Consider the following 57,360-nt stretch of genomic DNA (forward strand, 5'->3'; position numbering starts at 1 on the left):
GATGCTGCTGTAACGCAGCATCTCTTTCTCTTATGGGCCTTTCAACGAAATGTTGCATTTCCTACAACTTTTCAAGCGGTCAAACGGTCTTTTCCCGGCAAATGTTGTACTGGGTACAACATTCTCGCCCCCAACCTCCACAATGAAGCAAATTTGTTGTACAAAATGCAACAATCCGTTCCAGCCCCCAAAAGTTCCCCTTCAAATGTTGCAGTTTTTGCAACATTTCTATTCTATCTTAGAAATACACCACCCAAATCACAATCGCCAACAAGATACGGTACACCGCAAACGGCACCAGCTTGATGCGATCGATCAACTTCAGGAAAAAGCGAATCGACAACAGTGCAAACACGAAGGCGCTGAGGAAACCAACCACAAAGAACGGCAGCGCATCCATCGTGAAATATTCCAGGTTCTTCACCAGGGAAATCAAGCTGGCCCCAGCCATGATCGGAACGGCCATGATGAAGGTGAAATCGGCGGCTGCACGGTGGCTTAAGCCAAGCAACACCCCGCCGGAAATCGTCGAACCTGAACGCGAGAAGCCCGGCCAGATCGACAGGCACTGGAACAAACCGATGCCAAATGCCTGCTTGTACGAAATCTGATCGACGGTCTCGACGCTTGCCCGCTTTGGCGCAAACCGGTCGGCGGCGATCATCAGCAGCGCCCCAATGACCAATCCGATCAACACGGTTGCGGTGGAAAACAGATGCTCATCGATAAAGTCCTCAAACAACACGCCAAGAATTCCGGCAGGAATCAGCCCTACGATGACCTGCATGAGCTTCAACCGTGCCCCGCCCTGTCTAGCCCCCGCGGTCCCTCTCGCCTTCTCCGGCATCCAGCGCGACAGTCCCAGCAAATCGATAAATCGATTGCGGAACACAACCAGGACAGCCAAAATCGAGCCGAGTTGAATCACCACTTTAAACGTATTCGCTACATACTTCGAACCAAGCAGTTCCCCGGTTTTCAGCCACATGTCGTCCACAATGATCATATGTCCCGTGGAGGACACCGGAGCAAACTCCGTCAGTCCCTCCACCAGACCCAGAATAATGGCTTTCACTAGTTCTAACAAATTCATCTCTTTGGATTCTCCTTATTCCTAGGTAGTGATGTTAACCGTTAAGCTCCGCTTTTTCTCCGCCGCAGCCAGAGCAGACCCACAAACAACACGCCTAAAGCGATAACGGCATACGCGATGTGAGAGTATACGTCCATAAACGCGACGATTTCTTCCCATGACCCCCCAACCGCGGCACCAAGCAGCACAAGCGCCACATTCCAAATGAGCGTCCCGATCGTGGTGAACAGCAGGAACAAACCGAATTTCATTTTGGACATGCCCGCCGGGATGGAAATCAAGCTGCGGATCAGCGGAACCATCCGGCAAAAGAGCACCGTCCAATAGCCATACCGGTCAAACCAGGCATCCGCGCGGCGAATGTCTTCTTTTTTCAGGCGCAGGTACCGGCCGTAGCGATCGATCCACCCTTCCAGCCGGTCGACGTTCACCAAATATCCGATCCCATACAGGATCACGGCGCCAAACACCGAACCCAGGGTCGAGAAGACGATCACCCCCGCCGGCGTCAAGCCCGTGTAGGTGGTCATAAATCCGCCGAACGTTAAGATCACTTCCGATGGAATCGGAGGAAATACGTTTTCCAAGGCAATCAGCAGAAAGACGCCAAAATAACCAAACTGCTCCATAAAGTCCGTAATCCAGTTGTCCACGTTGTACCTCCAGAAGTTTAGCGAATCGCTTTTTTGACGTTGCGTAAATAACGGGCCCGAATGAAGAAGAAATAGACCACTTGTACCAGCAAAAAGCTAGCTAATATCAACACCGTTTGCCAAGCGACGGAAAAGTTAAGTAAGCTTTGCATCGCCTTAAACGCGATTAAGCTATGAACGATGGCCAGCGCAATCGGCACGAAGAACAGCAGACCTACCTGACGGGTCACGATCTTGGCCAGTTCTTTTTCTGTGAGGCCCAGTTTCGCTAACGCCCCATACTGTCGCCGATCATACGCCAAATCGCTGTACAGTCGGAAATACAAGAAGCTCCCCGCCGCAATAAAAAAAACAGTTCCCACCAGCAAAGCGAAAAACAGCAAGGCCCGATACGTTGTCCGCTGCACTTCCGCCAAGGTCCCGCTCACGGTCATGGCGTAAGGCCGACCCGACTCATAGGTTACTCTCCCGTTATCGGTCAACTCTGCAGCCAGGCCGCGGGTGAGCTCCGGCGGATCCACGTAAAACCCGGTGAACCGGTCCACAGGCATCCCGCCGTTCTCCTCTGCCAAAGCCGCCATAAGCCGTTCCAGCAAGGCATCGTTGACCACCAGCCCGGAGAACGAGCCTCCGCGGTCGTCGCCGGCGTCCAGGGTCAGATTCTCAGGGAGGGCGACATGCTGCGTGACGCCAATCTCGTGCACCAGCAGCTCCGGAGCGCCCGCAAAGGAATAGGTGACCGGCTTTCGCTGCATCAGCAGCGGCTTCTCTCGCTCCGAATCAAGCAGCAACAGAGCTTCTCCTTCATCCGGAGGGTTCTCGGAAACCGCGATTCCCGCCGCCGCCAACAGCCGCTTATAATCAGCGAACGAAATCAACGGCAGGCGTTCCGACGTCGTGGCAGGGCGGGATGATGCGACTTCCGCGAGGAGAATCGGAAGGCTGAGCGTACGATAAGCGATCCCGTTCGACGCGAGCTCGGCACGTATCGCTTCTAGGTACTCGTCCGCGGCTTCGCTATCCCCCTTAGACACATAAGCGATCTCGACCGGATAGTCCTGTTCGAATTGATCCGCCAGCCGATTGACCGAGGCGAAGGCACCAACTGCGCAGAACGTGATCGTCGAGATGATCGTCACAAGGAAGAACATCCGCGCATTCTCCTTCATCCGGTAAGCCAGACTGGATACGGTGACCAAATTTGTTTTTTTCCAATAATAAGTTAAATGTCGCTTGACCCATTGAATCAGAAATACGCTCAGCTGTGTGTAGAAAAAATACGTGCCCGCAATCGTCATGGCCGTGACCGGAAGCATGCGGATCAGCACGTTGGAGGCCGTCGCAGTGACCGCCAGCAAGTAGCTGGCGCCCAGCAAACCCGCCGCAAGCAGCGATAAAGCCAAGGAAGCCTGGGGCGGCCGGGCGGGCTTCACCTCAGCCTGGAACAACTCAATCAGCCGGTGCGAGCCCAGGAGCATCGTCGTGCAGAGCGAAATAAGCAGAAATAACAGCGAGAACGCCCCTAGCGTCAACAGCAAACCCGGCCAGGATACATGGAACGCCAGCTGCGGAACGCCCAGCAAATTAGAGCCGGCCATCAGAAACAGCTTGGCCAGCAGAAGCCCCCCACCAATCCCGCTAACCAGCGATCCCGCACCGATCAGCATATTTTCCAGGAAAACCAGGTTGCGCAGCTGTTGTTCGGTCATGCCGTGCAGCAGCAAGATCCCAAACTCGCGTTTACGCGAGCGCAAAAAGGAGCCCACCGAATAGATCACAAAAAAGAAAACAAAAATGTACATGATCACTTCAGCCGCCCACAACACCAGCACAGCCGAGCGATACATGACCTCCTTCTGCAGGTCGGGATGAAACAGAAACAACGCGCAGACGAAAAAAATCATGACTGAAAACGAGCTGCTCAGAAAATAAGCGGCATACGTGCGTTTATTCCGGAGGACGTTGTTATAAGCGAATTGACGAAAGGTCATGGCTATCCCCTCCCAGCAGCGACATCATGTCGATGATTTTCTGGAAAAAGGCCTGCCGGTTGTCCCCGCGATAAATTTCGTTATACAGCTTGCCGTCCTTGATAAAAATCACCCGATGACAAAAGCTCGCCGCCAGCGCATCATGCGTGACCATTAGAATCGTCGCCCGGCGGGACTCGTTCATCGCAGCGAACGCCTCCATCACGTCGCGGGAGGCTTTCGAATCCAGGTTGCCCGTCGGCTCGTCAGCCAAGATCAGCGAAGGTTGATGGATCATCGCGCGGGCGATCGCCGTCCGCTGCATTTGTCCCCCCGACAATTCATAAGCATACTTGGGTAAAATCCCCTCGATCCCAAGCCGCCGCGCCATCTCCTGCGCCCTCGCTTTCATGTCCGGGACCGAAACGCCGTCCAGCGTTAGAGGCAATACGATGTTTTCCTCCGCCGTCAACGTATCCAGCAGGTTGAAATGCTGAAAAATAAACCCCAGCTCCCGCCGCCGGAACAACGCGGTCTGTTCCCGGGTCATGCGATGCGGATCCTGCCCTCTCAGCGTTACCATCCCCGAAGTGGGCTCGTCGATCGTAGCGATGACATTGAGCAGCGTCGTTTTGCCGCTGCCGGATGGCCCCATAATGCCGACGAACTCCCCTTCATGGATCGTGAAGCTTACGCCATCCAAGGCTTTAGTGGCGATTTTTCCTTCATAAATTTTCGTTAACGCCGTAACTTCCAATACCGCCATGCTGTTCTAGCGCCCCTTCTCATTCACTCCAAGCTTCGTTCCGGCCTACCGCCTGAACTATCTTGATTATAGTAAAGCCGACAGCCTGCGCTCCATGGCTCAACCTTACAGTTACCTTACTTCGTTGTAAGCTTCGCGGTCCGGTTGGAAGACGATCCGTACGATCGTCCCCGCTCCCTCCTGCGATTCCAGCTCCAACCGGTGCCCTAACTTCGAGCAGATTTCATTCACCAAGTACAATCCCATTCCGGTGGATTCCGGAAAGCTGCGGCCGTTGTCCCCGGTAAAATAAGCGTCGAACACTCGCGGCAAATCGCTGGCCGGAATGCCGACGCCTTCATCTTCGAGCTCCAGCACCGTCTCCCGCCCGCGCGCATAACCGCGGAAATGGAGGTTCGCCCGTTCCTTCACGGTATATTTGACCGCGTTCGTGATGAGTTGGGTGAACACAAAGGCCAACCATTTCTCATCCGAAGCGACTATAAGACCCTCGGGAATCTCGATCACAGGAAAGACCTTGCGCCGGATAAACAATCTTTTCTGTGCCGAAGCAACTGATCGGACCAAGGTCCCCAAATCCAGCGTCTCCACCACGAAGTCGTGTTCAAACGTATCCAACCGGGCGGCGTAAAGCACCATCTCCAACCCCTTGCGCAGCCGATCCAGCTCATCGCCGATCGCCACGGAACGAGCGTCGTCCTCATGCTGCACCATCAGGTGGATCACGGATAACGGCGTCTTCATTTGATGCACCCATTGATTCATAAAATGGCGATGCCCTTCGATCTTGCTCTGCTGCTCGCCGATTTCCTGCAAATAAAGGCGGTATTGCGCCTTAAGAAGCCGCTGCAGGGAGTCGGCCAGCGGTGAGCCCGGTTTGACTTCGGCAAAAGCGCGCAGCGAATCAGGCACTTGTTCCAGCAAGCGATAGAATGAACGGTTTGTCCAATAGCGGACGATCAAAAACACAACGAAGATGCACGTACTGAGCAAAGCAGCATAGACGCTAATCTCCGCATGGCGATAACCGTCAAGCCAATACACCAGAGTAATTAAAGCAAGCTGCAGCAAATAAACCAAGATGAATGACCGTTGATCCCGCAAAAACAAACGCATCGGCTTACTCCCCCCAGTGCGGCACAAGCCGATAGCCTTGACCCCGGACGGTTTGCAGCGCATCGTCGATGCCGAGGGCGGACAACTTCTTCCGCACCCGGGTCACATAGACGTTTAGCGTATTGTCGTCCACAAACGCTTGGTCATCCCATATTTTCTCCAGCAACCGATCCCGGCTGACCACCTGTTCGATTTTGCTCATCAGTTCATCCAAAATTTTGACCTCGGTTAAGCTCAACTCGACACGTTCTTCCCGTAAGCTTAGCGACAGGCGATCCCGATCCAGACGCAGCCCGGCGACCGTTACCGCACGGTCGTCCCCACCTCCGGCATAGGTCCCGTAGGCCCGGCGCAGCTGGCTTTTGATTTTGGCGATCACAATATCGTAATCAAACGGTTTGGTGATGTAATCATCAGCCCCGTTTTCCAGCGCCATCACCTGGTCCATTTTCCCTTCACGCGCCGACAAGAATACGATTGGACAGGTCGATAAGTTGCGAATCTGCCGGCACCAGTAGTATCCATCGTATTTCGGCAAATTGACGTCCAGCAGCACGAGATGCGGGGCATAGCGCTCAAACTCGGTTTTGATCTCACCGAAATCGGCGGCTGCCAACGTATCATAATCAAACCGGTGCAAGTATTGTTCCAGCAGCTCCACGAGCGGCTTGTCGTCTTCGACGATATAGATTTTGAACATAGACGGTTCTCCTTTACGATCCTTCCCACTCCTAGCATTGTATCAGACTCGGGCCGCGGAAATAAAACAAAAGAGGTTCAGCCGCGAAGCTGCAACCTCTCTTTGGGTGTTGTATTTGCTAGATGTCTCCGTCGTTCCAAAACACGTCCCGCCGTTTCGGCCGGGCTAACAGCTTGATACCGCCACCGATCAACAATACGGCAACGATGGTTGGACGGAGGTATTTTTCAATTCGAAACGATAAACGAAGTCCGGGAAAATTGGCGTCGAGCACCGGAACGATCAGTTCGATCCCAACGAAATACACCCCTAGCAGGATAAGCACAACCCCCAGCCAATGCTGATATTCACCACGGGTTTCCAGCAGCGGGTGATCCTCCATCGGCAGAATCCCGTAACGGCTCGTTTGCTGTAAGCCGTCAAAGAAACAATAAAACCAGATGATCGGGATCACAAACAAAAACACCGATAACCGCAGCACGTCGATGATATAGAAGCTGCCCAGGAACAAGACCATCATCTGCAGGCCGCGTTTTTGGAGTCCGAGATACATTTGTCCCGCCCCCGGAAAAGCGGACAGCAACGTCGCCAGCACCTTACTGCGCCGCCCTTCGATTCTTCCCGCCTCCCAATCGTCAAAGGGGGTTCGATCAACCAGCGGTTCGCCCGCCAATTTCCGGTGGACGAGCTGCACCGCGTCGAACATGCTGTACAGCCAAATGATCGGCAGCAAACCAAGGAACAGTAAAAATACCGATTCATGCGTAAGTCCTGTCACAAAAAACATCATTGTGATCAAGCCAAAAAAAGCGATCAAAAACGACAATCCTCGCTGCATCAGACCCAGCTGAAAATGGCCCAGTCCCGGAACAAACGACAGTAAGATCGTATAGAACTTCTCCGACTCTCTCCCTGCCCCACTCATCTGCCGGACATGGTCCCGGTAAGCCCGTTCTTCCGGCGATTCACGCAGCATCGTGATCAGCAGGTCAAACATCGAGATCAACCAAAGGATGATCGCCGTGACCAAGGTCACCATCGCCACCTCCCCGCTTTCCGCAGCGATCGCTAAGACAGTTCCAAACAAACATCCGCCGAAGAACAGAACGAGATATGTGATCCCTCTTCCTTTTTTGCCCCAATAGAGATGCCCCACGCCGGGGATGATGTTTAACAATAAAGCTAACAGTCGATTGCGCTCATACGGCATATCTCTTCTTCCTTTCCTCTTTTTACTATGATAAGTTCATGTGTCATCGTTGCCACCCATCCAACCAGCCGGTCGTCGCCTTCATCATCCATTCGCTTAGGGAGGACGAATTCGGACGATTCATCAGTTGATTGGTTTCCGCCGAGATTTTATCAAAGACCCCGTTGCCGAGCAGCAACGCCGTCAAAGTGGCAGCAATTGCGTAATGCAGCAGCGGATGACGAGTCCAAGACTTGCGCTTGCTGCTTCGAAACCTACGTTCCTTCGTATGCGTTTGCGGAAGCTTCTCTATAATCGATTGCCTATAGGCTTCTTCATCTTTCGGACCCGGAAGCTCGCATTCCATGGAGAATAGTGCGGCGTTATAAGCGGCAAAGGCCGCTTCATCCCCTTGCAGCAGGGCTTCCAAGCGCGACTCCGTGTTCGTATCCAGTTCGCCGCGAATATAACTCCGCCACAACGTTAAATCCTCCGGTCGTTGTTGACTCATCCCCATTCCTCCCTTGTCCAATGATCGCGAATATAGGCTCTGGCCCGATACAGCTTCGATTCAACGGTTTTCACTGCCACGCTAAGCTCCGCGGCGATTTGTTCATGGCTTTTGCCTTCCAGGTAAAACTTGGTGACGATCTGGCGATGTCCCGCCGGAAGCCCGGCAATCCGCCTGCGTACCTCCGTACTCCGTTCGGCATCGATCAAGTCATACAGATGGTCCTCTTCCGAACTCGACACCTGCAGGTCCAGATCCGCCGGGTCCCAATGCTCTTCCTTACGCCGGTCCCTCTTTCGCTTGATGTCGATCGACTTGTTGACAGCGATCCGGGTCATCCACGTCTTAAGACCCTGGGAGCGATAATCCGGGAGAGATTTATAGATTTGCAGGAAGGTTTCCTGTGCCGCATCCTCGGCTTCCTTGGCGTCATGCAGCACCGAATAGGCCACCCGGTACACATAAGCCCCGTATTCCTGGACCAACCACGGAAAGACGCTGCGATCCCCCTGCTGAAATCTTAGAATAAACGACGTTTCATCAATGACTCTCCCCTCCTCCCAAAGAATAGACGCGGGTTGTCCGTCCTGCCCCTGCACGATTTAAAAAACGTTTTTGAAGTGACCAAAGTTTCTACAAACTCCCGTAATTTTAAGTAATGTTATAAAATATTACATTAAATTTGGATATTTTAAATGTTTTAAAAGAACTGTTATTTAGGCTATAGACAGAGAATATGTAAGTTCTAATTGGATTTAAGCGCTTTATCAGCACTATTATGATCTTGTTAGCAAACATGACATCAATCTATAATTTCACTCAAGTTAACGAAAACCACGTTAGGTTTAATTACATAACGTTAACTAAAAACATCTTGGAGGTTGATGGAATGAAGAAGTGGACATCCCGAAGTTTGAAGGCCTTATTGGTCACCGGTCTTGCCGTGACCGCGCTCCTCCCCAATCTATATCTCTCTCCGGCTTCCGCGGCCGATACCGTTACGGGTACCGTTACCTCGACCGAAGTCGTAAAGAAGCTGCCGAAAGTGCAGGTGATCGCTACCGGCGGTACGCTTGCCGGGCAATCCACGGATGAAACGAGCTTCCAAACCTATCGGGCCGGTTCGCTGCCGATTGCTGATCTTGTGGCCTCCCTCCCCAATAAAGACCAAATCGCTGAAGTCACCACGTATCAATTTGGCAACTCCGGTTCTAGCGCCTATACGATTGAGCAATTATATGATCTTTCCTTAAAAGTAGATGAAGCGCTCAAAACCCAGGATGGGGTTGTGGTCACCACCGGTACGGATACCATGGAAGAAATCGCCTACTTCCTGGATCTGACCGTACGTAGTCCAAAGCCCGTCGTCATCACCGGTTCGATGCGTCCTTGGACCGTCATCGGCACGGATGCTCCAGCCAACCTGTATAACGCCATTAAGCTGGCGGCGAGCGGGAAAACGAAATATTTCGGCACCGTCCTGATGCTGAATGATGAATTCCATGCCGCACGGGAAGTCACGAAAACAAACTCCTACCGGACCGATACGTTCGTGACGCCGGAAGTTGGTGCTCTCGGATATATCGACGAAAACACGATCCGCGTTTACCGCGCGCCGTTCCGAGCTCTGAAATCCACCACGGCTTGGGCAACTCCGTTCGATTTGAGCAAAATCACCAAAAAGGAATTAGCTAAGGTGGAAATTGCCTACTCTTATCAAGACGCCGGTGCAGGCGCGATCAGCGGATTTGTTGCAAACGGGGCCAAAGGCATCGTCACAGCAGGCACCGGAGCGGGCGGCATCTCTAAAGCGATGTCCGAGGAACGTAAAGCCGCCATCGAGAAAGGCGTTGTGTTTGTCACAACGACCCGGACCGGTTCAGGCAGCAACTACTCCAGTGGCGACGGCATAATCGCCGGTGACAACCTGAATGCGGCCCATGCCCGAGTTCTCTTGCTGCTGTGCTTGTCCTTCTCCAAAGACTTCGATACGGTCAAAGATTGGTTTACAACCATCGGTTATGGCCAAATTGAACTTCCGGCTAAATAAGCAGTCTTTGATCTCCATCAATAAAGCAGCGTGTTCGTGATGAATGCGCTGCTTCTTTTTTTGATGGATTGACGCGCCTGTGGCGAATCGGTAAGATTTGGGTGGAGGTGTTGTTCCCCAATGACCATACTGCTCGCTTTGGGCGGAATCATGATGTTTCTCGCTATTGCGCTGGGTGCCTTCGGCGCACACGCCCTGAAGAACCGCTTGACCGAGGATCAGCAAAAAACGTATCAAACCGGCATCCAATACCATATCGCCCACGGACTGGGGTTAATTCTGCTGGGTCTTGCCGCCGCACAACTCGGGAGCGAAACGCAAATCGTACTCGCCGGCTGGTTCTTGCTTGCCGGAATCATTCTGTTCTCCGGCAGCTTGTACGCCTTGAGTTTGACCGGTATCCGCAAGTTAGGCGCGATCACGCCAATTGGCGGCATTTGTTTTCTCGCCGGCTGGGTGGTCTTTGTCATCGCCGCCATTCAAGGCTGACGGCTAAGTCTCTTTTTTGCATCAAAAAAAGAGTGCCCTCTCCCATTGAGAAGGCACTCTTTTATTTCATCCTCTTAACGCATTCCTCCGCGGAACCGTTGTGTATAGGTTTTGACGTCCTCTGCCGTACGCACGCGGTTGCGGCTCCACTCCAGCAATATTCGGTCGATATACCGGAAATGAACCTTCCCCGCGAACACCGCTTCCTTCAGGGCTAACCGAATCAGCTCTTCCGGGTAACGGTCCTGGTCCACCCAGCCGGCAATCGTCTCGAGTTCCATCGGCGACAGGGGGCGGGCAAATTCTTTCTCGAAGATCACGAACAGATTCCGTTCCTGTTCCTCCCGCGTTTCGGGAGCCGGATCCAACGACTTGCTGCTGACCGCAGCCGATGGCTGGGCAGCCAGCCATTCGCCTAACCGTTGGTACACTCCGCTTAAATTGTAATGCTCCGAGCGGATGCCGGTCGCTTCATCCACCGCTTCGTCAATGCTGATCCAGCCTTCCTTCAATAAACCGCGAATGACCGGGGCTAGTGTTCCGGGCGCCATGTCCATCCGCGATTCCAGCTGCCCAAGCGACGGAAAATCGTTGCGTTCGATTTGCTGGAAAGCAAGCAGCTGGATCAGAAGCATCGCTTCCGTATCGTTTAAACGGAGCTTACGATAATGGGTTAGCAGCGGATAAGGCACGTTAACCGCCCCCGCTCCCATCCCGTAAGCAATCCCTTTTGCCCAAGCGTTGTTGCCCTCATTCATGGCCATAGATTCAGCTCCGGCTTAAGGATACAGCCGGTACAACATCCGCGGGAACGGAATCGTCTCGCGCACGTGATCCAGACCGCAAATCCAGGCGACCGTCCGTTCCAAACCGAGGCCAAAGCCGGAATGCGGCACCGAACCGTATTTGCGCAGATCCAGGTACCATTGGTACGTTTCCGGCGACAGATTATGCTCCTTGAAACGTTCCTCCATAAGAGCCGGATCGTCGATCCGCTGCGAACCGCCGATAATCTCTCCGTAACCTTCCGGAGCAATCATATCTGCGCACAGCACAACTTCCGGACGGTTGGGATCCGGCTTCATGTAGAACGCCTTAATTCCCGCCGGATAATGTGTGATAAATACCGGCTTCTCATAACGTTCGGCAATGGCCGTTTCATGCGGCGCTCCGAAATCCTCGCCCCAAGGGATATCAAAACCTTGCGTATGCAGGTATTCGATCGCTTCGTCGTACGTGATTCGAGGGAACGGAGCTTGGATCCCTTCCAACTTGGACACGTCGCGACCCACGGCTTCCAGCTCGGTCCGGCAGTTTTTCAATACCGATTGCACCACATGACTGATGAAATTCTCCTGAACCTTTAAGCTTTCCTCGTGATCGGTGAAGGCCATCTCCGGCTCAATCATCCAAAACTCGATCAAATGGCGGCGCGTCTTGGATTTCTCGGCGCGGAACGTTGGTCCGAAGGAGTACACTTTCCCTAACGCCATCGCAGCGGCTTCCATATAAAGCTGTCCGCTTTGCGTCAGATAGGCGTCTTCCTCGAAATATTTCGTATGGAACAGGTTGGTGGTCCCTTCCGCAGAAGTTGGCGTCAAGATCGGCGGATCCACGAGAGTAAACCCGTTTTGATCGAAAAACTCCTGTACAGCGCGAATGATTTCAGCCCGAATAACCATAACCGCCCGCTGCTTCGAGGTACGAAGCCACAGATGACGATGGTCCATCAGGAAATCGACACCATGTTCTTTTGGCGTAATCGGATAGTTTTCGGTCAAGTGAAGGATCTCGATGTCGGTTACCGTCATTTCATAACCGGACTGGCTTCGCGGTTCCTCGCGAATCACGCCCGTGACGTACATCGAAGATTCCTGGGTCAAGCTTTTGGCATTGTTCCAGGTCTCCTCGGATACTTCGTTCTTGACGACGACGGCTTGAATGTAGCCGGTCCCGTCCCGAAGCTGCAAAAATTGAATTTTGCCGCTGGAGCGTTTGTTGTTGAGCCAGCTGCCGATGACTACCGTTTCCCCGACATGCTCATTCACTTGACGAATCACAGTTTTGACCGCCATGCCTTTATCTCTCCTCTAACGATAACTATATTAAAAACACAAAGGTTTAATTTCGCCGTAATTTACTTTGATTCCTGCACGATTTGCAAGGTATCGCGCGCAATCATCAGCTCTTCGTTCGTAGGGATGACCAACACTTCGACCTTGGAATTCGGCGTCGAAATCCGGCGTGGGTCTCCAGAACGGATCTTGTTAAGCTCTTTATCCAGCTCAACGCCCAAATAGCTTAGGTTTTCGCAGGTTTTCTCACGAACGATCGCCGAGTTCTCGCCAACGCCGGCCGTAAAGACGATAACGTCCACGCCGTTCATTGCGGCAGCATAAGCGCCGATATATTTGCGCAGGCGGTATTCGTACATTTCGAAGGCCAGTGTTTCATTGGGTTCGCCGGCTTCCCAACCGTCCGTAATGTCCCGCATGTCGCTGCTGCTGCCGGAGATGGCGAGCAGACCGCTATGCTTGTTCAGCATCGAGTTCACTTCGCTGATGGACAATTCTTCCTTGTTCATAACAAAGGTCACGACCGTCGGATCCAGGTCGCCGCTGCGCGTGCCCATCATCAAACCTTCCAATGGCGTCAGACCCATCGAGGTATCCACCGATACGCCGCCTTTGACAGCCGTCAAGCTGGCACCATTCCCGATATGACACGTAATGATCTTCAAATCTTCGATCGGACGGTTCAAATATTCCGCTGCCATCCGGCTGACATATTGATGCGAGGTCCCGTGCGCGCCATAACGACGAACGCGGTGTTTCTTGTACAGCACCTTCGGAATCGGGTACAGATAAACCTTCTCATCCATGGTTTGATGGAAAGCCGTATCAAAAGCAACCACGTTTGGAACGCCCGGCATATTCGTTTCAGAGGCATTGATCCCCATGATCGCCGGCGGGTTGTGCAGTGGTGCCAAGTCGAACAGGCGACGGATCTCAGCTTTGACTTCCGGCGTAACGAGGGCGGAACCTTTAAACGCTTCGCCGCCATGCACGACGCGATGACCTACCGCTTGAATCTCGTCTACCGAAGCCAGAACACCATGCTCAGCATCCGTCAATTTATCAAGCACTTTACGGATCGCCGTCGTGTGCTCCAGAATTTCACTGACTTCCGTCACTTCTTCCTTGCCGGTTGGCTTATGCGTCAAAATCGAGGAATCCATGCCGATCCGCTCGACCAAACCTTTGGCCAAAACCGATTCATCCGTCATATCGTACAGTTGGTATTTCAGGGAGGAGCTCCCCGCATTAATGACTAACAGTTTCACAGCCGGTCACCGTCCTTATCGTATTTAAAGAAGCCTTCGCCTGTTTTTACACCCAGACTTCCGGCGCGAACCATTTTCTTGAGTACGAAGGATGGACGGTATTTCAATTCGCCGAATTCGCGGAACATGCGTTCCAAGGCAGCCAGGACGGAATCCAAACCAAAGCGGTCGGCCATTTCCAGCGGTCCGTATTGGAATTGGTAGCCCATGCGCATCGCTTCATCGATCTCTTCCGCAGAAGCAACGCCTTCGCCAAGTACATGCAAAGCTTCATTGATCATAACGCAAATAATCCGGGAGGTGACAAAGCCCGGAGATTCATAAACCATGATGCCGCGTTTCTCCACTACCTCTTCCACGAACCGTTTCGTTTCCTCAAACGTTGTATCCGAAGTTTTCAGACCGCGGATAATTTCCACCAGACTTATTTTGGCAACAGGATAAATAAAGTGCATGCCGATAACCCGCTCCGGGTATTTCGTTCCGCCGGCGATCTCAGTTAAACTCAACGTGGACGTATTACTTGCTAAAATGATGTTGCTTGGACAAACTTGATCCAACTGCATGAATACCTCTTTTTTGGCATCCAAATCCTCCGAAATGGTCTCGATGACCATATCGCAGGTACCGAGTTCGGCAAAATGAGTTACTTTATGGATACGGGATAAGATCAGTTTCTTCTCCGCTTTCGTAATTGCCCATTTCTCGAGCTGTTTGTCCAGACTCGTCTCGATCATGCTGTATGCGTGATCCAATTTATCGGCTGTCTCCTCTACGAGCAGCACGTCCAGTCCTTTAGCCGCCAGCATTTCGCTGATGCCCTGACCCATCGTACCGCCGCCGATGACCCCAATTCGTTTGTAGTTCATGGTCCTCTCGCTCCATCCTTTCATCGTCTGTACATAATATGGTTTCCCAGATGTCGAATCATACATCTTCTTACACCCAACATATAATAATATCTTAGCACGAAGAAAAAGTAAAAAAAAATAACCGGCATCATGATTTATGCCGGTAAATGGACGCTGTCACGAAATTGACAACGGAATTGCTCGCCGGAGAGGCGTTCTTCTTTTAATAGGATCTCTAGAGACTTGTCGAAAACCGCCAAATGCTGCTGAAGCATCTCTTTGGTTCTGGTAGCAAGATCCTCCAAAATCCGCGTATTTTCGTTCATTAGCACTTCGGTGGTCACCATGTCCATGTTGACGATCCCTAGCCGGGTCAACCCGGAGGTCATCATCGTATGCACGATCTTCAATGCCTGCTCAAAATCGTTGCTGGACCCTGTGCTGCGGCCGCCGTAATAAATCTCCTCCGCTGCCGCACCCGCCAAAGCGATCATGATCTGGCCTTCCAAATACGATTTCGTATACAAATACTTCTCGTCCTGCGGATTATGCCGAACATAACCCAGCGCTCTCCCTCGCGGACTCAATGCAACCTGGCTTACGCTGCCCGGGGCGACAACCTCCGCCGCAATCGCATGCCCCAATTCGTGGATCGCCACGCGACGCTTCTCTTCTTCAGCAGCCTGGCGGTCCGTTTGCTCGCCCATCAGCACTTTATCGATCGCCATCGACAAATGCGCTTGGGTGATTTGATCCACCTCATCCCGCATCGCATAAATCGCCGCTTCATTCATCACGCTCTCCAACTGAGCGCCGGAGAAGCCGTACGATTCCTCGGCGATTTTGTCCAAATTGACATCCGCCTGCAGCGGTTTATTAGCTGCATGCAGCTCAAGGATATGCCGGCGGCCTTTCTTATCCGGCAAATCAACCTGGATATGCCGGTCAAAGCGGCCCGGCCGCAGCAACGCGCTGTCCAGCATCTCCTTGCGGTTGGTCGCAGCGATCAGCAAAATACGCGGCGTGTCGGACGAATAGATACCGTCCATTTCCGTTAGCAGTTGGTTTAACGTCTGATCGTATTCGCGCTGCTGTCCGCCTTCCCGTTTGCCGCCAATCACTTCGATTTCGTCGATAAAAATAACCGCATTTTCTTTATTTTCTTTAGCTGCGCGGGTTCTAGCCTCTTTAAATAGCTCCCGAATCCGGCTTGCACCTACGCCAACATACATTTCAACAAATTCACTGCCCGAGGCCGCGACAAAAACAGAGTTTGTGTAATGCGCCGCCGCTTTGGCGAGCAGCGTTTTCCCGGTTCCTGGAGGTCCCGTCAAGAGAATCCCTTTGATCGGACGAATGCCAAACTTGCTGATCTCCTCTTGGCGTACCATAAAATCCAGCGCTTCACGAAGCTCCTGCTTCGCGCTCTCCTGACCGCCGATCTGTTCAAAGGTCAGCTTCGCCGGTCCGCGCTTTTTGCGCTTCCGTTCCTGGGCCGCTCCAATCGCGACGCCGCCGCCGCGCATTTTGATGGCCGTAAAGATCGCGCCGAACAACACCATCGCCACGACAAGCGGCACCACATTCACACCGGTCACCGCCAAGAAGACGAGCAGAACCGGAATAACGCCGATCGCAACTTCAATCATCCATTTACGCATTCGGCCATACCCCCATCCGTTCCGGCGTCCGCGGCAAAATCACGAATTTGCTGTATTGTCCGTCCGTCAAGGTAATATAAACGTTCTTCTCATCCATCTCCGCTGTAGCTGTCAGCTGGCTGTTTTCCTGCTCCATCTGTTCCAGAGCCGCGGTAATTTGCGTATATTGTTTGTTTTCCATCGCTTGGGCTACGGTAAACAACGCGTTTTCCCACAATTGATCAAGCTGGGGAGAAGAATGATCTTCCACGTCCAGCTTTAAGGTGCGATCGCCGATTTGCTTTTTCCCGTTCTCTTCAATCTGCCGAACTAACGCACCGAGGTCCGTCCCCGGCTTCAAATTCAGCTTAAGCTCCAACTCAGCCGGTTTAATGTTCATTTCAACCTGATTTACGCCATCCACACTCTTTACGATATTCTCCAGCGGACGCTCAATCGCCCACTGCCGATATAGGAACCATCCACCAAACAACACAAGGGCGGAAATGGCGATGCTTGCCGCAATTGGTCCAATACGCAGTTTCACGTGATGTCCCCCTTATCTATAGTCATTATCTATTTGATATATATCACCGTATATCAAAACTACAAATATGAGTATATCACATCGTATATCAAATATCGAAGAAAAGTGTGAAGATATTTAAAAATTAAAGCTAGTAGTTCTACCCCGAAATGCTACAAATTCTCAAGCATAGCCGGCAGGTCGTTGATATGTTTGGCCAGCCAGTTCATCTCCTGGGCGAATCTGACGGGAGGCAGACTATGAAGCTCCATATGATCATGGATCCACCAGACGCTTTCCATATACCATAGCATTTGCAGAGAGGTCGCTAAGAATGGAGCCTGTTGTGCAGGGGATGGCTGCTCTTGTCTGTATCCCTCCATAAATGCAGCGGCTAAAGACATGTCCAATGTGTTGCGAAAAGCGCAAGACATGACGGCACGAGCCACATCCAGCCGGGGAAAATCATAATTGAGCCGATCAAAATCCAAAATTGCCGCTACTCCACGCTTGTGGAACAGCAGATTATCCATCCAAAGATCGCGATGAGCCCATCCGGACTCTATCGACTCGAAACCTTCTAGATTCAGGTTTTCCGTTGCGACTCGCTGCGTTTCAACTTGGGTTAGCCAATCGGCTTGGACATTTTCGCTATTCTGAGCTCGCTCCTGAAGTTCAATCCAGTGGTTCAAACGCTCTTCACGGGACGGCGGGCAAAAGAGGGCGGAGCTCTTCCGATACAACGTCCCGTCATTCAGCATCAGATGCATTTGGCCCGTGATCCGCCCCAACTCATAGAGTTGCTCCGTATTGGCTTGCCCCGGTGGAACCCGTTGCCCCTCACAATACCCCATGACAATGAACTTCTCACCGTTCGCCGACTCCAGCATCAGCTCTCCGTTCGATGCTAGGAGCGTTGGGCATGGAAACCCCAAGTCACTTAATCGCTTTTGCTGCGATAAAGCGAGCTGCAACGTCTCCGGCTTATAGGACTTAAAACGTTCCTGATTATATTGCTTAAGAACAAAGTCCCCGAGATCCGTGGTGATTTTCCATTTATAATTCAACCAACCTCTTCGAATCGGAGTTGCTTGTCGAATTGGAGTAGAAAAATGATGGATAAACGCTCGCTTAAGCTCATCCAGAACCATCTCCTCCTGAACTGCAGAATCGATCTGCCCCAAAGCCATTCCCTCCTTAAAAATAAAACGGTTCCGCCATTCAGGCTAAATTGCCTAAACATCGAAACCGTTTATTTATGAACGTTCCATCGAGTCCCCATCAGCGGTTCGGCAGGGTAAATACTTCCGGTAAGGGTTCGCCGGTCGTAAAGCTGAAGAACCGATAGTAATGATGGTCTTTCTGCTTGTAAAACAGCTGCCAGACCAGTTGGTCATTATAAATGCCCGGCAGCAGCCGAACAATCCGGATCCCCGGCAACGATTGCTTGATCAACGCACGCATTTGATTTTCGGATTTCCCTTCCGACAGCAAGCGCACCTCAGGTTCGTGCCCTTCACGAAGCCATACCATCATTTTGCGGCCGGACTCGTCTTCCCCCTGGACTACCCAGGTGACTTCATCCCATATCGACTTCCACACCTCGTCGCCCCGGACCAGGTCCGTCTCCTGCTTTGCCTGCTGGATAGCGGCTCTTTCGGCTCTCCACGTATCTTCATGAATGTATAAATAAAACCGGTGAAGGCCCAGGAGCACGATCAGCAGGATCACGATGGACAGCAGAATCCATTGGGTTCGCTTCCTCAACCTACTCTTCCTTTCCTATCCTACGTATTACCGTGCCAGCAATCCCTCGAAAGCCGCTTGGGCATCGTGACGGATCCGCTCCTCGTCCAGCGTCAGGCAAGCTCCGTGTTTAATGACCTGCTTGCCGTTCACCCAGACATGCTCCACGTCTTTGGCTCCAGCAGAATAAACCGTATGGGAGATGAAATCCGTTTTCGGCAGAAAATGGGCTTGCTCTGTATTTAAGGCGATGAAATCGGCCTTCATGCCGGCAGCTAGCTTCCCTGTGTTCGGCAAAAAGACCGACTTCGCGCCGTACTCCGTCCCCATTTTGAGCGCTTCAACCGCAGGAACCGCCGTGGGATCCCCGGATACCCCTTTATGAATCAGCGCGGCCAGGCGAATCTCCTCCAGCAAGTCCAGATTGTTGTTGCTGGCCGGGCCGTCCGTCCCGAGCGATACCACAACGCCCTTCTGCAAAAGCTCCGGCACGCGGGCTACGCCGCTGGCAAGCTTCAGGTTGCTGCCCGGGTTATGCGAGATGGTAACGCTATGCGCCGCCAATACGTCGATCTCTTCGTCCGTTAGATGTACGGCATGAGCCAGCAGCGTTGGGCGGGAGAACATCCCCAGCTTCCGCAGATGCTCCACCGGACGGATGCCGTAATCGTTCACATTCTGCTCCACTTCGGCGCGTGTTTCCGACATATGCGTATGCATCGGCAAATCCAGATCATGCGCAGCTTGTACAAACTTCTCGATAAAGGCCGGCGGGCAAGTGTATGGCGCATGCGGCGACATCATCGTCGTGATACGGCCCTCCGCCTTCCCGTGCCAGTTTTGGGCGAACGCGATCGCTTCTTTTAGCTTCTGGTCCTGCTCCTCCGGCGAGCACAATCCGATCGCCCCGCGCATCAACACGGCGCGAATGCCGGATTCCTCGACGACCTTAGCTACTTCATCCATATGATCGTACATATCCAAGAACGTGGTCGTTCCACCTTTGAGCATTTCCAGGACGGATAACGCCGTTCCGGCGTACACATCCGCAGCGGTAAATTTGGCTTCCATCGGCCACATTTTTTCCTGTAGCCAGGTTTGCAAGACCATGTCATCCCCGTAACCGCGAAGCAGCGACATCGCCGCGTGGCCGTGGGTATTGATCAATCCCGGCAGGAACAACAACCCTTTGCCGTCAAACGTTTCGGCGCCTTCTACGCCCTCCGGGCGTTCTTCGCCGATATAAGTGATTATGTCGCCCTCTACGAGCATGTATCCGTGAATCACTGGACGCTCCGGTTCTAATACGGCAAACGTCCCATTTTTGATTAACCATTTCCGACTCATAACGATGCTTGTTCCTTTCCGTTCTCTAAGTAATACGCCAAGCTAAGCAGATCCGTGGTGAAATCAGCCGCATGAATCCGGACCTCCGGCGGTACCTTCAGAATCGTTGGCGCAAAATTCAAGATCGCCCCGATGCCGGCTCTCACCAGCTCGTCTGCCACACGTTGGGCTTCCGTATCCGGAACGGTGATGATGCCGATGCGGATATTTTTGGCCCGCACCGTATCGACCAGATCCTCAATCGGCTGAATCGTAATGTTGTTGATCTGCGATCCGATCTTGGCCGGCGATGCGTCAAACACTGCGACGATTTTCATATTATCCTTCAAATACGCGTTATAATTCGAAAGGGCTTGGCCCAGGTTACCGGCACCAACCAGTGCAACGTTAATCTGTTGGTCCAGATTGAGAATTTGTTGGATCTTTTCGATCAAGTAAGCCACGTCATAGCCGATCCCCTTGCGGCCGAAATCGCCGAAATATGCCAGATCCTTACGGATTTGCGCGGGATTCAGATCCAGCTTTTGCCCCAGCTCCTGCGAGGACACCGTCGGAACCTCCCGACGGCTGAGTTCGTTCAAGAAACGCAGGTAAACCGGCAGTCTGCGGACGACGGCGTCCGAAATTTTCTCTGACTTCATACTTCGTTTCCCCCTATTCTTTAATGCGATCTATGAAGCGGTTAAGCTTCGGGATTTAGCCATTCCGAGATGCGCGGCACCATTTGGTTCATCGGCATATGCTCCATCTTCGGTCCAGGCAATGAATACAAAAAATATTTCCCGTAATAGGATTCCAGAATGCGGGTATCATAAACAATTACGATGCCACGGTCCTGCGATGAGCGGACAAGCCGCCCGAATCCTTGCTTGAAGCGGATGACCGCCTGCGGGACGGACAGCTTCATAAACGGATTCTTCTTCTCCCGCTGCAGGCGTTCGCTCTTGGCTTCCACCAGCGGGTGGTTCGGCGGTTGAAACGGCAGGCGAACGATCGCTAGGCTCGTTAACGCCTCCCCGGGAATATCCACCCCTTCCCAGAAACTGCTGGTCCCGAGCAGTACCGATGCATTTTGGCCCTGGAACCGCCGGGTCAGCTTCGTACGGCTGCCGCTGTCCATCCCTTGCCCGATCACGGTGATGCCCTCCGCCGAGAGCAACTCCTTCAGCGGATCGTAGACCTGTCTCAGCATCCGGTAGGACGTAAACAGCACCAGCATCCGGCCTTGCGTGGCCACCGCAGCATCCGCCAGCGACCGTACCAACGTCTGAATGAAGTGATCATCCCCCACGCTGCCTTTCACGCTCGGAAAATCACGAGGAATCACAAGCAGCGCCTGATCCCGGTAATTAAACGGCGAGGGCAGCATCGCGGTGATTAATCGATCCTCTTCCGCCGCCTCTGTTAATCCCAATTGCTCGATCATATATTGGAACGATTTATCGACTGACAAAGTCGCGGAGGTCATGACGACGCTTTTTTTCCGGTCGAAGAAAAATTCCTTCAACTGGGCGCTGACATCAATTGGTACCGCGTACATTTGCAGCGATCGGCTGCGGTAGTTCCCGTTGGCTTCCATCCAATACACGGTGTCTTCGCTCTCCAGCTTCATGAAGAATCGCAGCGATTCCCGTTCCGCGGCCAAATCCTTAAACAAGCCGCTGATATCGGTCAGCAAACTCTCTGCCGCATAATCATCCTGCTCCTCCCGAATCTCGGACAGGAGCCGATCCCCTTTCCGAAGCACGTCGCCCAGCCCCACGTAAATCTGGTTCTCGAGCGCGGTTAACGTCTCCCAATCCTTAGGTTTTCGCGCCGGCAGCAGCCGGTACACGAATTGCCCGGGATCGCCGGGGGCGGCATCGCTGCGATCCGGCATCAAACTAAACAGCAGTTCGCTGAGCTTGTCCCAGCTCTCTTTCACGTCCACGAGCGTCGGGTAGATGCCATCGATGACCGAGCACCATTCCGTTGCTTTCTCCGCGGCTGACGCCTCAATCGAGCTTCGGAGGTTGGCCAACTGCCCCGTCTTGCTGTCTTTGAACAATCGAGTCAACGTATGGACAACCGTAAAATACTTCATATGAAGCCCCAGATGCTTGCCGGCCACATCCTCCAGATGATGGGCTTCATCGATGACCAGGCGCTCATAGCCCGGCAGTAGCTGATGACCGGCCTGGATGTCCGTAAACAATTTCGAATGGTTCGTAATGACCACATCCGCTACGCCGGCTTCATGTTTAGCACGATGATAGAAGCATTTGCGGAACCAGGGGCAGGATCGGCCCAGGCAGGAATCCGACTCGCTGGCCACCGTCTCCCAAAAGTCACCGCCGCGATTTCCGAGATTAAGCTCCTCGTCGTCGCCGCTTTCCGTTTGGGTCAGCCACACGACCATTTGTGCGGCCGTCATCACCTCTTCTTTAGGTGTTGCAAAATCTTTCCTATTCATTTTATGTTCAAATTTGCGCAAGCACAAATAATGCTGCCTTCCTTTAAATACGGCGGCGCGGAAAGGAAAAGGCACGACCTCCGTCAATAGCGGAACATCGCGTTCCCGCAGCTGCTCCTGCAGGTTGATGGTGTGCGTGCTTACCATCACCTTCTCTTCATTTTTCACGCTGTGATAAATGGCCGGCAGCAGGTACCCCAAGGATTTCCCGGTTCCCGTTCCGGCTTCGACGAGCAGATGCTTGTCTTCCTCAAAAGCAAGCTTGACCTCATTCAGCATCATGTTCTGGGCTTCCCGCTCCTCGTACTGCGGCAAACGCTCCCGCAGACGTTCCCGGACCTGTTCCATGAACTGCTCGAAGGTTACATCGGCCAGCGGGTTTCGATCCGCACTGTCCCTTGGGGCTTCGATGTCCAGCCAATCCTCTACCTGAAGAGCGAATTGGCGATAGTACACGTAGCCGTCTTCGCTTGGCATCGCCTCGCGTTCCTTCTCCTGCACCATCGCATCAAAAAACCAGCCCAAATCGCTGTCCTCGCCGGCAAACAGATCCGCCAAACGTTGTAAGGTTAAGAGCGGAAGCTGTACGCATTCCTCCAAGCACTTCAGGAAAATCAGCGCGGTTGCCAACGCGTCGCTGTCCGCCTGATGCGGACGATCATGCTCCACTTCAAATTCCGCAGCCACCATCCCCAGCTGGTAGGAAGTTAGCGAGGGAAACAGGATTTTCAAGAAATCCATCGTATCCAGGATCCGCCCCGTAAATGGCAAATAACCCGTTTTGTCCAAAGCACTCTGCAGGTAGTTAAAGTCAAACGCCACGTTGTGCCCGACCAAGACGACGTCATTCAGAAGCGGCACCATTTCGACCATCACTTCGTCCAGCTCAGGCGCGTCTTTCACGTCCTCCTCGGTAATTCCCGTTAACCCCGTAATAAACGGAGGAATCGGGACTCCCGGTTTTACGAAGGAACGGTACACCTGCGAAATCGATCTATCCGGTTCTATAATGGCAAGTCCCACTTGAATAATTTCATCCGTGGACTGGTTACCCGTCGTTTCAAAATCAAGCACCGCATATTTCATTTCTCTTTGTAGTCCCTTCATTCCAGTCTCTTTACAGCATAACAGAAGATAGCCGTTTTGAAAATTAATACAAATGCTATCTGTAATAAAAATCACAAAACAAAACAAGCGATGCGCCGCATTACGCGGAAATTCGCATCGCTTCATATAAATCGAGCTGAAATTAGTGCCATCATCAATGTAACCTACAATAAGGACGTCAATTCCGGGCCGTAGTGCAGTTTCCCGTTGCTGCGAGCGCAGGCCTCCAAATTGGCCAGAGGCTCGGGCAAGGACGGATCGCTGTGATGCGCCAATTTGAAGTACTCTTTTGCCTTCGCAAAAACCCCTTTTTGTGCTTCAATACATCCCAGTGCATTATAAATGATCGAACGAAGCCGTTTGTTCGCCGCCTTCTCCAGCACCAGCCAAAATTGCTTGGCGGCTTGGTCGGACTGTTCCAGGTGCAGGTGGCACATTCCCAAATAAGTCCGGGCAAGCACGCTGTCCGGAAACTGCTGCATGACCAGCTCGAACTGCGTTAAAGCCTGGGGAAACATCAACAGCTTATAATACCCTTGCCCCTTAACGAAGTCGGGGGCATCCAATTCCGGAAGGTCCGGCGTTTCCCTAGCCTCCAGGCTCCCGAACGCATGGCGCAAATAGCCCATTTTCTCCTCGAAGCACAACCATTCCTCGATGATGCCGTCGCTCATATGCTGAAGCAGGCTCCATTTCTTCGCCAGCTCCTGCTTTTGTGCGTTGCCGGCCATGGGATATTTCCGTGTGATTTCGTCCAACATCTCATTCATTTCCGCAAACACATGCTGAAACATCATTCGCATCCCCCCTAACGAAAATGAAATCAGTCCGAGCCTTACGTTCATTTTTTGTTTCGAGGCCGGATTTCATTCCCGCAGGGAGGAATTACACTTTTTGAGGGTGTGGCTTGTTTCCGCTGAAGGGGTGGATGCGGAAAGTGACGGTGCGGGCAATTGTATTCGAAAAATCGAATACATTTTGGGGCTTAATGCCGGATGCGGCCAAATGTATTCGAAAAATCGAATACATTTCAGCGTTTTCGGCGATTTTAGCCAATTGTATTCGAAATTTCATACATATTTGCCTGTTTGGTGGGCAATGAGCTCAATTGTATATGAAAAACCGAATACATTTTGGTTCTAGTGCCGGTTGCGGCCAAATGTATTCGAAAAACCGAATATATTTCAGCGTTTTCGGCGAGTTTAGCCAATTGTATTCGAAATTTCATACATATTTGCGTGTTTGGTGAGCAATGAGCTCAATTGTATATGAAAAACCGAATACATTTTGGTTCTAGTGCCGGTTGCGGCCAAATGTATTCGAAAAACCGAATACATTTCAACGTTTTCGGCGATTTTAGCCAATTGTATTCGAAATTTCATACATATTTGCGTGTTTGGTGGGCAATGAGCTCAATTGTATATGAAAAACCGAATACATTTTGGTTCTAGTGCCGGTTGCGGCCAAATGTATTCGAAAAATCGAATACATTTCAACGACTTGAGAAGTCTAGAGTAGTGCCGGCGTAACTTTGACAGCAAAGTGTACCGTAAGTAGCCTAATGTAGCTTAAACAGTACATGTACCGTAACCAGCTCAAGTGCCTTAAGTAGCTCAGTTAACTGTAGGTAGCTCATTATACAGTAGTTAGGTTAGTTACTCTAGATAGTTCAATGTACCGTAAATTGTTTCAAAGTTCCGTAAATGGCTCTGTGTACTGTAAATGTCTCAGTGTACCGCAGATAGCTCAGTGTATCGTAAACCACACATGTACCTTTATAGCTCAGTTAAGAGTAGGTAGCTCATTGTGGCGCGAATAGCTTCGTTACCTTAGATCGTCCAGTGTACCGTAAACAGCTCAGTTTACCGTAGATAGCTCAGTGTATCGTAAACAGCACATGTACCTTTATAGCTCAGTTAAGAGTAGGTAGCTCATTGTGGCGTCAATAGCTTAGTTACCTTAGTTCGTCCAGTGTACCGTAAACAGCCCAGCCCAGTGTGCCGCAGATAGCTCAATGTACCCTAAGTAGCTCAGTCTACCGCAGATAGCTCAGTATGCTACTGTAGATTAGTGTATCTAGATAGCCCAGTTAACCGTAAACGACACAACACAGCGGAGACAGCGATAGTACACTACTCGGCATAGCCGAAGGCGAGGGGAGCGCACAAAAGGCCCGGCTGTATGCCGAGCCCTCTTCCCCTGTGTCTCCTTCGTGATCCGAAGATAAACCCAATATTTAGCGAATCATAGCGTGGAGTTCTTGGTGCGCTTTCTCCACCGGCTTGTTGTTCTCGTCGACGAATACAACCGTGGGTTTATGGCTGCGCACCTCTTCCGCCGACAGTTGTGCATAAGATATGATGATGACGCTATCGCCCGGCTGCACCAGCCGCGCTGCTGCACCGTTCAAACAAATGACGCCGCTGCCGCGAGGCCCGGGAATCACGTAAGTTTCCAGACGGGCGCCGTTATTATTGTTTACGATTTGGACCTTTTCATTCTCGAGCAGGTCGGAAGCCTCCATCAGATCCTCATCGATCGTGATGCTGCCAACATAATTCAAGTTCGCTTCCGTCACCGTCGCGCGGTGGATTTTCGACTTCATCATCGTTCTATACATCAGTCGTTCACCTTCTTCGTTAAAATAACGTTGTCGATCAAACGCGTGGAGCCAAATTTCACAGCAACGGCAATCAGCACATCGCTTCGCCGTCCGGCCGCATCCAACCGTTCATCGGCAGCCAGCGGGGACAGACCCGGAAAATCGGCGATCTCCACGTAATCGATCACAGCCAGCGGTTCAGCGCCAATCGCATCGCGCAGCTCAGTAAGCAACTCCCCGGCGGTTACACGGGATTCCGTTGTATTCGCCTTTGCCTGAGCGGCTAGCAGATTGCGGGACAAGACCAGCGCCGCTTGCCGCTCTTCCGCACTCAGGTAGACGTTGCGGGAGCTAAGCGCAAGGCCATCGGCCTCACGCACAATCGGACAAGGGATCATTTCGACATCGAAATTCAAGTCCAACACCATCTGTGCGATAACCGCCACTTGTTGGGCATCCTTTTGCCCGAAATAAGCCCGATCCGGCTGCACGATATGCAACAGCTTGCCAACAACGGTCGTCACACCGTCAAAATGACCCGGTCTCGATGCCCCGCACAACACATCCGTCAACCCCTCAACCTTAATATGAGTTCGTGTCGGTTGCGGATACATCTCCTCGACGCTAGGCATGAAGACGAAATCTACGCCCTCCCGCTCGGCCAAAGCTAAGTCTTTCTCCGGATCGCGGGGATATCGTTCAAAATCCTCGTTAGGTCCGAATTGAATCGGGTTAACAAAGATGCTCAATACCACCAGATCGTTCTCCGCCCGCGCTTTGCGCAACAGGCTGGCATGACCCTCATGCAAATATCCCATCGTGGGCACGAGGGCAATTCGCAGAGATTTCCCCTCTCTCGCTGCGCTAAACCGTGCATCCTTCAGCTCGTTGCGGAGCGGGAGTATATTCGTAAAGGTCTTCATGACCGGACTTCCACCTTTCCTTTACCGTACAGCGTGCCCAGAGATTCCTGCACACCTTGATCCGCACGGAAAACATGCTCTTCCGCCGGGAACGAGCGATTTTTGACGTCGGCCACATATTCCGAAATGCCGCGGCGTACCTGCGCCCCGAGGTCGGCGTACGTTTTGACAAACCGTTTGTCCCGATAATCTGCGGTATATTTCAAAACATCATGGTACACCAGCACCTGTCCGTCGCAGCCGCGTCCTGCCCCGATGCCGATGGTGGGGATGCTCAACTCCCGGGAAATCGCCGTCGCCACCTCTTCGGTGACCAGTTCCAGCACCACGCCAAAAGCACCGGCACGTTCCAACGCTTTGGCGTCCTCCATCAGCCGTTTGGCATCCGCAGCGTCTTTGCCCTGTACCCGGTAACCGCCAATTTGGTTAACGGACTGCGGCGTTAATCCGATATGTCCCAGAACCGGGACACCGGCTTTCACAATCGCCTGCACGGCGTCGGCAATCTCTGCGCCGCCCTCCATTTTGACGGCATGGGCATGGCCTTCCTGCATTAAACGTCGGACATTGCGCAGCGTTTCATCGATGCTCCCGTGATAAGTCATAAACGGCATATCAGCAACGATAAACGTATGCTGCGCTCCGCGTGCAACCGAACGAGAATGGTACACCATATCATCCAGCGTCACGGGGATCGTCGAATCGTACCCAAGGACCACATTCCCGAGGGAGTCACCGACCAGCAACAGATCCGCACCCGCTTCCTCAGCCAACTGGGCTGAAGGATAGTCGTATGCGGTGATCATAGCCAGCGGGATGCCGTCCTGTTTCATTTTTTTCATTTTTACGATGTTTAAAGACTGTTTACCTGCCATTTGATCCATCTCCTTCGGTTTAGGCGTGTGCGAGCCCTCAAAAAACGCGCACAACAAAAAAACCTTTTAGTTTGGCACTAAAAAGGTCCGAAGTCCAAAGAAGAGTCCATTCCTCGTTCTTCTGTCTCGGTCCTTCTTACGGCTCAGAGCAGAATCCAACGCAACTTGATGGTGGTTGTTCAACAAGTCAATAAATTAACAAGTCAGCCGACTTGGTGAACCATCACTTTTATACCTCCGACGAGCGCCCGGAGTGCCGTTCGGAACCAAGCCGATACCGCCTCCTGTGCTCAGTATAACAAATTACGTTTGCTTTTTCATCCGCCAAGTTGTACTTCTCCAGAGAAAATCGTGAAATGTTTGCCATTTTGATCCAGAATCAGCGCCCCGCTAGCATCCAATCCGGTGGCCATGCCTTTCAGAACCCCGTTTGGAGTATGGACGGAAACCTCCCGGCCTAGCGTAACCGACAGCGCCTCCCACAAATGACCGACCGGCCCAAACCCTTCCTGGGTGTAGAGCTCGTAAAGCTGTTCCATTTCCTTCAGGACAACACCGATCAGCGCCATCCGATCAATACGACGTCCGCTTTCCAAGGACAGTGAGGTGGCAATGGACTTCAGCTCCTCCGGGATATCCTTCGCCTCCAGGTTCACGTCAATGCCGATTCCGGCGACGGCATAACGAATCAATTCATCCTCTGCAACCGATTCGACGATAATACCGCAAAGCTTCCGTCCATCAACCATTATATCGTTTGGCCACTTGATCCCGGCGTCCACACCGGCGACTTTTCGCACGGCACGGCAAACCGCGACCGCCGCAAGCAAGGTCAACTGCGGGGCGATCGATAAAGGCTGCCGTTCCGGCCGTAGCAAGAGGCTCATCCAGACCCCTTTACCCGGCGGTGAATACCAGCGCCGTCCTTGTCGTCCGCGCCCCGCCGTTTGCTCTTCGGCAAGCACCAGTGTACCGTGCGGCGCGCCTTCTTCCGCCAGCTTGCGCACTTCCTCCTGCGTAGAAGGGGTTGACTCCAACAGCTTCAATTTCTTACCAAACATCCGGTTCCCCTGAAGGGCATGCAGCAGACTTACTTGGCTCAGCTTGTCCGGTTGGCGAGTGAGCCGATATCCCCGCCGCGGGGCGGATTCAAACTCGTAGCCCTCCTCGCGCAGCTTGGCGATTTGCTTCCATACCGCCGTCCGGCTGATCGACAATCGGCGGCTGATCTCCTCACCGGATATATATTGCCCCGGATGTTCCAGGAGCATGTCAATCAATCGGTTTGCTTCCATCTTTCTTCACCACCGTTTCCACATGTTCCAAAAGAGACTGCTTGTCGTTGCGCAGCTCGCCCGCTGCTACGGCAAGCAGCAGCTCCTTCAGCAGCTCGCTAAGCCAGGGGCCGCCTTTGCGACCGGCGGCCTGCAGCACTTCACCGCCGCTGATGGCAAGCTCCTTCAGCGTATGTACCTGCACCTCGCGGTGCCATTGGCCCGCGAGGTGCAGCATGGCCTGGCCGGCCTGCTGCCGCTTCGCGGCGTCGCCTGTGGCCGCTTGCAGCACCTGTCCCTTCTACCCATCTCGATCGGTCTAAGCGACGGTGGTACACCAGCGCAGCCCGCTGCGCTCCAGCAGGGCCAGTCCGCGCAGCGGGTCCGGGCCCAGCACGATCTTTTCCAGCTCCATACGCACGCGCTCCGTCGCGATGAAGCTGAGCTTGTCCCTGCCAGCAAGAAGTGCCTTCCACAAGCTCTTAACCGGGCGAAAGCCAAACGTCGAGGCGAACCGAACCGCCCGCATCATCCGCAGAGCGTCCTCCTCGAAGCGTTCTTCGGCAACGCCAACGCAGCGGATTCGTCCTCGCTCGATATCCCTCCGGCCATCAAACGGGTCAATCAGTTCCCCGTCCAGCCCCCGAGCGATCGCGTTCATTGTGAAATCCCGCCGCCGCAAATCCTCCGTCACCGCATCCACGAACTCCACCGAAACCGGCCGGCGGTGATCCGCGTAGTCCGATTCCTTGCGGAAAGTTGTTACCTCAAACGCATGGTCCTCCATCAACACCGTCACCGTGCCATGCTGGATCCCCGTCGGCACCGTGCGCTCAAACAGCTGAACGACCTCGTCCGGTTTAGCCGAGGTGGCGATATCCATGTCGTGAACCGGGCGTCCCATCAATTCGTCGCGAACGCAACCCCCGACAAAATAAGCCTGGTGCCCGCCATCCTGCAATACGCGCAGCACGTATTCCCCCTGAATCCGCATCAGGGGGTCGACCTGACTCCAACGATTCGTTTTGATTGCGGACACCTCCCTTCCAATCCAAGTATCCCGCTACAAAGCACAGTGCTGTGCCTAATAATGCCCCTGGCACAGCAAGCGCAGGGCACCCCGCCCTGCGCCGATTCATCTTATTTATCGCCTTCACCTACACGACGATGCAACCAACCTCAGCTGCAAGCTGGATTTAACGTCGGCAGTTGACGGTTTAATACGCGGTAATAAATTTCTTCGTATGCAGCCGTCGTCATCTCGCTGCTGAATTCAGTTTTTGCCCGCTTCAAGCAAGCTTCACGCACTCGCTCCGCTAGCTCCGGATTCTTCAACAGCGTGATGCAATGCTCCGCCATCTGCTTTGTATCGCCGATCGGAGCCAAAAATCCGGTTTCCCCATGGGTCACCAGTTCCGGAATCCCTCCGGCGATTGAGCCGACCGTCGGCACACCGCAGGCCATCGCTTCCAGTGCGACCAGACCAAAGCTTTCCTTCTCCGAAGGCAGCAGCAAGACATCGGCCATGGAAATGACATGGGCGATATCGTCCTGCTTGCCGAGGAAATGCACCCGGTCGGCAAGGCCAAGCTCCTTGATTTTGCATTGGATCTTCGGAAGATCCGGTCCTTCCCCCACAAACAGCAGTTGGGACGGAACCTGCTCATTCACTTGATGAAAAACATCAACGACATCGCTAACCCGTTTCACCGGCCGGAAGTTGGAGATATGCATCAGCACCTTCTCGCCCGGCGCGGCGAAATCCATTCGGCAGCTCTTGGCATCCCGCGGATAGTACACGCGCTCGTCAACGAAATTGTACGTCAGGTCAATATCCCGGCTGATATCCAGCACCTCGCGGGTTTCCCGCATCAAATCCCGCGACACCGAAGTCACCGCATCGCTTTCGTTAATCGCCAGACGGATCAAATCCTTCAGCGATTCGTCCTGCGCCAATACGGTAATGTCGGTCCCATGCAGCGTTGTTACGACCTTCATCGAATCACCGACCATTTGTTTGGCCAGGAACGCGCAAACAGCATGCGGCACCGCATAATGGACGTGAAGAATATCCAGGCCTTGCGTCTTGGCCACTGTCGCCATTTTGGTCGCGAGTGACAAGTCGTAAGGCGGATAACGGAAGACATAGTAATCGCTGACCTCAACCTCATGATAAAAAATATTCTTATGGTAACTCCCTAAGCGAAAAGGAACGCTATGCGAGATAAAATGGACTTCGTGGCCCTTTTCCGCCAGCAATTTTCCCAGCTCGGTGGCCACAACCCCCGAACCGCCCAAGGATGGGTAACAGGTGATGCCGATTTTCAAAAATGGTTCCATATGGTGGGGGCCTCCTTTGTTGTTATTCCCTCTTCCAGCTTATGTGCGCAGGGAGCCGAATAGGTTTACCGGATAAGCCGTTTTCGTCATAAACCCTTCCGCAAACGGAATCAGTGAGCGCTGTCCAATCAGGGAGTCACGGGCTTTAACCCGTTCCACATATCCCTGGTTCAGCGGGGTTAAGGCGACGTCTTCGCCTGGCGAACCTGCCTCGAACTGGGAACGGTAGCATCGCAGCGCCCGCTCTTTCTGTTCGTAGACTGCACTCACGTCAACGATCAAATCCGGCGTTTTCCAATCATTAATGAAATAAAAATAAAGCTCCGGCGCAGGCACGGCCGGCTTGTCCGGCATATACCGGCGCAGCTTGGCATTAAATACCGCTGCCTCTACCAGCTTGCTGCAATCGATGTGGTCGGGATGGCGGTCCTCCCAATACGGGGCAAACACAAGCCGCGGCGCAAACCGGCGGATAACCTCGGTCACCGCAGCCAACTGCTCCTGCGTTCCGGTTAACCCCCGGTCAGGCAATCCCAAATTCACGCGCGCCGCCAATCCCAGCACCTCAGCCGCCGCTTCGGCTTCCTGCTTGCGCAAGACGGGATTGCCGTTGGAGGACAGCTCGGCTTCGGTTAAATCACAGATCCCGACGCGGTAACCCGCGGCGGTATGCTTGGCGATCGTGCCAGCCATGCCGATTTCGGCATCGTCCGCGTGCGCTCCGAAGATCAAGATATCCAGCCGTTCGCTCATTTCGTTAACCCCGGCTTATGCAGCTCCACCAGCTCACGCCAACCGAAATCGCCGCGATCCAAGGCACGCACCAAAATTTCTGCTGTAGCCATGTTGGTTGCTACCGGGATGCCGTGTACGTCGCACAGGCGCAACAGCGCGGTGATGTCCGGTTCATGGGGCTGCGCCATCAACGGGTCGCGCAGGAAGATCACGAGGTCCATCTCGTTCTGGGCAATCAGTGCGCCGATCTGCTGATCCCCGCCCAGCGGTCCCGACAGGAACCGGTGGATTTTTAACGAAGTGTTATCCATGATCTGCTGTCCGGTTGTCCCCGTCGAATAAAGCCGTTTATCTTTAAATACATGCTCGTAAGCAATAGCAAAATTAACGATATCCTCTTTTTTGCGATCATGAGCAATAAATGCGATGTTTAACATATGCCTATCCCCTTTAATCTTCCATGAAATGTTCGAACCCGTAAATCATGCCTTTACATTCGACCACTTTCTTGATCGCCAAGTTGACGCCAGGCATGTAACCCGCACGCTCATAGGAATCGTGGCGAATTTTGAGCGTCTGTCCAAAGCCGCCGAAAATGACCTCCTGCTGCGCGAACACGCCTGGCAAACGGACGCTATGTATACGGAATCCATTATAATAACCGCCGCGCGCGCCGTCGATCGTCTCTTCTTCGTTGGGGTTCCCCTGCCGCAGCTCCTTCCGATTCTGAGCAATCAGCTCGGCCGTCTTCACCGCGGTTCCCGAAGGAGCGTCCAGCTTCTGGTCACCATGATATTCGATGATTTCCAGATGGGGGAAATACTTCGCCGCCTGCGCGGCAAAGCGCATCATCAAAATGGCGCCGATGGAGAAATTCGGCGCGATTAAACCGCCAAGTCCCTGGGCGTGGCACAGCTTGTCCAACTCTTCGATCTGCTCCGGCGTAAACCCAGTGGTGCCGACGACCGGCGAGACGCCGTGCCGAATCGTCAGCACGGTATTGGTATAAGCGAACTGCGGCGTCGTGAAATCGACCATCACCCGCGGCTGCGTCTCGCGAAGCGCCTTCTCCAAATCGTCGGTTAGCGCCACACCGCAAGCCGGAAGGCCGACCATGGTACCGGCATCGAGGCCGACATCCGACAAATTGACGGCGGCAACCAGCTGAAGCTCCGGATCCTGGAGCACCATCTTCACCACTTCTCTACCCATTCTGCCAGCGGCTCCTGCCACGGCTACTTTTATTGGTTCCGACATCTTAATCTCCTCGCATTCTCTACTGTGATGATTGCTTGATTTGTTGCTTCAACCGCTGCTCCATCTCTTTCAGTTGGCCGGCGGCACCGGCATCCAACGGAAGAGCCGACGCATCTCGAACCGCCTGCAGCGCAAGCTCATAGTGCTCCAGCTCGCCATAGGCGATCGCCAGCCACACCTGGGCATCCAGCGACAACGGATCAAGTTCTACGGCGCGTTGCAGCATACGGGCTGCCGGCTCAGCCGCGGCTTTTCGCTGGCTGCCTGCCGTCTCCAGCTGCCGTTTGGCCATTTGCGTCAGTTCCATGGACTGCAAGCGGTCGTAATGCAGTTTATATTCGTCCTGCGCGGGCTCCAGAGCCGCTGCCAGGCGTGCATGTTGCAGCGCCTTATCCAATTGCCCGCTTCGAGCGCAGGTAATCGAGTACCGATAATGGATATCCGCGTGATCCGGTTGAACGTCCAGCGCCCGCTCGAACCAGTGCATCGCCTGCGCAAAGTCATTTTCGTAGATGCTTCGGTAAGCTCTTTGCAAATAATCCTCCGCCTTCATGTGCTATCCCCCCTTACTGTAGGGATGATCATACTAACAGCATATGAAGGATGACCCTATTCGGTGTCCTTTTTCGTCCATCGGTCCGCATCGCGGGTTGCGAATTTATGCATGACCTGATTATGGGCCTCGGTCAAGTTAATGCCAAGTGAGTTGGCGAAGCAAATCGTGATGAACAAAATATCGCCCAACTCCAGTTCAATGGAATTGTCCGGTTCGTCCTTCTTCTTTGGCTTCTCGCCAAAGGTATGATTGACCTCGCGAGCCAGCTCGCCCACTTCCTCCGCCATTCGGGCCAGCATGGTCAGCGGGCTGAAATAACCCTCTTTAAACTGCGAGATATAACGGTCTACTTCGCGCTGCATTTCCGCGAGAGATTTCTCTTTGTCTGATTCCAAGCTCCGATCCCTCCGCTTATGTCCCGTTTTCCCCTATGTTATCGTAAGTAGGTGACGAAAACAAATCATTTTTTAATCCGCACGGAAAAAGGTATACTAGGAAAGGCAGATCTAACCAATTGCCGATTTAATGCAACATCTCCATAAAACTATGTCAGGGACAGGTGAGGTTTTTTCATGGCTTCGAGCAAATTATCTGGAATTCTCAAAACGCTGCTGCCCATCTTGCTGGGTACAGCGATCTATGCGTTTGGACTCCTTTATTTTATCTTGCCCAACCAGCTGATGGAAGGCGGGGTTACCGGGGTTACGCTGCTGCTGAACTATGCGTTTGGCATCTCCCCTTCGCTTTCGAACCTGCTGCTGAACATCCCATTGTTTCTATTAGGCTGGAAAATCCTCGGCGGACGGCAAATTATCTGGACGGGAATTGGGATCGGTTCGCTGACCTTCTTTCTGTGGCTGTTCGAGCGGTTGATCCTCGGAGGCTGGATCCTGCCGTTCGAGACGCAAACAGACTATATTCTTGTTTCGTTATATGCGGGGGTGACGCTGGGGGCCGGGCTGGGGATCGTTTTCCGCTTTGGCGGCACAACGGGCGGATCGGATATCGTAGCACGAATTCTAGGGCGCAAATACGGATTTAGTATGGGACAGGTCATCTTGACGCTGGATATCGTCATTATCGGATTGTCGCTCTTCTATATTAGGAAGGAAAATATCTTATACACACTTGTAGCCGTATTTATCGCCTCTAAGGTAATCGACTTCATTCAGGAAGGCGCGTATTCCGCCAAAGCGTTTACGATTATTAGCGATCATGCCCCGGCGATTGCCGAAATCATTACGAAGGAGATGGATCGCGGCGTGACCTTGATCCCGGCGATCGGTGCTTATTCCAAGCAAGCAAAGCATATGGCTTACTGCGTCGTCTCGCGGCAGGAGATCCGGCGGCTGCAATCCATCGCCAAATCGGTTGACCCGCGGGCGTTTATTATTATCAACGACGTACATGATGTCCACGGGGAAGGGTTTAAAGAGGATTAAGCTAAAAAAGCAGGGAGGTTTAGGATATCCTAACCTCTCTGCTTTTTAAGTTCTGCTTGTGAATAGCGGTAAAACATGTCCTTATTATGCTGTAAATCCACTTTCCGCGACAAATAAGGGATATTTAGGGCGTTATTCTAGCCTGCCACCGATTTCGCAATCTACGATCTATAACCGATACGGATGAGCGTCTTCCTCCTTGCGCTGCTCCCGCACCGCCATGACCGTTTGTGAGGCGCGATACTTGCGGATCCCCGTGTAGGTCAACGCAAGCACGATCCAAAGCCCAATCAAGCCGCTCCAGTACCACGGGCTGTCAAAACCGGTGATCGGTAAAAATACGGGTTCATCTCCCCGGCGGCCGAACAACCCTTTTAGCGCCCCTTCCCCCTGAGCGATAGCCCCTTTTAAGGCGGACTCATCCCAGGTTCGTTCGTCGCTTAACCGGCCGGCGTAGGATAACCAAGACTCAAAACGGTTGATGTCGGATGCCGGTCGCCGGATCACTGCAGCGGGACGGACGACTTCGTAATGGCCTTGCAGCGCCTGAAATGCCTTCCGCACTTCCGTCGGTTTCCCGCCGGCGCGCGCCTTGTTCATCTGCTGCAAGTTATCGGCCATCACCTTATAATACTGCTGCCATAAGGCCTTGTCCGGATGCAGCAGGCTGTTAACCGCGAGCCGCAGGCGGGCCGAGGACAGCGCCCATTCCTCTGGCTGAACCTCCACTTTTACCAGCGTTTCCTTCGTATCCATAATCGTTTCCGCTAAGGCATGGATTCCCTCCACCGACGTTAATCCCTTGAAGGACACGCCCTCCAACGCGGAAATCAGCGTCTCCATATCCGCCAGCGATGCCTGGGCGTTTCCCTGCTGCATATGCTCGTACAACTGCTCCGAAGCAGACTCGAGTTGCTTCAACCGCTCGCTGCGCTCCTGCTCTGACAACACAGGCGCGCCAGCCGACGACGTTCCTGCCTTTCCAACGGTTCCGTTGCCTTCCGGTTGAGCCGACACCGCCGTACTCCAGAGCAGCATCACGGCAAGCAGAACCCATACGGCCGCTGTTCCTTTCATCCCCATTCTACTCACGGACATCCCCTCCCTACCATCATGGTATGGCAGGCTGTCCTACGTTAGAACCTTTGCTCTCTATGCGCGTTTCGCCCTTTTTAACGCCAGCCAACCGGTGATGATGCTAGCAAACGTTAAGGCCACGGTAAAGACCGCAACCCCCGACACATCGTCCCACAACGTCTCCGGCAGCCATGGGTAGACCTCATACCTATAATCCACCATATCATTTAGCAGCGTCCAGGCGCCGGCGCCAACTAGCATCAAGGGTCCAAACTTGTACAATCGAACGAATAGCAGTGCTTCTACCGCCATCGCCAAGTGAGAGGCAACCAGCATCCAATCTTGCCAGACGAGCTCCCCGCCTTGAAATGCGCCGGCAAAGATCATCGACACGGCCCAGACGCCATACTTCACGCTGGTCACGACGGCCAATCCCTCAATTAAGGTGCGCAGGCGGTAAAACTTTCCCAGCACGCTCGGGAACAGCAGAAATAGCAAGCTTAACGTAAAAAACAAACTCGCCGTAGGACTATCCGGGACGAACACGATCTGCCAATGCGGATGATTCCGCCAGGTATCGGCCAATTGGGCGTCATACCAGATGTAACCGTAGACCGTTCCCAGCAGATTACACACGAACAAGGCCCAGAGAATGAAGCGGGAGGATAAAAATGATGGACTCCAAAGATCCGTTAGTTTCAACGCGATATCCCTCTTTTACACGAAAATGGCACCGTCTCGATCCACGTCAATCGGTGCGCAAGCTTAAAAAAACCTGACCGCAACACGATCAGGTTTTTGGATTTCTTTTATTTTACTGTTCCGACTTTTGTTTCGCAAGCCATTCGGCCAAATGGTCGATGTCCTGATCCGTTAAACCGGCGTTGATCGCCGTCGTGTACATCTCAGGCATCTTGCCGTTATAGCCTTCTTTGATAATCGAGAGAATCGCTTCCTTGTCATGCTTGTCGCCAACCCCACGCAGCGAAGGTCCGCCTGCACCTTTCAGGTCTGCAGCATGGCAGGAGATGCAAGTCGCTGTCTTATAAGTTTCCATCGCCGGATCATCTTTATCCACGATAGCCACCTCTTCCTGGCGGTTTGCGTTGGAGGTCGGCAAGCCTTTTTCCCGATTCTCACGGGCTTTCTCTTCCCGCTGAATATGTTCAGGCACCTGCCCCGATGCTTCAAGCTCGTGCTGGTAATGCGTCCAAGCGAAGTTCGTCAAGTAAACGACCGCAGCGATCGACACCAGCATCAGCGCCGAAGCGATCGGACGTCTATAGAAGCGGCGCTCCTTCCCCCGATCCAGGAATGGTGCGAGCAGCAGCCCGCCGAACATCACCCCGGGAATCCCCAACGTCCCTAGTACGACGTAATCGCCGGAGGCATACGGATATTTCAAGTATTGGTACAGAAACAGGAAGTACCAGTCCGGCATGGGGATAACCGAAGCGGTTGGATTAGCCGGGAAGCCAAGCGGAGCCGGTTCCGAAATGGTCAGCACCAGGAAGCCAACAAGCACGACGACGCCGACCATCCATTCCTTCAGCAAAAAGTTAGGAATGAACGCTTCCGACTTGCCGGGATAAGCCGTATAATCCGGCGGCGTAATAAAACCTTTGCCCTTGCGGACGCGGGAATCGCCAACGAACACGACTTTTTCCTTAGAATTGTCTTGATGAGCCATGTCCCTTTTGCCCCCCTTCTTTTATAGAGGTATTTGAAAACTTCATTATTCAGATCAAGATGCACGACAAGTGCATTTCGATGTCAACTCTTACAACGGGCCAGAAATCCCTTGTCTGCGGATCATGATAAAGTGACCCACCAAAAGGATCAGCAATACCGCTGGAAGGAAGAACACGTGAATGGCAAAAAACCGAGTTAACGTTTCCGCGCCTACGATCGTACCGCCCTGCAGCAGTTCCTTAATGACCGGGCCCAACACAGGTACGGAGTTGGCGATTTCCAAGGTTACTTTCGTAGCGAAATACGCCTTGTTATCCCATGGCAACAAGTATCCCGTCAAACCGAGACCAATCATGACGAAGAAAATCAGCATTCCTACAACCCAGTTCATTTCGCGCGGGGCTTTATACGAGCCGGTGAAGAACACGCGAAGCGTATGTAAGAACATCATAACGATAACCAAGCTTGCCCCCCAGTGGTGCATCCCGCGGACGATTTGGCCAAATGCGACCTGCGTCTGCAAATATTCCACGCTGGCATAGGCGTTAATGATATCAGGAACGTAATACATGGTCAGAAACATCCCCGATAAAATCTGGATGACGGTAATAAAAAACGTCAGGCCGCCGAAGCAATACACAAACGCGGAAAAGTGATGCGCCGGGTTAACGTGCTCCGGGACCTCGTGATCGGCTACATCGCGCCAAATCGGCGTGATATCAAGACGTTCGTCAATCCAGTTGTACACATTTTTAAACATCCGAATCTACGCCTCCTTATTTCACGATGGTGTTCGGGATGATATCCCCCAGATATACCCAATCGTCCTTAATCATAACCTTGTACTCGTCCAGCGGCTTGGAAGCGACCGCCAACTGTTTGCCTTCTTTCGTGTAATGCGCGCCATGGCAAGGACAGTGGTATTCATCCGGGAAACTCTTGTCGTTATTCCAGCCGACCGTACATCCCAAATGCTTACAAATCGGTGAAAGCGCATAAATATTTCCGCTCTCGTCTTTGCGAATCCAAGCTGTAAGGGAGGCCGTGCTTAAATACCAGCCGTCCTGCTGCTTAAGCTCGAACGAGAATTCCTGCGGTTCGTTGGTGATCTTGCTGACTTCCACAACTTTAACGAAGGAGCCTTCGCCCTTCTTGTGCAAAATCGGATCCACCGCAAAACGAACCATAGGAAGCGTCACCCCACCCACCATGAATGCTGTGGCGCCCCCTAGCGTGTATGTAAGAAATTGCCGACGGGACATCTCTTTGCGAATAGGCGGTTTATGCGAGGATTCCTGCGGGTCATGCTGATTGCTCATATGTCTTCAACCCCCTTTGTCAAGCAATTGTTTCCGAGTTTTACAATGATATTTATCACAACATCGCGTAAGACATATTAATAATATATTAGCGTTTTAAGAGCGTCAAGAATTTGACACATTTTTTTGACCGTTGAAAAGCTTGTCCCGCCTTAAATTGTCGATATTTTGTCACAAACCCGGCCCCTTCTTACTTAACCACAATTCTTGTATAGCCGCTTTCACTCGTCCCCCGGCTCCTTCCCCGGAATCCAGCGCGAATCCGCGCGGTGTCACGATTAAATCAGCATGCGGAAGCTCCTCTGTCTTCCCCTCGAAATCAGCCGAAACGACAATAGCAAACGTAAATCCGCTGGACTTGACATTTCGGCACAGGTCATTTATCGCTTGCGTCATTCCTTCCGTTTGATATTGGAACGCCGGGTAGGTGACCACTCGCCCATTGAAAGGGATTTCCACCCAATCGAGTACATCCCTCAGTCTTTCCAATTTTTCCGTCACTTCATACGGTTGTTCCCGCCCGGTTAATCCCGTAACCGGGATCAGGCAGGTATCCAAATAAGGGCGCAACTCCTCCCAGGAGGATGCTTCGATTTCACTGAATTTCATACCCTAACCCCTTTTCCGATCGATGTCTCCCAATTATAAACAGAGATCCTTGACAAATCCATCCTGTCTAACCTAAAATCGATCTGCAATCCAGATCGTACTGGTTTTTAGATCGATTTATTTTCCAGAACGTGTTCTTACCCACATTCACTTGAGGAGGTTCTAGGATGAGCAGCAGCAAAAAATCCCCGATGCCCATCAACGCTGAACAAAGCAAGCTCTTGGAGAGCGCATTGCGGATCAAAATCCTGAATGTGCTGGCCGAGGAACCTCATACCTCCAAGCAGGTGGCCGACCTTCTAGGCAAAACTCCCGGCAACGTGCATTATCACATTCAGAAGCTGTATGACGGCGGACTGCTGGATTTGGTCAGCACCCAAACGGCTGGAGGCGTTCTTGAGAAGTATTACCGTTCCAAAACTACGTTTTTTAAGCCTGAACCCTTCCCCAGCTTCCATTATGTCGAAGGCATGCCGCAATACCGGGCAGCAACCCGCTTACTGCTCTCCCCGGCGCAATATCAGGAGTTCGTAGACGAGCTGGATGTCCTGATCCGGAAATGGGAAGCAAAGGACACCGACGGCGCTGAGTACGGCGTATTATTTACCTTGGGACGCGTGCAGGATAGTGACTCAAGTTCCGATTGAATCCGAGGAGGACCCGAATCTATGAATCTCGAAACTTCACAAATGGAAGACGGCGCGGCCAGTCTGACTGCCGAGCCTTCCCCCAAACCAACAACCCGAAACCCGTTAGCAGGATTCGCTGAGCCGTTCCGCAAGTCTAATGCCTTCCCCTATTTATGGCTCGGACAGTTGGTTTCCTTCCTTGGCAGCTCGGTTACCTTGGTGATTCTGCCGATCATCGTCTATTCCCTTACCGGATCAACCACAACGATGGGACTGCTTATGGCCGCATATATGTTGCCCAACATCATTATGCTGCCGATCTCCGGCACACTAGTCGACCGTTATAACCGCACGAATTTGATGTTGCTGACGGATATGCTTCGTTTTGCGGTGATGGCTACCTTAGCGGTCTTGTTATTTGCGGATGCTTTAACGATTCAATTGCTGTTTATCCTGGTCACATCATATGGCTTAATGGACGGCTTATTTCAGCCCGCTTATGCCGCGACCCGCGCAACGGTATTCACCCCGGATATCCGTAATTCCGCCAATGCGCTAACCCAAATCAGCAATCAAACGGTTCGTTTGATCGGACCTTCCCTGGGAGGAGTTCTGGTCACGTTCTTCTCTGCCGGTTGGGGAGTTGCCCTCGATGCCTTGACCTATGTCGCTTCGTTTCTCTGTTTGTTTGGGCTAAGGAAGCTTGTCCCGCATCGACCGAGGGCTGCCGACGAGAGCGCAGGAATGCGTGCGGATTTCAAGGAAGGCTTCGCCGTGCTGAAAGCCAAACCTTGGCTGTGGATTACCATAGTGGCCTTTTCGTTGGTTAATATTTGCTTTGGTGCGATTGTCACGGTGGTTATCCCTTGGTTATTTAAAATCCATCTGGATTTACAGCCGTATGTTTACGGTCTTGCTGTGACCTGCTCAGGCGTTGGCGCGATTGGTGCCGGTGTTCTGTTTGGCGCAAAGAGGCACTGGCGGCACCGCGGAGTAATTGCCTATGGCGGTGCATTACTCAGCGGGATCTCCTTGCTGCTGATGGCTACCGCTCCTGCCCCTGCCGTCCTCTGCGCCCTTTTTGCCTTGGAAGGATTCGGTCTGATGATGTTTGGCTTGATCTGGGAGACCAGCCTGCAGGAGCTGGTTCCGCAGGAAACGTTCGGTCGTGTGGCTAGCCTGGATATGCTCGGGTCGTTCGCCCTGCTCCCGATCGGCTATATCCTCGTTGGTTGGTTGGCGGATGTGATCGGGGGCTTGCAGACGATTGCGCTGTTTGCCTCCATCGGCACGCTGGCTGTTTTGGCCGTGATGTTTACCCCGGCTGTTCGCAACTACGATTAATTCCATTTCGCGTCTGCAAAAAAACCGTCCCATCCGTTCATGATCCTCATGAACAGAAGGGGCGGTTTACCTTCAGCGTTCTTCCAATGTTTTCAGTTCATCCGTCAGGAGCCGGAAGGCAACCTCATCGCCATTCGCCAGGGCGGTGTCGATCTCGTTGTAGATCTGTTCCGAGCGATGCTTCCGGAGCGCTTCGTCCCATATCATTTCCGCCGCTAATCCAAGCATTGCTTCATAAGTAACCTTCATCTGATCCATAGGATGCACCTCCAAACCCTCATTCCATGATTTCTTTGCACCCGTAGATGACTTTAGGACTCTCATCTAGGGAATTCGATATTCTTTTCCCTTAACCACATAACTTTCCGTCGTCCGCCGCATTCGGTCCAAATCCGCTTCGGTCAGCTCTCGAACAACTTTAGCAGGTGAACCCAGCGAAAGCGTATAGGGTGGGATCCTCGTATTCTCCGTCACTAAAGAACCTGCTCCTACTAAAGCATATTCACCGATATCCGCGCCGTTTAGGACGATCGCCCCCATGCCGATTAATGTGCCGGTGCCTATGAGGCACCCGTGGATCACGGCGGCATGTCCTACGGATACGTCGTCGCCCACGATCAAAGGCTGGGACGTATTCACATGTCCGATCACGCCGTCCTGCAGATTAGTGCGGCTGCCGATGACGATCTCTGCCAGATCGCCGCGAAGTACCGCGTTATACCAAATGCTCGACTCCTTGCCGATACGGACATCCCCAATCAGCTTGGCTCCTTCCGCAATAAACACGCTGCTATCCACCTGAGGGGATCTCCCTTGATAGGGAATCAACACGCCGATCACTCTCCTCGCTCGAATTGCGAGTGATTGTACCAACTCAGGGCACCCGTGTCAACGGCCCCTCCTCCCGCCCGGATGGCTCGCTGGGCCTAGGCCGGAGCCTCTTTGCTGTAGAAGTTTATGTAGGTGCGTTGATTTCTGAATTCAACGCTTAGGCCTTATGGAGTTGTTGTACCGCTTGTTTCCCAAACGGAGAGGCCTGCACATACCGTTCCCGCTGCTCGTCTTCCCCGAAACGTACCATGCCCAGATGCAACATCATCTGTAAGATTCGCTCATCAAACATCGAAGCCGGAGTGTCGTAAAAGAACGGTTTGATCAGCACCTCAACTCTTTCGAACAACGAAGGTACCGTCACCCAATCTTTCGAGCAGGACAAGATCCAGTATACCAGAGACAGCAAGTTAGGAATGGGCCCTTTATATAGTCTTAACCAGAAGCGGACGAACTGTATCATGGGCTCCTTGCGTTCCTCCGCCAGATAAGCGGCTCCTGCCTCCGTCAATTCCAGGCGATGGTTATTCTCCTGAATGAGACGGGTATGATAGGCATAATCGTAAAGGAGCGCAAAGCGATTCGGGTAATCCTTAAAACGGCGGCCGTACCCAAAACGCCATCCTTTGCCTACCAATCCCTCGGATACGTGCAGCGATTCCAGAATCTGCACCTGGTTTCTCCGATACATGACACCTTCGCTGTTGAGCGGGATATCATGCCGGGAAACGTATTGCAGGAAGAGCAACAGGTCAGCGGACAGCATATCCGGCTCCTCGCGGTACATCGGCGGTTCGGCGGCAGCCGCCTTCACTTCGGCAAGAAAACGGCGTTCCAGGGCTTCCCGAAACCGCCGCTTTAAATCTTCGGGGACCTCGAACAGGTAGCGAGTCTGTTGGGTTGTTCCGTTAAACAGCCAACCCTGCTGACGAAAGCGGGTGATCATTTCCCGCGGACTTTCCCGCTCCTTGGCATCGTCAGTAAAGCGCGAGCCCTGCGCACAGGCGATCAGTTCCTCCAAGCTGAACTGACGGCGTCCATCGAACAACAGGGTGTTCAGGAAACGCAAATCTTCCAAACTCATGCCGCCGATATGCCGCTCGATGAAATCCCGTCGGCCTACCGTCTGCAGGATGGATTGAATCAGTTCATGCTTCGAGTGCCCGCTGCATTCGCAGCGGTAATGATCCGCTATTCTACTGAGTTGACCGATATCGGCAAAAGTGAGCATATCCGCCAGATTCATAGTTTTACCGCCTCGCCGTTTTAATCCCATTATGGGAAGGTTTTCCGGCGTTTATTCCCGTTCTTCGAAAATTATCCCAAAAAATAGGCAAAAAAAATAAGCCGGCCTAAGCCGGTTTACTTCGGTTCCTCCACACTTTCCTTCAGGTGGCGCGTGCAATTATACAAACGCAAATCCCAGGATTGCTCTTTTCTCTCCAATATGGTTAAAGACAAATTCCCAATCCGCTCCTGGCATTGCTCCTGGTACAAAGCGATATATAACTGAGCCAACAGGCCGCCATGCGAAACGACCAACACATTGTTGTTTGCGTAACGCTCCGCCAAATCGCTCATAAAGGACAGAGCCCGCTGACGAATCTCCTCTTCTTTCTCTTGCCCCAGCTCGTGCCGGTCCCAATCCTTCCCCCATAACGTTTCCCGTTCCATCCAGGTCATGCCCTCAACCTGGCCAAATGACCGTTCCATCAAGCGCGAATCGGGATCGTACAGCGGAATCCCCAACGTCTCGGCCAAAATCGCACCGGTCTCCCGCGCCCGCGATAAGTTGCTCGTCAAGACGAAATCCCAGCGGTATTCGCCTTCTTCCTTTAATCTTTTGCCGAGCAGCCGAGCTTGTTGCCGCCCTTCATCATTTAAGGGAATATCGCTTTGCCCTTGTATTCTTCCTATGGCGTTCCAATCGGTGAGTCCGTGGCGAATCAAACCAACGAGCATATGCATCCCCCTTTAGATGTAAAAAACGCCCCGCCCGCTCCAGTAGCGGGAGAAGCGTTTGGTATACCAACGTTTATCTTTTGGTGCGGCGTAGCCCTTTCCAGGAAATGAGCGCCAGCAGCATGCCCCCCATGGATAACACCATCCAGTACTGCGGGTAAGCCGGCCCCATCTGCACGGCAAATGGTTCTACAATCCCTCGCGAGACGCTAGGCAAGGCGATGGAAAATTCCGTATACGCCTCCGACTCCGATTCGGCTGCCGCGACCGCGGTTGGAAGGATTCCCGTCATCGGCTCTGCCGCATTCCGATCGGATGAAGTGTGATCCATTAACAGAAAAACGAAGCTGCATAAGAAGATGGCTATAAAACTAGCGGCCCAAAACACGACTCTCCGCCGAATCCGGCGAGTGACGCCGCGCTTGACGTCGGGAGCCAGCCATGGTGATTCGGCATAAATCCGATCCATGACCCGCCGGTTGACCGCCTCCGCCTGTTCTTCCGTCACTTCCATCGGTATGTACTGCAGCATGTCCAAGCTTTCTTCCCATTGTTGGTATTCGCCCGTGCAAGACTCGCAGCCCAAAAGATGCCGCTCCAGCATAAGTCGCTGAGGGTGTTGTTCGGGCAAATCCCGCAACAATCCGAACAATTCTTGGGCCTCTCTACAATTCATCTGCTTTTCATCCCTTCGTAATGCTCGTAGATGGGTTCATAAAAGTAGGGTTCAAGCTGACTTTTAACACTGCTGCGCGCCCGGAACAACAGCGACTTCACGGCGCTGACGCTCTGCCCCAGAATATTCGCGATCTCCTGGTAATCCAATTGATCGTATTCGCGCAAGATCAAAGCCGATCTTTGCTTCTCCGGCAGATTGTTGATCGCTTCTCTCACCATGCCCACTTTCTCGCTCCGCAATACCGCCTGCTCGGGGGCGATCTCGCTTGGCGCTACGGGAACGATCCCGCTTTCATCCAAGGGGACGTTGCCGTTTCTTTGCTTGCGGAGTTCGCTGAGCACCGTATTCCGGGCAATCGTGTACAACCAGGTTGAGAAAGAAGCATCCACCTCTCTGAAGGAATGCAAGCTGCGAAATGCTTTATAGAACGTTTCCGAGCATAAATCTTCGGCAAGCAGCTCCATATGAGCGCTCTTTAACATGTGATAAACGAAGGCCAAGATCTTCCGCTGATACCTTCGCATAAGCTCCGAGTACAGCTCCGTATTGCCTTCCTTAATCTCGCGAATCATTTGGGAATCCGTCATTTAGGTGCGATCCTCCTCGCGCTTCCATGGGCCATCTTCCCGTTCGATTCCAACAATTATTACCGAACAGGTTTCAAAAAGTTGCGGTGATCTATGTAACTTCGATAAAAAATTTAATCGACATGAAAGCAAATTAGCAGTGTAGCCAAACATCGAAGATATTATACCACAGGAGTTGGATTTATAAAAACATCCAATCCTGCTTAATTCATGGCAAAATTCGAAGGGATGCGATTTATCCTTGCCAGCCGATCCATAAATTCCCAGAGCTCTGCCTATTATGGCAAAGCTCTGGGCCGTCATTTTGAGCCGAAGCTAGGGGCGTAAGTCAGCTGCCGTAGCCGCGTAGAGGCGCGCCGCAGAATCCTGGACGTCAGTCGCTTGCGTGACAGCGGAAATCACGGCAACGCCATCCGCCCCGGCGCGGATCACTTCACCCGCCGTCTCCGTGGTGATGCCGCCGATGCCGACCAGCGGTGAGGTGATACCGCGGGCGCGCAGCTCGCGGATCAAGCCCGGCCCTTGCGGCGCCTTGGCGTCCGCTTTCGAGGCCGTGGGATAGATCGGCCCGATGCCAAGGTAATCGGCGCCATGCCGTACGGCGGCCTCCGCTTCGGCGAATGTGTGCGCGGAGACGCCGAGGATGCGGTCGACGATCCGGTCGCGAACCCGCGCGGCCGCCTCGTCCTCCTGGCCGACATGAACGCCGTCGGCCCCGATCTCGAGGGCCAGTTCCACGTCATCGTTGACGAGGAACGGGACACCCCGCCGCCGGCAAGCCGCCTGCAGCTGGACGGCAAGCGCACGCAGCGGCTCCCCGGTGAGCGCTCCCGGCCCCTTCTCGCGGAATTGCACCAGCGTGATGCCGCCGGTTAGCGCCTCTTCCAATACGCGGAGTGGATGGTCACGGCAGTTCGTGCTGCCAAGCACCAAATACGCGCGCAACAGCTTACGCATGCGGTCTCCCGCAATGCGGCCGCTCCCGACACCGCCGCTCATCGGGAGGCTCCTTGCAGCCGGCGATAAGCGAAATGGTTGGTCGGGCCATGCCCCTGTCCCAACCGAAGCTCCTGCTCGATCGCTGCCTGGATAAAGGCTCGCGCGATTCGCACCGCCTCCAGGGCCGGCGTTCCCTTGGCGAGCTCCGCCGTCAACGCGGCCGAGAACGTGCAGCCCGTGCCATGCGTATGCGGCGTGGGAATGCGCTGCCCAACCAATTCGGTGAAGGCCGCCCCGTCGTAATACAAATCGACGATCCGGTCGCCGGGATCTACATCGTGGCCGCCTTTGACAACGACCTGACGCGCCCCGTAGGCACAGATTCGTTTGGCCGCCTCACGGCGGTCCTCCATGCTGCGGATCGTCAAGCCGGACAATACCTCCGCTTCAGGGAGGTTGGGCGTCACGAGATATGCCAACGGCAGCAGCTGCCCGCGCAGCGCCTGCACCGCTTCCGACTGCAGCAAGGAAGCCCCGCCTTTAGCGACCATCACCGGATCGACGACCACTTGGGTCCAGCCGAAAGCGCGAATTTGCGCGGCAACGGCCTCGATGATCTCCGCGCTGAACAGCATCCCGGTTTTTAACGCATCTACGCCAAGATCCGAACCAACCGCCTCAATTTGCTCCGCGGCGGCTTCCGGAGGCAGCGGGTAGACCTTCGATACGCCTAGTGTATTTTGGACCGTCACCGCGGTGATCGCCGACATGCCGTAAACGTCCAGCTCCTGGAACGTTTTGAGGTCGGCTTGAATGCCGGCTCCGCCGCCGCTGTCCGACCCGGCAATCGTTAACGCTCTGGCGATCCGGCTCATCCGACCCACCATCCGCCGGTGCCGGTCGCCTGCAATTCGGTCACCGCCGCGTGACCCTTGAGTGAATGCGGGTGAAGCTTCGCCAGCTCGTCGAGGAATGCGATCTGGAAGCTGCCCGGGCCGGCGGAAGCCGTCCGCTCGGCCGCTCGGGAGGCGGCGGCGCCGTAGAACGCCATCGGTCGCTTCGGTGCCCGCGGCGTCGCCGGCGTCCACGCCCTTGATCTCGCGGGATTCCCCGAAGAGATGGGCGATTTCCGCCGCATTGCCGCGCACGAGCGACACCTTCACCTCGCGCAGGATGCGCAGGGCCGATTCGGTCCGGAACGCGGTGGCGCCCGCGCCAACCGGATCAAGCAGCACCGGTACGCCGTGGGCGTTCGCCGACCGGCCCGCAAGGATCATCGCCTCAACCTGCGGCGTCGATAGCGTGCCGATGTTCAGGACGAGCGCCCCGGCGATTTTAGCCATATCCGCCACCTCCTCGGGCGCGTAAGCCATGACCGGTGACGCGCCCAGCGCGTACAAGCCGTTGGCCGTAAAATTCGTGACGACAACGTTGGTGATGTTATGGACGAGCGGTTTCGTATTTTGTACCTTTTCCAGGACATCGGAAAGTTCTTTTTCTAACAAGCTCATGGACTTTCAACCTCTCTTTCGATCATTTGACTGGTTTCGCGGAAAGGTCAGCGGCTCGCCGCGACGTCCGGCTGCAGCATCGGTAGGGCTACCGGCCAGTCTTCCAGCCGATACGCCATGTCCCAGAAGAGATATTCCAGCTGGCAGCTCTGCAAAAAATGCTCGGCCATACGTTGTCGCTCCGCCGGATTGGCGGTTTCTGCCCATTGGTCCAACGCCTGTTTGAACTTTTCTGTGACACCTCCCGCCCGTTGACCGTAGAACGTGATCCACTCATAATACGGATGCTCCGGCGTTGGTTGTACTTCCTCCAGCAGCTTCTGACCGATCTCCAGATAAGTCCATGGACAAGGCAGGAGCACTGCAAAAATTTCTCCCAAACTTCCTTCATGGGCCACCGTCAGCATATGACGGATGTAATGATGTGCCGAAGGCGCAAGCGGAAAGCCCTGCAGATCCTCAAAGTTCACCCCGGCGACTCGGCAGAAATTGTGATGTGGATGGATCTCGCTGTTTAAGATGAAATCGATCTGTTGATTGAACACCGCGATCTCCTCGCGGGTGTGACACTTGGAAATCGCGATCCCGTAGATCCGCATATAGGCATTTAAATATTCAAAGTCCTGCTTCACGTAATGAATCAGCTGTTCTTTCTGTAATTGGCCGCTCGCAATCCCTCTGACAAATGGATGATCGAATATCGCTTGATAAATTCCGTCCGCCTGCTTGCGCAACTCTTGAGAAAAACTCAACATCTCCACCTCCCGTCATATTGGCAAGGAAATCCCCCGAGAGGACAACGGCGAACCCCGCGGCCATGAGAGCGCAAAAAAGCCGCTCCGTAGAGGGAGCGGCTGTATCAAGCCCTAGGCAATCCGGTATACGGCAGCCTAAGACCCTTTCACATGGGCCGGCTCCACTTTCCTACGCTAGTATGAACTAGATCAGGTTCAAAGGGTCCAAGATGGTCTCTTGTCTCAGCCGATTACGGCGCCCCTAGTGGATTTCCTATGTAATTCATCTTTTACTCTACCGACCCTTGCCTGGATTGTCAATCCCGTCCAGTAAAAAGAATAGTTGGATTGCTTGCGTCTCTCGTCTACACCAACCCCGCCCGACTGCATAGCATAAATAACAGGGAATTGTTCCCGATCTGTTCCCATGACATGCAACCGGACTCCATCAAGTTAAGGAAGGTTAAGCCATGAACTCAGCCGGAAAGAACAAGTCCTCGTCCTCCAGCAAGAAAAACGGCAAAAAGGGCGGTTTCCGGCCCAAAACCCCGGAATATACCGTAGCAGCGCTGCTGCTCTCCGGCAAGCTTCGCGTGGATTCCGTCCAGTTATACCGCAACGCGACCATGTTCGTCTCCCTCGTTGGCGAATACAAAACGATCAGCAGTGACGCCAATGCCGACAAGCTGCTGAACTTCCTCAACGAAAACGGGGATATCACCATCAACGACATCGTTAATGCTATGAAGAAAAAAGCGGACAATTCCTCCTGAATCGGCTCGCTCATGATTCGCACAGCTTACCGACCGGAAGAACTGTTCACCTTACGATAACTATCCAAGATGCGGGGGTTTACCGATGAGTCAATTTGACGGCGAGGGTTTCTCAGAATTGATTGTGATCATCATCCTGGTGGTTTTGTTTTTCTATGGTTCCAACGATATCGAAACGCTGACGGGCGCCCCCACTTCCGATAACTGACGGAGGCGCCCGTTCTGCGCGGTTTCGTTATTTCAGCTGGAGGCGTATCGTTTTGATTTCATAAGGCGAGACCGTCAATTCGGGCTCTGCCGCCAAAGAGGCTTCTCCTGTCGGCCGTTCCATCAAATCGGTTTCCTGCCAGGAGACCACGGGGATTCCGAAGTGCAAGCGTACGCGGCCCCGGCCCCCCTTATATTCATGGAAACGGACGATCAGGTCGTTACCGTCCTCCGCTTTTTTAACCGAATCGATGATGACATCTGCACTGCCACTCGTCTGAAGCAGCGAGAACGATGTGGTCTGGGCTTGCCCCGGCGTGGTGTATACCGGCTGATTCAGCAGCGCTGCCGCTTGTACGGTGCCGCCCTCGGACCAATGACCTTCATGTGGATACAGCGCATACGTAAACTCATGTTCGCCGCGATCCGCTTGGGGATCTGGATACGTTGCCGATTTCAACAGGGACAGGCGGATCACATGATCCTTAATGTCATGGCCATATTTGCAATCATTCAGCAGGCTGACCCCGTACCCGTGCTCCGACAAATCCACCCATTGATGTCCCACCGTCTCAAACCGGGCAAAGTCCCAGGAGGTATTCCAGTGCGTCGGCCGCTTGACGTTGCCGAATTGGATGTCGTAGGTGGCTTCCGTCGCCCGTACGTCCACCGGAAAAGCGACCTTCAGCAGCTGCTGACGTTCCTGCCAATCGACCCAGGTCCGGAAATCGATCCGCCGGTTGTCGGCGTAAAGGATCATCTGTTGACGGATCGTCGAGCTCATGTACGTCCAGGTAAAAGTAACGACGGCTCGCAGCGTTCCGGTAACGACCTCACATTTCTGTAGTTGCTCGACCTCACGTTGCTTCTCCTGATAGAACACATCGATGTCCCATGCTTCAAACATTTTGGGCTTATCTTCAAAAACCTGCAGCACATTGCCCCGTTCGCCGGAGGCAAGCACCTCCCGGCCCGCGGCGCGGTCGTAGATCGAAACGAGCTGACCGCGATCGTTCCACTCGATGTCATAGAGCGGAGTTTCGATCCCGTTAGACCGGGCTTTAAACGGTTCACTAGCGGCAGCCGCCGCCTGACCGCCCTTCTTGCGCTGGATCGTCACAAAGCCCAGCGGCGGCACGTTCTCCACGCGCACCCAAACCGTGGTCCCGTCGAACTCGGATGGCAGCTCTTGCCCCTCTTGGCCGTTTGCCTGAATCCATTTCGTTCCGGATTCTTGGACTGTCAAGTCCAGGGCCACCAAACCGGTATAGGACCAAGAGGACGGATTCCACACGGTAAACGAATCCCCTGCATCGCTCGTCAAGGCTTGGATGGCCTGCTCCCGGCAGGATTCCAGCAACGATTCAGCCTCTGCATATTCCAGCTTAGAATCGCGATACACCTCCGGAATGGACGAGCCCGGAATGATGTCGTGGAATTGGTTGCGCAGGATCGTTTTCCAGCTTTCGTCCAGCTTTGCTTTTGGATAAGCCTCCCAGCTTCCGGCTCCCGCAAGCAGCGCTTGCAAGCTGAGCAACCATTCGGCATCCCGAGACAGCAGCTCCAGCTTGCGGTTCTGCTTTTTGTTGTACGCCTGGCTGGTGTAGGTCCCTCTGTGGTATTCCAGGTACAGCTCGCCGTCCCAAGTATGGATGTAACGGTCCGCCGCCTCAACGGTCTCATGCAGCTTCGCAAAATAATCGTCCGCTCTTCCCGTCGTCACGCGCGGAAGGCCTGGCATTTCGTCTAGACGCCGCCGCAGCTCCAAATGCTCGCGGTTGACGCCACCGCCGCCATCGCCGTAGCCATAAGAGAGCAGGAGCTCCTTATTTAATTCCTTGTCACGGTACGTTTCCCAAATGCCTTGCACACTGGACGCCTCGATTTGCCCGTTGTACGTATACCACCAGAAATTGCCGTCCTGCGGTGTGGTGATAAAGTGGGTCAGCACCTCGCTGCCGTCAATCCCGCGCCAACGGAACGTATCATGCGGCATCCGGTTGTATTGGTTCCAGCTGATTTTTGTGGTCATAAACGTGTTGATTCCGGACTTGCGAAGGATCTGCGGCAGGGCCCAGCTGTAGCCGAATACGTCCGGAAGCCACAAATAGGTGCACTCTTGACCAAATTCATCCCGTAAAAACCGCGTCCCGTACAGCAGCTGCCGCACCAGTGATTCCCCGCTCGTCAAGTTGCAGTCCGCCTCCAGCCACATGCCGCCGGCCGCTTCCCAGCGCCCTTCTTTAACGCGTTCCTTGATTTGTTCATAGAGCTCCGGGTAATCCTGCTTAATATATTCGTACAGCTGCGGTTGCGTCTGTAGAAATACGTATTCCGGGAACATTTCCATCAAGCGCAGCACGGTGCTGAAGCTGCGGGCTGCTTTTTCCCGCGTATGCTTCAGCCGCCACAACCAGGCGACATCGATATGGGTATGTCCGATGCATTGCACTGTGACCGGCGACGTCTTCTTCATTCCCGCCACCACTTGAGTTAATTGCTCCTCCGCTTCCGTCAACGAGGCATAAAACGCATCCGATCCCGGATAGGACCAATCGATCAGCAGGAACGCGCGATCCAGCGCCGTCAACAGATCGGTCCGCTCCGGCGCGTTTGCCGGCAGGACCTCCACCGTCTGCATCACCGCGCGGGCCGTATAATATAAGCGGTCAACTGTGCCATCGAGCCAAGCGATCTCCGCCCGTTGGATCCGGTGTTCCTGCACTTGCGGCTTTCCGCCGCCCTCGAGTCCGGACCATAAACGGAATTGCAGCTTGACCTGTGTACCGGAAGCCTCTTCCGGGAAAAACACCTCCTGGTGATTCATATCCACCCCTTGGAAGGGATCACCGTTTATATAGAGGAGCGATTCGAACCCGGAGTTGTTTCCTCCACCCGTTTTGCCGAAGTCAAACACGCCGACGATTTGACGCCCTTTCCAAGCTGCCGGAAGCTCAACCTCCGTTTCCAGCCATAAATAAAGATCGCGGCCTTCCCAGCGTTCTCCCGCCTGCATCGTGGACCATGGCCCCTCCTGGGGCGGCCTGGCGCCGATGCGCCCTTCCTCGTCCACTTGCGCGCGGAACGCCTCGATCGGCTGGGCATCGCGGTAACGATAAGCCTCCAGCTCGCGAATCCGTGCATTTAATTTCTCTTCCGTCCAGAACATCGTATCGGGTACCTCCCTGAATATGAGTTAGCCTTCCCCCTCATTTTCCGATTCCGCCCACGCGAAGTAAATTACTTATCCTCATCAACTTTTGTCCTATTATGATATGATGAAGTCAAATCGAACAAAGGAGCAGCGGCTCATGGATTTGAAAAAATGGCGTAACGAAATGGTGCCCGTGCTGAACAAAATCTGCGGTGAGATCGCGGTTGGCGATGCGGTGGTGGACTGGGTTGATATCGTGATAGAACAAACCGGCGGTTCCGGAAAATGCCCGCCCCACGCTCACACCTGGTACGAGTTTAACTACGTCCTGTCCGGCCGGATGCAGACCCGCTTCATCGATCAGGATGTGATGGTGTATGCGGGCGAGTTTTTTTTGATTCCGCCGGGGATGACGCATGCGCATGACTACTCCCGTGATGATCCGCATGAGGGCATCTGCCTGCGATGGCGGTTTCGACCTTATCCCGGTACGGCAAAGACAACCGCGGAGACAACAGTTGAAGTCGCGGTGGAATCAACCCCAGAGGGCATGACAATGGCAGAGGCAACAGCAGCGAACGACAGCTTTCTTCGACGGCTTATCCGCATGAAAGAATGGCCGCCCGGCGCTTACCGCGACGAATACGGCATTCGTTCGCTGTTAATGCAATTTTTTACCGAAGCGGAGAGCGGGCGTTCGCCATTTTATCAACGGCTGCTGCTGGTGCAGTTGCTGGAGGTCTTGTCCGGCGTGACCGACGCACGTCAGACCGTTTCCGCCTCCGAGCCGTTGCAAGCTCAGGACGCGTTGCTTCGTAAGGTGGAGGTTTACCTGGAGGACTTCCGCGGGGATCGGTTAAACGTTGAGGCGTTGGCCGCTTCGCTGCATATGAGCTACGGCCATCTGTCCCGCCTCTACAAGCAGAAGACCGGCCGCACTCTGATCGAAGAGATGAACCGGATCCGGCTGTCCAAAGCCTGCGAGCTGCTGAAGCAACCTTCCCTGCTCATCAAAGAAGTCGCCGAACAAGCTGGCTTCCCCGACATTTACTACTTCAGTAAAGCCTTTAAGAAGAAATACGGCGTTAGCCCACTCACCTACCGTAAGCAGCAATTCAGCCCGTCGAGGTAACGACAGCGGGTTGAGAAATGCGGGTAAAGGGGGGGGAGTTAGAGTCAACATGTAAATTGCGAAATTATCAGTCTTGAGTTACGTGTGCCTGAGCAGATAGTTCACTTATTGGTCCGATGTATGGTAAGAGCCCATCGAATGGCGTGTGAAGTTGTTGTCTGACAGCGGTAAGGTTTGGCGCGTGCGAGGTAACTGGGGAAGTGGGGAGTAACTAAACTTTGCGTGCGAGGTAACTGGTATAGAGGTGAGTAGCTGGACTCGTGCGCGTATGGAGTAAACGGGATAGTGACAAATTACTGGACTCGTGGTGCTAACTAAGTAACCAGTGATCGCGGCGACGAATTGAACTTTGGGCACGTATAAGGTAACTAGTGATGGTGCAGAGTACTGGGCTTGGGGCTCGAGAGTAATCGGTGGTGGGGAATAACTAGACTCGTGTGCATATGGAGTAAACGGGATAATGGCAAGTTACTGGACTCGTGGTGCGAGAGTAATCGGTGGTGGGGAGTAACTGGACTCGTGCGCATATGGAGTAAACGGGATAATGGCAAGTTACTGGACTTGGGGTGCTAACTAAGTAACCGGTGATCGCGGCGACGAATTGAACTTTGGGCACGTATAAGGTAGCTAGTGATGGTGCGGAGTAACTTTCTCATGGGGATTTGCTGCAATGTATTCGATTTTTCGCATATAATTCGCCGTCATCACCCAAAAATCCGAAGTGTATTCGAAATTTCACACACAATCACGCCTTCCGTCCTCATACACCCCCAATAAGCACGAAATTTCATATAGAATCGGCTGAATTCGGCCGAACGGAAAATGTATTCGATTTTTCGCATTTAATTCGCCGTCATCACCCAAAAATCCGAAATGTATTCGAAATTTCAGATAGAATCACGCCTTCCGCCCTCCTACAGCCCCAATAAGCACGAAATTTCATATAGAATCGGCTGAATTCAGCTGATCGGGCGAAATGTATTCGATTTTTCGCATATAATCCGCCGTTATCGCCTAAAAATCCGAAATGTATTCGAAATTTCATACATAATCACGCCTTCCGCCCTCCTTCAGCCCCAATAAGCACGAAATTTCATATAGAATCGGCTGAATTCGGCCGAACGGGCGAAATGTATTCGATTTTTCGCATATAATTCGCCGTCATCGCCTAAAAATCCGAAATGTATTCGAAATTTCATATATAATCACGCCTTCTGCCCTCCTTCAGCCCCAATAAGCACGAAATTTCATATAGAATCGGCTGAATTCGGCCGAACGGGCGAAATGTATTCGATTTTTCGCATAGATTTGCTCGCTTGCTGTGTAAAAAGACAAAAAAAAGACCGCTTCCTTCGAAGCGGTCCTTGCTCACTCACGAGCAAGAAGTTATTGGATAGGAGTGGAGAGAAACCATACTGTACTTTTATTATATGTATACGTTTTCATTCTGTCAACAACTTTTTTTAGCGCTTACATTACCTGATTTAACGGCCTTTAGTCACTTCCCGAAATAACCGTAGAAAACGCTGAAAATCAAGTTTAACTCCTGCGCCTTAGCTCAGTTAATGAGCTTAGGACGACACCCAACGTACCTCGGCACCGCGACGCATCTCTACAGAATACTACCAGAATGTAGTTACTTTTATACAAAAAACCTTAGTTCCCGTTAGAATCGTCTTTCTCTAGCTTGAAAAAGCCCGGCTGAATCCAAGATTCAACGCCGGGCCTTCCCTTCGATTCCACAACGTGTTCAAACGTAAACGATATGCCCTAGAGATTGGAGGTGTGCCTTCGCCCGCTCCATCTCCCCTTCCTGACGGAAGGACAGGCGCAGCACGCCCGGAACGTCCTCGCGGCTCTCGATGATCTGCATGTTGCTCAAGTTGATGTGGCGCAACCCCAGCTCGGTCGCGATTTGCCCGATGATCCCCGGCGTGTCAGGCACGTCGATGTAGATATCGAACAGCGAGGTGATCGCGCCTTTACGCCGTTCCGGCAGCTCGCTGCGGAACTGGTTTGCTTTTTGGAACGCGGCCTCGATCCCTTCCCCGTTCTGCGCTTCAAGCAGTGTGATAAACCCTTCGATCTCGCGGTTCCAATCCTTCAACAGCCCTAGCAGCACCTCGCGGTTGCTGAGCAGGATGTCCCGCCAGATCAGCGGGTCGCTGGAGGCGATCCGTGTGATGTCGCGGAAACCGCCAGCCGCCAGCATCCGGTATAACCCGTTGCCATCGTTGTAATCTCGCACCTGGTTCACCAGCGCAACCGCAATGATATGCGGCAGATGGCTGATCGCCCCGACGATCTCGTCGTGCAATACCGGATCGACGCGCACGATTTGCGCTTTGGTGTGCGTCAGCAGCTGCTCCAAGCGCTGATAAGCCTCCTCCGGCACGTCGGAAGACGGCGTCAGCACATAAAAGGCATTCTCGAACAAAAGCGTCGAGGCTGCCTCCACACCGGAACGTTCCGAGCCGGCCATCGGATGGCCGCCGATGAAATGCACGCCCGGGCGAGCGATTCTCGCCGCGCAAGCGGCAACAGCCGCCTTTGTGCTGCCCACGTCCGTCACGATACAGCCCGGTTTCAGCGGGAGCTCGTTCAGCTTCAGCAGGTAATCCTCCAAGA

58 protein-coding genes, 1 pseudogene and 1 riboswitch (1 of these 60 only partly in view) are annotated in these 57,360 nt (G+C 53.3%); of the genes and pseudogenes, 8 read left to right on the forward strand and 51 right to left on the reverse strand.

All coding sequences use genetic code 11. The features are described 5' to 3' along the window. Nucleotides 1–238 precede the first annotated feature (238 nt). The 9 genes from BN3277_RS12945 to BN3277_RS12985 form a co-directional block, all read right to left on the reverse strand. Complete coding sequence (locus tag BN3277_RS12945; RefSeq protein ID WP_059043290.1) at nt 239–1,093, reverse strand: undecaprenyl-diphosphate phosphatase; 855 nt, start codon at nt 1,091–1,093, stop codon at nt 239–241. Nucleotides 1,094–1,134: 41 nt separating this feature from the next. Continuing rightward, nucleotides 1,135–1,746: a DedA family protein gene (locus BN3277_RS12950; protein ID WP_059043292.1), complete on the reverse strand. Its 612-nt coding sequence runs from the start codon at nt 1,744–1,746 to the stop codon at nt 1,135–1,137. A 17-nt stretch (nt 1,747–1,763) separates the two neighbouring features. Next, nucleotides 1,764–3,737, reverse strand: coding sequence for an ABC transporter permease (locus tag BN3277_RS12955; protein ID WP_059043294.1), 1,974 nt, complete (start codon nt 3,735–3,737; stop codon nt 1,764–1,766). Beyond that, a complete protein-coding gene (locus BN3277_RS12960; protein ID WP_059043296.1) occupies nt 3,712–4,482 on the reverse strand; it encodes an ABC transporter ATP-binding protein in 771 nt (256 codons plus the stop codon). Before BN3277_RS12960 ends, BN3277_RS12955 begins: the two co-directional genes overlap by 26 nt. 111 nt (nt 4,483–4,593) lie before the next feature. Beyond that, nucleotides 4,594–5,598 carry a sensor histidine kinase gene (locus BN3277_RS12965; RefSeq protein ID WP_059043298.1) on the reverse strand — a complete coding sequence of 335 codons (1,005 nt, stop codon included), beginning with the start codon at nt 5,596–5,598 and terminating at the stop codon, nt 4,594–4,596. 4 nt (nt 5,599–5,602) lie between these two features. Then, the gene (locus BN3277_RS12970; protein WP_059043300.1) at nt 5,603–6,298 is read right to left on the reverse strand and encodes a response regulator transcription factor; all 696 of its coding nucleotides are present in this window, start codon (nt 6,296–6,298) and stop codon (nt 5,603–5,605) included. Between the two features lie 118 nt (nt 6,299–6,416). Then, complete coding sequence (locus tag BN3277_RS12975; RefSeq protein WP_059043302.1) at nt 6,417–7,508, reverse strand: hypothetical protein; 1,092 nt, start codon at nt 7,506–7,508, stop codon at nt 6,417–6,419. Nucleotides 7,509–7,551: 43 nt separating this feature from the next. Beyond that, nucleotides 7,552–7,998, reverse strand: a complete 447-nt coding sequence (locus BN3277_RS12980) for a hypothetical protein (RefSeq protein WP_059043304.1) — start codon at nt 7,996–7,998, stop codon at nt 7,552–7,554. Further along, entirely contained in the window at nt 7,995–8,597 is a 603-nt protein-coding gene (locus BN3277_RS12985) for an RNA polymerase sigma factor (protein WP_059043306.1), read from the reverse strand. The genes BN3277_RS12980 and BN3277_RS12985 overlap by 4 nt, the downstream gene beginning before the upstream one ends. 290 nt (nt 8,598–8,887) lie before the next feature. On the opposite strand from BN3277_RS12985, the gene BN3277_RS12990 reads away from it, so the two are divergent. Continuing rightward, entirely contained in the window at nt 8,888–10,048 is a 1,161-nt protein-coding gene (locus BN3277_RS12990) for an asparaginase (protein ID WP_059043308.1), read from the forward strand. A 120-nt stretch (nt 10,049–10,168) separates the two neighbouring features. Next, nucleotides 10,169–10,537 carry a DUF423 domain-containing protein gene (locus BN3277_RS12995; RefSeq protein WP_059043310.1) on the forward strand — a complete coding sequence of 123 codons (369 nt, stop codon included), beginning with the start codon at nt 10,169–10,171 and terminating at the stop codon, nt 10,535–10,537. Nucleotides 10,538–10,611: 74 nt separating this feature from the next. Here BN3277_RS12995 and BN3277_RS13000 read toward each other — a convergent pair whose 3' ends face one another. From BN3277_RS13000 to BN3277_RS13120, 24 genes are all read right to left on the reverse strand, one after another. Next, nucleotides 10,612–11,301, reverse strand: a complete 690-nt coding sequence (locus BN3277_RS13000; RefSeq protein WP_059043312.1) for a DnaD domain-containing protein — start codon at nt 11,299–11,301, stop codon at nt 10,612–10,614. Between the two features lie 15 nt (nt 11,302–11,316). After that, on the reverse strand, nt 11,317–12,612 hold the full coding sequence (gene asnS / locus BN3277_RS13005) for an asparagine--tRNA ligase (RefSeq protein WP_059043313.1): 1,296 nt from the start codon (nt 12,610–12,612) through the stop codon (nt 11,317–11,319). A gap of 62 nt (nt 12,613–12,674) precedes the next feature. Beyond that, a complete protein-coding gene (locus tag BN3277_RS13010) occupies nt 12,675–13,880 on the reverse strand; it encodes an acetate/propionate family kinase (RefSeq protein WP_059043315.1) in 1,206 nt (401 codons plus the stop codon). After that, the gene (locus BN3277_RS13015; RefSeq protein WP_059043316.1) at nt 13,877–14,749 is read right to left on the reverse strand and encodes a 3-hydroxyacyl-CoA dehydrogenase family protein; all 873 of its coding nucleotides are present in this window, start codon (nt 14,747–14,749) and stop codon (nt 13,877–13,879) included. Before BN3277_RS13015 ends, BN3277_RS13010 begins: the two co-directional genes overlap by 4 nt. A gap of 137 nt (nt 14,750–14,886) precedes the next feature. Next, nucleotides 14,887–16,392 (reverse strand): AAA family ATPase, encoded by a 1,506-nt coding sequence (locus tag BN3277_RS13020; RefSeq protein WP_059043318.1) that lies wholly within the window; start codon nt 16,390–16,392, stop codon nt 14,887–14,889. Then, the gene (locus BN3277_RS13025; RefSeq protein WP_059043320.1) at nt 16,385–16,918 is read right to left on the reverse strand and encodes a hypothetical protein; all 534 of its coding nucleotides are present in this window, start codon (nt 16,916–16,918) and stop codon (nt 16,385–16,387) included. Before BN3277_RS13025 ends, BN3277_RS13020 begins: the two co-directional genes overlap by 8 nt. Before the next feature lie 152 nt (nt 16,919–17,070). Next, on the reverse strand, nt 17,071–18,081 hold the full coding sequence (locus tag BN3277_RS13030; RefSeq protein ID WP_232436420.1) for a phosphotransferase: 1,011 nt from the start codon (nt 18,079–18,081) through the stop codon (nt 17,071–17,073). Between the two features lie 97 nt (nt 18,082–18,178). Further along, the gene (locus BN3277_RS13035) at nt 18,179–18,664 is read right to left on the reverse strand and encodes a cell wall elongation regulator TseB-like domain-containing protein (protein ID WP_059043322.1); all 486 of its coding nucleotides are present in this window, start codon (nt 18,662–18,664) and stop codon (nt 18,179–18,181) included. A gap of 27 nt (nt 18,665–18,691) precedes the next feature. Next, a complete protein-coding gene (locus BN3277_RS13040) occupies nt 18,692–19,990 on the reverse strand; it encodes an amidohydrolase (protein ID WP_059043324.1) in 1,299 nt (432 codons plus the stop codon). After that, the gene (locus BN3277_RS13045; protein ID WP_059043325.1) at nt 19,987–20,631 is read right to left on the reverse strand and encodes a redox-sensing transcriptional repressor Rex; all 645 of its coding nucleotides are present in this window, start codon (nt 20,629–20,631) and stop codon (nt 19,987–19,989) included. The genes BN3277_RS13040 and BN3277_RS13045 overlap by 4 nt, the downstream gene beginning before the upstream one ends. Nucleotides 20,632–20,672: 41 nt before the next feature. Beyond that, nucleotides 20,673–23,528 carry an ATP-dependent DNA helicase DinG gene (dinG, locus tag BN3277_RS13050; protein ID WP_059043327.1) on the reverse strand — a complete coding sequence of 952 codons (2,856 nt, stop codon included), beginning with the start codon at nt 23,526–23,528 and terminating at the stop codon, nt 20,673–20,675. Between the two features lie 185 nt (nt 23,529–23,713). After that, nucleotides 23,714–24,343, reverse strand: coding sequence for a hypothetical protein (locus BN3277_RS13055; RefSeq protein WP_059044769.1), 630 nt, complete (start codon nt 24,341–24,343; stop codon nt 23,714–23,716). A gap of 1,442 nt (nt 24,344–25,785) precedes the next feature. Further along, on the reverse strand, nt 25,786–26,169 hold the full coding sequence (gene panD, locus BN3277_RS13065; RefSeq protein ID WP_059043331.1) for an aspartate 1-decarboxylase: 384 nt from the start codon (nt 26,167–26,169) through the stop codon (nt 25,786–25,788). Next, complete coding sequence (panC, locus tag BN3277_RS13070) at nt 26,169–27,074, reverse strand: pantoate--beta-alanine ligase (RefSeq protein ID WP_059043334.1); 906 nt, start codon at nt 27,072–27,074, stop codon at nt 26,169–26,171. The genes panD and panC overlap by 1 nt, the downstream gene beginning before the upstream one ends. Further along, a complete protein-coding gene (panB, locus tag BN3277_RS13075) occupies nt 27,071–27,949 on the reverse strand; it encodes a 3-methyl-2-oxobutanoate hydroxymethyltransferase (RefSeq protein ID WP_059043335.1) in 879 nt (292 codons plus the stop codon). Before panB ends, panC begins: the two co-directional genes overlap by 4 nt. A 317-nt stretch (nt 27,950–28,266) precedes the next feature. After that, entirely contained in the window at nt 28,267–29,244 is a 978-nt protein-coding gene (locus BN3277_RS13080; protein ID WP_059043337.1) for a biotin--[acetyl-CoA-carboxylase] ligase, read from the reverse strand. After that, complete coding sequence (locus BN3277_RS26050; RefSeq protein WP_059043339.1) at nt 29,222–29,515, reverse strand: HD domain-containing protein; 294 nt, start codon at nt 29,513–29,515, stop codon at nt 29,222–29,224. The genes BN3277_RS13080 and BN3277_RS26050 overlap by 23 nt, the downstream gene beginning before the upstream one ends. Nucleotides 29,516–29,542: 27 nt before the next feature. Beyond that, on the reverse strand, nt 29,543–30,262 hold the full coding sequence (locus BN3277_RS13090) for a CCA tRNA nucleotidyltransferase (RefSeq protein ID WP_232436421.1): 720 nt from the start codon (nt 30,260–30,262) through the stop codon (nt 29,543–29,545). Between the two features lie 140 nt (nt 30,263–30,402). Beyond that, entirely contained in the window at nt 30,403–31,563 is a 1,161-nt protein-coding gene (gene bshA / locus BN3277_RS13095; protein WP_059043343.1) for an N-acetyl-alpha-D-glucosaminyl L-malate synthase BshA, read from the reverse strand. A 39-nt stretch (nt 31,564–31,602) separates the two neighbouring features. Then, on the reverse strand, nt 31,603–32,316 hold the full coding sequence (gene bshB1 / locus BN3277_RS13100) for a bacillithiol biosynthesis deacetylase BshB1 (protein WP_059043345.1): 714 nt from the start codon (nt 32,314–32,316) through the stop codon (nt 31,603–31,605). Then, entirely contained in the window at nt 32,313–32,735 is a 423-nt protein-coding gene (gene mgsA, locus BN3277_RS13105; RefSeq protein ID WP_059043346.1) for a methylglyoxal synthase, read from the reverse strand. Before mgsA ends, bshB1 begins: the two co-directional genes overlap by 4 nt. 13 nt (nt 32,736–32,748) lie before the next feature. Then, the gene (dapB, locus tag BN3277_RS13110; protein ID WP_059043348.1) at nt 32,749–33,555 is read right to left on the reverse strand and encodes a 4-hydroxy-tetrahydrodipicolinate reductase; all 807 of its coding nucleotides are present in this window, start codon (nt 33,553–33,555) and stop codon (nt 32,749–32,751) included. Nucleotides 33,556–33,574: 19 nt separating this feature from the next. Then, nucleotides 33,575–34,108 (reverse strand): tetratricopeptide repeat protein, encoded by a 534-nt coding sequence (locus BN3277_RS13115; protein WP_059043350.1) that lies wholly within the window; start codon nt 34,106–34,108, stop codon nt 33,575–33,577. Between the two features lie 56 nt (nt 34,109–34,164). Beyond that, complete coding sequence (locus tag BN3277_RS13120; protein WP_059044770.1) at nt 34,165–34,473, reverse strand: nucleotide pyrophosphohydrolase; 309 nt, start codon at nt 34,471–34,473, stop codon at nt 34,165–34,167. Between the two features lie 210 nt (nt 34,474–34,683). Here BN3277_RS13120 and BN3277_RS13125 point away from each other — a divergent pair, with 210 nt between their 5' ends. After that, nucleotides 34,684–35,553: a YitT family protein gene (locus BN3277_RS13125; RefSeq protein WP_059043352.1), complete on the forward strand. Its 870-nt coding sequence runs from the start codon at nt 34,684–34,686 to the stop codon at nt 35,551–35,553. A gap of 168 nt (nt 35,554–35,721) precedes the next feature. On the opposite strand, the gene BN3277_RS13130 is transcribed toward BN3277_RS13125, so the two are convergent. The 6 genes from BN3277_RS13130 to BN3277_RS13155 form a co-directional block, all read right to left on the reverse strand. Then, nucleotides 35,722–36,636, reverse strand: a complete 915-nt coding sequence (locus BN3277_RS13130) for a sporulation protein YpjB (RefSeq protein WP_232436450.1) — start codon at nt 36,634–36,636, stop codon at nt 35,722–35,724. A gap of 69 nt (nt 36,637–36,705) precedes the next feature. Further along, the gene (locus BN3277_RS13135; RefSeq protein WP_059043355.1) at nt 36,706–37,332 is read right to left on the reverse strand and encodes a DUF1405 domain-containing protein; all 627 of its coding nucleotides are present in this window, start codon (nt 37,330–37,332) and stop codon (nt 36,706–36,708) included. A 112-nt stretch (nt 37,333–37,444) separates the two neighbouring features. Further along, nucleotides 37,445–38,320, reverse strand: a complete 876-nt coding sequence (locus BN3277_RS13140; protein WP_059043357.1) for a menaquinol-cytochrome c reductase cytochrome b/c subunit — start codon at nt 38,318–38,320, stop codon at nt 37,445–37,447. Between the two features lie 90 nt (nt 38,321–38,410). After that, nucleotides 38,411–39,082: a menaquinol-cytochrome c reductase cytochrome b subunit gene (qcrB, locus tag BN3277_RS13145; RefSeq protein WP_016311825.1), complete on the reverse strand. Its 672-nt coding sequence runs from the start codon at nt 39,080–39,082 to the stop codon at nt 38,411–38,413. A gap of 16 nt (nt 39,083–39,098) precedes the next feature. Then, nucleotides 39,099–39,641, reverse strand: a complete 543-nt coding sequence (locus BN3277_RS13150; RefSeq protein WP_059043359.1) for a QcrA and Rieske domain-containing protein — start codon at nt 39,639–39,641, stop codon at nt 39,099–39,101. A gap of 171 nt (nt 39,642–39,812) precedes the next feature. Beyond that, the gene (locus BN3277_RS13155; RefSeq protein WP_059043361.1) at nt 39,813–40,250 is read right to left on the reverse strand and encodes a DUF2487 family protein; all 438 of its coding nucleotides are present in this window, start codon (nt 40,248–40,250) and stop codon (nt 39,813–39,815) included. Nucleotides 40,251–40,417: 167 nt separating this feature from the next. On the opposite strand from BN3277_RS13155, the gene BN3277_RS13160 reads away from it, so the two are divergent. Further along, on the forward strand, nt 40,418–40,897 hold the full coding sequence (locus BN3277_RS13160) for an ArsR/SmtB family transcription factor (RefSeq protein WP_059043363.1): 480 nt from the start codon (nt 40,418–40,420) through the stop codon (nt 40,895–40,897). 21 nt (nt 40,898–40,918) lie between these two features. After that, a complete protein-coding gene (locus BN3277_RS13165; protein ID WP_232436422.1) occupies nt 40,919–42,223 on the forward strand; it encodes an MFS transporter in 1,305 nt (434 codons plus the stop codon). Nucleotides 42,224–42,295: 72 nt separating this feature from the next. On the opposite strand, the gene BN3277_RS13170 is transcribed toward BN3277_RS13165, so the two are convergent. From BN3277_RS13170 to tenA, 10 genes and pseudogenes are all read right to left on the reverse strand, one after another. Then, a complete protein-coding gene (locus tag BN3277_RS13170; protein ID WP_009226994.1) occupies nt 42,296–42,481 on the reverse strand; it encodes an IDEAL domain-containing protein in 186 nt (61 codons plus the stop codon). A gap of 66 nt (nt 42,482–42,547) precedes the next feature. Next, a complete protein-coding gene (locus tag BN3277_RS13175) occupies nt 42,548–43,054 on the reverse strand; it encodes a gamma carbonic anhydrase family protein (protein WP_059043364.1) in 507 nt (168 codons plus the stop codon). Nucleotides 43,055–43,211: 157 nt separating this feature from the next. Then, entirely contained in the window at nt 43,212–44,300 is a 1,089-nt protein-coding gene (locus BN3277_RS13180; protein ID WP_059043366.1) for a DUF5302 domain-containing protein, read from the reverse strand. Between the two features lie 116 nt (nt 44,301–44,416). Continuing rightward, nucleotides 44,417–45,016 (reverse strand): histidine phosphatase family protein, encoded by a 600-nt coding sequence (locus BN3277_RS13185; RefSeq protein WP_059043368.1) that lies wholly within the window; start codon nt 45,014–45,016, stop codon nt 44,417–44,419. A 73-nt stretch (nt 45,017–45,089) separates the two neighbouring features. Then, nucleotides 45,090–45,692: an anti-sigma factor family protein gene (locus BN3277_RS13190; RefSeq protein WP_059043370.1), complete on the reverse strand. Its 603-nt coding sequence runs from the start codon at nt 45,690–45,692 to the stop codon at nt 45,090–45,092. Continuing rightward, nucleotides 45,689–46,282, reverse strand: a complete 594-nt coding sequence (locus tag BN3277_RS13195) for an RNA polymerase sigma factor (RefSeq protein ID WP_059043372.1) — start codon at nt 46,280–46,282, stop codon at nt 45,689–45,691. The genes BN3277_RS13190 and BN3277_RS13195 overlap by 4 nt, the downstream gene beginning before the upstream one ends. Nucleotides 46,283–46,597: 315 nt before the next feature. Then, nucleotides 46,598–47,239, reverse strand: a complete 642-nt coding sequence (thiE, locus tag BN3277_RS13200) for a thiamine phosphate synthase (protein WP_269147771.1) — start codon at nt 47,237–47,239, stop codon at nt 46,598–46,600. 38 nt (nt 47,240–47,277) lie between these two features. Then, nucleotides 47,278–48,096, reverse strand: a complete 819-nt coding sequence (gene thiD, locus BN3277_RS13205; RefSeq protein ID WP_059044777.1) for a bifunctional hydroxymethylpyrimidine kinase/phosphomethylpyrimidine kinase — start codon at nt 48,094–48,096, stop codon at nt 47,278–47,280. Next, a pseudogene (locus BN3277_RS25100) lies at nt 48,093–48,732 on the reverse strand (hydroxyethylthiazole kinase). Before BN3277_RS25100 ends, thiD begins: the two are co-directional and overlap by 4 nt. Before the next feature lie 47 nt (nt 48,733–48,779). After that, nucleotides 48,780–49,484 (reverse strand): thiaminase II, encoded by a 705-nt coding sequence (tenA, locus tag BN3277_RS13210; RefSeq protein WP_059044780.1) that lies wholly within the window; start codon nt 49,482–49,484, stop codon nt 48,780–48,782. A 152-nt stretch (nt 49,485–49,636) separates the two neighbouring features. Continuing rightward, a riboswitch (TPP riboswitch) is annotated at nt 49,637–49,740 on the reverse strand. 196 nt (nt 49,741–49,936) lie between these two features. Here tenA and BN3277_RS13215 point away from each other — a divergent pair. Beyond that, nucleotides 49,937–50,239, forward strand: coding sequence for a hypothetical protein (locus BN3277_RS13215; RefSeq protein ID WP_059043375.1), 303 nt, complete (start codon nt 49,937–49,939; stop codon nt 50,237–50,239). Nucleotides 50,240–50,324: 85 nt separating this feature from the next. Continuing rightward, nucleotides 50,325–50,447 carry a hypothetical protein gene (locus BN3277_RS26235; protein ID WP_262362871.1) on the forward strand — a complete coding sequence of 41 codons (123 nt, stop codon included), beginning with the start codon at nt 50,325–50,327 and terminating at the stop codon, nt 50,445–50,447. A 27-nt stretch (nt 50,448–50,474) separates the two neighbouring features. Here BN3277_RS26235 and BN3277_RS13220 read toward each other — a convergent pair whose 3' ends face one another. Further along, nucleotides 50,475–53,615 (reverse strand): alpha-mannosidase, encoded by a 3,141-nt coding sequence (locus BN3277_RS13220; RefSeq protein ID WP_059043377.1) that lies wholly within the window; start codon nt 53,613–53,615, stop codon nt 50,475–50,477. Between the two features lie 142 nt (nt 53,616–53,757). On the opposite strand from BN3277_RS13220, the gene BN3277_RS13225 reads away from it, so the two are divergent. Further along, complete coding sequence (locus tag BN3277_RS13225; protein WP_059043378.1) at nt 53,758–54,732, forward strand: AraC family transcriptional regulator; 975 nt, start codon at nt 53,758–53,760, stop codon at nt 54,730–54,732. 1,750 nt (nt 54,733–56,482) lie between these two features. On the opposite strand, the gene BN3277_RS13230 is transcribed toward BN3277_RS13225, so the two are convergent. Continuing rightward, nucleotides 56,483–57,360, reverse strand: the 3' portion of a protein-coding gene (locus tag BN3277_RS13230) for a prephenate dehydrogenase (RefSeq protein WP_059043380.1). It continues 217 nt past the right edge of the window; only the last 878 of its 1,095 coding nucleotides appear in the window; its start codon lies off the right edge, out of view; it ends in the stop codon at nt 56,483–56,485.

The sequence above is a fragment of the Paenibacillus rubinfantis genome (assembly GCF_001486505.1).
Classification (GTDB): Bacteria; Bacillota; Bacilli; order Paenibacillales; family Paenibacillaceae; genus Fontibacillus; species Fontibacillus rubinfantis.

What these genes read in the sequence shown, in the direction of transcription:
- BN3277_RS12945 (WP_059043290.1), bottom strand. Translation starts at nt 1,093, where the DNA reads ATGAATTTGTTAGAACTAGTGAAAGCCATTATTCTGGGTCTGGTGGAG.
- BN3277_RS12955 (WP_059043294.1), bottom strand. Translation starts at nt 3,737, where the DNA reads ATGACCTTTCGTCAATTCGCTTATAACAACGTCCTCCGGAATAAACGC.
- BN3277_RS12960 (WP_059043296.1), bottom strand. Translation starts at nt 4,482, where the DNA reads ATGGCGGTATTGGAAGTTACGGCGTTAACGAAAATTTATGAAGGAAAA.
- BN3277_RS12965 (WP_059043298.1), bottom strand. Translation starts at nt 5,598, where the DNA reads ATGCGTTTGTTTTTGCGGGATCAACGGTCATTCATCTTGGTTTATTTG.
- BN3277_RS12970 (WP_059043300.1), bottom strand. Translation starts at nt 6,298, where the DNA reads ATGTTCAAAATCTATATCGTCGAAGACGACAAGCCGCTCGTGGAGCTG.
- BN3277_RS12975 (WP_059043302.1), bottom strand. Translation starts at nt 7,508, where the DNA reads ATGCCGTATGAGCGCAATCGACTGTTAGCTTTATTGTTAAACATCATC.
- BN3277_RS12980 (WP_059043304.1), bottom strand. Translation starts at nt 7,998, where the DNA reads ATGAGTCAACAACGACCGGAGGATTTAACGTTGTGGCGGAGTTATATT.
- BN3277_RS12990 (WP_059043308.1), top strand. Translation starts at nt 8,888, where the DNA reads ATGAAGAAGTGGACATCCCGAAGTTTGAAGGCCTTATTGGTCACCGGT.
- BN3277_RS12995 (WP_059043310.1), top strand. Translation starts at nt 10,169, where the DNA reads ATGACCATACTGCTCGCTTTGGGCGGAATCATGATGTTTCTCGCTATT.
- BN3277_RS13000 (WP_059043312.1), bottom strand. Translation starts at nt 11,301, where the DNA reads ATGGCCATGAATGAGGGCAACAACGCTTGGGCAAAAGGGATTGCTTAC.
- asnS (WP_059043313.1), bottom strand. Translation starts at nt 12,612, where the DNA reads ATGGCGGTCAAAACTGTGATTCGTCAAGTGAATGAGCATGTCGGGGAA.
- BN3277_RS13015 (WP_059043316.1), bottom strand. Translation starts at nt 14,749, where the DNA reads ATGAACTACAAACGAATTGGGGTCATCGGCGGCGGTACGATGGGTCAG.
- BN3277_RS13020 (WP_059043318.1), bottom strand. Translation starts at nt 16,392, where the DNA reads ATGCGTAAATGGATGATTGAAGTTGCGATCGGCGTTATTCCGGTTCTG.
- BN3277_RS13040 (WP_059043324.1), bottom strand. Translation starts at nt 19,990, where the DNA reads ATGAGTCGGAAATGGTTAATCAAAAATGGGACGTTTGCCGTATTAGAA.
- BN3277_RS13045 (WP_059043325.1), bottom strand. Translation starts at nt 20,631, where the DNA reads ATGAAGTCAGAGAAAATTTCGGACGCCGTCGTCCGCAGACTGCCGGTT.
- dinG (WP_059043327.1), bottom strand. Translation starts at nt 23,528, where the DNA reads ATGAAATATGCGGTGCTTGATTTTGAAACGACGGGTAACCAGTCCACG.
- BN3277_RS13055 (WP_059044769.1), bottom strand. Translation starts at nt 24,343, where the DNA reads ATGTTTCAGCATGTGTTTGCGGAAATGAATGAGATGTTGGACGAAATC.
- panD (WP_059043331.1), bottom strand. Translation starts at nt 26,169, where the DNA reads ATGTATAGAACGATGATGAAGTCGAAAATCCACCGCGCGACGGTGACG.
- panC (WP_059043334.1), bottom strand. Translation starts at nt 27,074, where the DNA reads ATGAAGACCTTTACGAATATACTCCCGCTCCGCAACGAGCTGAAGGAT.
- panB (WP_059043335.1), bottom strand. Translation starts at nt 27,949, where the DNA reads ATGGCAGGTAAACAGTCTTTAAACATCGTAAAAATGAAAAAAATGAAA.
- BN3277_RS13080 (WP_059043337.1), bottom strand. Translation starts at nt 29,244, where the DNA reads ATGGAAGCAAACCGATTGATTGACATGCTCCTGGAACATCCGGGGCAA.
- bshA (WP_059043343.1), bottom strand. Translation starts at nt 31,563, where the DNA reads ATGGAACCATTTTTGAAAATCGGCATCACCTGTTACCCATCCTTGGGC.
- bshB1 (WP_059043345.1), bottom strand. Translation starts at nt 32,316, where the DNA reads ATGAGCGAACGGCTGGATATCTTGATCTTCGGAGCGCACGCGGACGAT.
- mgsA (WP_059043346.1), bottom strand. Translation starts at nt 32,735, where the DNA reads ATGTTAAACATCGCATTTATTGCTCATGATCGCAAAAAAGAGGATATC.
- dapB (WP_059043348.1), bottom strand. Translation starts at nt 33,555, where the DNA reads ATGTCGGAACCAATAAAAGTAGCCGTGGCAGGAGCCGCTGGCAGAATG.
- BN3277_RS13115 (WP_059043350.1), bottom strand. Translation starts at nt 34,108, where the DNA reads ATGAAGGCGGAGGATTATTTGCAAAGAGCTTACCGAAGCATCTACGAA.
- BN3277_RS13120 (WP_059044770.1), bottom strand. Translation starts at nt 34,473, where the DNA reads ATGCAGCGCGAAGTAGACCGTTATATCTCGCAGTTTAAAGAGGGTTAT.
- BN3277_RS13125 (WP_059043352.1), top strand. Translation starts at nt 34,684, where the DNA reads ATGGCTTCGAGCAAATTATCTGGAATTCTCAAAACGCTGCTGCCCATC.
- BN3277_RS13130 (WP_232436450.1), bottom strand. Translation starts at nt 36,636, where the DNA reads ATGGGGATGAAAGGAACAGCGGCCGTATGGGTTCTGCTTGCCGTGATG.
- BN3277_RS13140 (WP_059043357.1), bottom strand. Translation starts at nt 38,320, where the DNA reads ATGGCTCATCAAGACAATTCTAAGGAAAAAGTCGTGTTCGTTGGCGAT.
- qcrB (WP_016311825.1), bottom strand. Translation starts at nt 39,082, where the DNA reads ATGTTTAAAAATGTGTACAACTGGATTGACGAACGTCTTGATATCACG.
- BN3277_RS13150 (WP_059043359.1), bottom strand. Translation starts at nt 39,641, where the DNA reads ATGAGCAATCAGCATGACCCGCAGGAATCCTCGCATAAACCGCCTATT.
- BN3277_RS13155 (WP_059043361.1), bottom strand. Translation starts at nt 40,250, where the DNA reads ATGAAATTCAGTGAAATCGAAGCATCCTCCTGGGAGGAGTTGCGCCCT.
- BN3277_RS13160 (WP_059043363.1), top strand. Translation starts at nt 40,418, where the DNA reads ATGAGCAGCAGCAAAAAATCCCCGATGCCCATCAACGCTGAACAAAGC.
- BN3277_RS13165 (WP_232436422.1), top strand. Translation starts at nt 40,919, where the DNA reads ATGAATCTCGAAACTTCACAAATGGAAGACGGCGCGGCCAGTCTGACT.
- BN3277_RS13170 (WP_009226994.1), bottom strand. Translation starts at nt 42,481, where the DNA reads ATGGATCAGATGAAGGTTACTTATGAAGCAATGCTTGGATTAGCGGCG.
- BN3277_RS13180 (WP_059043366.1), bottom strand. Translation starts at nt 44,300, where the DNA reads ATGAATCTGGCGGATATGCTCACTTTTGCCGATATCGGTCAACTCAGT.
- BN3277_RS13185 (WP_059043368.1), bottom strand. Translation starts at nt 45,016, where the DNA reads ATGCTCGTTGGTTTGATTCGCCACGGACTCACCGATTGGAACGCCATA.
- BN3277_RS13190 (WP_059043370.1), bottom strand. Translation starts at nt 45,692, where the DNA reads ATGAATTGTAGAGAGGCCCAAGAATTGTTCGGATTGTTGCGGGATTTG.
- BN3277_RS13195 (WP_059043372.1), bottom strand. Translation starts at nt 46,282, where the DNA reads ATGACGGATTCCCAAATGATTCGCGAGATTAAGGAAGGCAATACGGAG.
- thiE (WP_269147771.1), bottom strand. Translation starts at nt 47,239, where the DNA reads ATGCGTAAGCTGTTGCGCGCGTATTTGGTGCTTGGCAGCACGAACTGC.
- thiD (WP_059044777.1), bottom strand. Translation starts at nt 48,096, where the DNA reads ATGAGCCGGATCGCCAGAGCGTTAACGATTGCCGGGTCGGACAGCGGC.
- BN3277_RS13215 (WP_059043375.1), top strand. Translation starts at nt 49,937, where the DNA reads ATGAACTCAGCCGGAAAGAACAAGTCCTCGTCCTCCAGCAAGAAAAAC.
- BN3277_RS26235 (WP_262362871.1), top strand. Translation starts at nt 50,325, where the DNA reads ATGAGTCAATTTGACGGCGAGGGTTTCTCAGAATTGATTGTGATCATC.
- BN3277_RS13220 (WP_059043377.1), bottom strand. Translation starts at nt 53,615, where the DNA reads ATGTTCTGGACGGAAGAGAAATTAAATGCACGGATTCGCGAGCTGGAG.
- BN3277_RS13225 (WP_059043378.1), top strand. Translation starts at nt 53,758, where the DNA reads ATGGATTTGAAAAAATGGCGTAACGAAATGGTGCCCGTGCTGAACAAA.